This is a genomic window from Bacillus sp. CD3-5 (genome assembly GCF_006349665.1).
In the GTDB taxonomy this organism is placed as follows: Bacteria; Bacillota; Bacilli; order Bacillales; family Bacillaceae_G; genus Bacillus_A; species Bacillus_A paranthracis.
Map to the genome: position 1 here is coordinate 1 of NZ_VEPX01000020.1, position 57,671 is coordinate 57,671.

63 protein-coding genes and 1 pseudogene (1 of these 64 running past the window's edge) are annotated in these 57,671 nt (G+C 38.0%); 18 read left to right on the top strand and 46 right to left on the bottom strand.

Annotated features, from left to right (window positions below; translation table 11 throughout):
* The first annotated feature begins 49 nt into the window (after window positions 1–49).
* Window positions 50–904: pseudogene (locus FH036_RS24690) on the top strand (alpha/beta fold hydrolase).
* 66 nt (window positions 905–970) lie between these two features.
* On the opposite strand, the gene FH036_RS24695 reads toward FH036_RS24690, so the two are convergent.
* From FH036_RS24695 to FH036_RS24705, 3 genes are all read right to left on the bottom strand, one after another.
* On the bottom strand, window positions 971–1,240 hold the full coding sequence (locus FH036_RS24695) for a hypothetical protein (protein ID WP_044790869.1): 270 nt from the start codon (window positions 1,238–1,240) through the stop codon (window positions 971–973).
* 121 nt (window positions 1,241–1,361) lie between these two features.
* Window positions 1,362–2,051 carry a response regulator transcription factor gene (locus FH036_RS24700; RefSeq protein ID WP_001982862.1) on the bottom strand — a complete coding sequence of 230 codons (690 nt, stop codon included), beginning with the start codon at window positions 2,049–2,051 and terminating at the stop codon, window positions 1,362–1,364.
* Between the two features lies 1 nt (window position 2,052).
* The gene (locus FH036_RS24705; RefSeq protein WP_044790868.1) at window positions 2,053–3,507 is read right to left on the bottom strand and encodes a sensor histidine kinase; all 1,455 of its coding nucleotides are present in this window, start codon (window positions 3,505–3,507) and stop codon (window positions 2,053–2,055) included.
* Window positions 3,508–3,811: 304 nt separating this feature from the next.
* On the opposite strand from FH036_RS24705, the gene FH036_RS24710 reads away from it, so the two are divergent.
* From FH036_RS24710 to mscL, 3 genes are all read left to right on the top strand, one after another.
* A complete protein-coding gene (locus FH036_RS24710) occupies window positions 3,812–4,492 on the top strand; it encodes an ankyrin repeat domain-containing protein (RefSeq protein ID WP_044790867.1) in 681 nt (226 codons plus the stop codon).
* A 79-nt stretch (window positions 4,493–4,571) separates the two neighbouring features.
* Window positions 4,572–5,498, top strand: coding sequence for a Gfo/Idh/MocA family protein (locus FH036_RS24715; RefSeq protein WP_001039704.1), 927 nt, complete (start codon window positions 4,572–4,574; stop codon window positions 5,496–5,498).
* Between the two features lie 128 nt (window positions 5,499–5,626).
* Window positions 5,627–6,025, top strand: coding sequence for a large-conductance mechanosensitive channel protein MscL (gene mscL, locus FH036_RS24720; RefSeq protein WP_000267018.1), 399 nt, complete (start codon window positions 5,627–5,629; stop codon window positions 6,023–6,025).
* A 50-nt stretch (window positions 6,026–6,075) separates the two neighbouring features.
* Here the strand turns inward: mscL and FH036_RS24725 are convergent, their stop codons facing one another.
* Window positions 6,076–6,348: a DUF3917 domain-containing protein gene (locus FH036_RS24725; RefSeq protein WP_000636591.1), complete on the bottom strand. Its 273-nt coding sequence runs from the start codon at window positions 6,346–6,348 to the stop codon at window positions 6,076–6,078.
* Window positions 6,349–6,499: 151 nt separating this feature from the next.
* Here FH036_RS24725 and dhp61 point away from each other — a divergent pair, with 151 nt between their 5' ends.
* The 3 genes from dhp61 (at window position 6,500) to FH036_RS24740 (ending at window position 7,477) form a co-directional block, all read left to right on the top strand.
* Entirely contained in the window at window positions 6,500–6,796 is a 297-nt protein-coding gene (gene dhp61, locus FH036_RS24730; RefSeq protein ID WP_138320972.1) for a protein Dhp61, read from the top strand.
* Between the two features lie 80 nt (window positions 6,797–6,876).
* Entirely contained in the window at window positions 6,877–7,113 is a 237-nt protein-coding gene (locus tag FH036_RS24735) for a DUF3949 domain-containing protein (protein WP_139896354.1), read from the top strand.
* Between the two features lies 1 nt (window position 7,114).
* Window positions 7,115–7,477 carry a DUF4288 domain-containing protein gene (locus tag FH036_RS24740; protein WP_044790872.1) on the top strand — a complete coding sequence of 121 codons (363 nt, stop codon included), beginning with the start codon at window positions 7,115–7,117 and terminating at the stop codon, window positions 7,475–7,477.
* A 34-nt stretch (window positions 7,478–7,511) separates the two neighbouring features.
* On the opposite strand, the gene ccpA is transcribed toward FH036_RS24740, so the two are convergent.
* From ccpA to FH036_RS24765, 4 genes are all read right to left on the bottom strand, one after another.
* Window positions 7,512–8,510, bottom strand: coding sequence for a catabolite control protein A (gene ccpA / locus FH036_RS24745; RefSeq protein WP_001103286.1), 999 nt, complete (start codon window positions 8,508–8,510; stop codon window positions 7,512–7,514).
* 608 nt (window positions 8,511–9,118) lie between these two features.
* Window positions 9,119–10,135 (bottom strand): CamS family sex pheromone protein, encoded by a 1,017-nt coding sequence (locus tag FH036_RS24755; RefSeq protein ID WP_044790865.1) that lies wholly within the window; start codon window positions 10,133–10,135, stop codon window positions 9,119–9,121.
* Window positions 10,136–10,252: 117 nt separating this feature from the next.
* Entirely contained in the window at window positions 10,253–10,579 is a 327-nt protein-coding gene (gene ytxJ / locus FH036_RS24760) for a bacillithiol system redox-active protein YtxJ (protein WP_044790864.1), read from the bottom strand.
* Window positions 10,579–11,091 carry a DUF948 domain-containing protein gene (locus FH036_RS24765; RefSeq protein WP_001197726.1) on the bottom strand — a complete coding sequence of 171 codons (513 nt, stop codon included), beginning with the start codon at window positions 11,089–11,091 and terminating at the stop codon, window positions 10,579–10,581. Before FH036_RS24765 ends, ytxJ begins: the two co-directional genes overlap by 1 nt.
* 187 nt (window positions 11,092–11,278) lie before the next feature.
* Between FH036_RS24765 and FH036_RS24770 the strand changes: the two genes are divergently transcribed.
* Window positions 11,279–12,394, top strand: coding sequence for an aminopeptidase (locus FH036_RS24770; RefSeq protein WP_139896355.1), 1,116 nt, complete (start codon window positions 11,279–11,281; stop codon window positions 12,392–12,394).
* A gap of 35 nt (window positions 12,395–12,429) precedes the next feature.
* Here the strand turns inward: FH036_RS24770 and FH036_RS24775 are convergent, their stop codons facing one another.
* The 4 genes from FH036_RS24775 to FH036_RS24790 all read right to left on the bottom strand — a co-directional run bounded on the left by FH036_RS24775 (window position 12,430) and on the right by FH036_RS24790 (window position 14,104).
* Window positions 12,430–12,864 carry a hypothetical protein gene (locus tag FH036_RS24775; protein WP_044790863.1) on the bottom strand — a complete coding sequence of 145 codons (435 nt, stop codon included), beginning with the start codon at window positions 12,862–12,864 and terminating at the stop codon, window positions 12,430–12,432.
* A 15-nt stretch (window positions 12,865–12,879) separates the two neighbouring features.
* Complete coding sequence (locus FH036_RS24780; protein ID WP_044790862.1) at window positions 12,880–13,062, bottom strand: hypothetical protein; 183 nt, start codon at window positions 13,060–13,062, stop codon at window positions 12,880–12,882.
* Window positions 13,059–13,463, bottom strand: a complete 405-nt coding sequence (locus FH036_RS24785; protein WP_139896356.1) for a PH domain-containing protein — start codon at window positions 13,461–13,463, stop codon at window positions 13,059–13,061. Before FH036_RS24785 ends, FH036_RS24780 begins: the two co-directional genes overlap by 4 nt.
* Window positions 13,464–13,549: 86 nt before the next feature.
* Window positions 13,550–14,104, bottom strand: coding sequence for a GNAT family N-acetyltransferase (locus tag FH036_RS24790; RefSeq protein ID WP_139896357.1), 555 nt, complete (start codon window positions 14,102–14,104; stop codon window positions 13,550–13,552).
* Window positions 14,105–14,239: 135 nt separating this feature from the next.
* Here FH036_RS24790 and FH036_RS24795 point away from each other — a divergent pair, with 135 nt between their 5' ends.
* Both FH036_RS24795 and FH036_RS24800 read left to right on the top strand, forming a co-directional pair.
* A complete protein-coding gene (locus tag FH036_RS24795) occupies window positions 14,240–14,584 on the top strand; it encodes a PadR family transcriptional regulator (protein ID WP_000414143.1) in 345 nt (114 codons plus the stop codon).
* The gene (locus tag FH036_RS24800; protein ID WP_139896358.1) at window positions 14,581–15,243 is read left to right on the top strand and encodes a hypothetical protein; all 663 of its coding nucleotides are present in this window, start codon (window positions 14,581–14,583) and stop codon (window positions 15,241–15,243) included. The genes FH036_RS24795 and FH036_RS24800 overlap by 4 nt, the downstream gene beginning before the upstream one ends.
* A gap of 52 nt (window positions 15,244–15,295) precedes the next feature.
* Here FH036_RS24800 and murC read toward each other — a convergent pair whose 3' ends face one another.
* From murC to FH036_RS24845, 9 genes are all read right to left on the bottom strand, one after another.
* Window positions 15,296–16,606 (bottom strand): UDP-N-acetylmuramate--L-alanine ligase, encoded by a 1,311-nt coding sequence (gene murC, locus FH036_RS24805; protein WP_000219470.1) that lies wholly within the window; start codon window positions 16,604–16,606, stop codon window positions 15,296–15,298.
* 252 nt (window positions 16,607–16,858) lie between these two features.
* Complete coding sequence (locus tag FH036_RS24810; RefSeq protein ID WP_000658375.1) at window positions 16,859–17,977, bottom strand: nicotinate phosphoribosyltransferase; 1,119 nt, start codon at window positions 17,975–17,977, stop codon at window positions 16,859–16,861.
* A 61-nt stretch (window positions 17,978–18,038) separates the two neighbouring features.
* Window positions 18,039–21,941 carry a DNA translocase FtsK gene (locus tag FH036_RS24815; RefSeq protein WP_139896359.1) on the bottom strand — a complete coding sequence of 1,301 codons (3,903 nt, stop codon included), beginning with the start codon at window positions 21,939–21,941 and terminating at the stop codon, window positions 18,039–18,041.
* Window positions 21,942–22,162: 221 nt separating this feature from the next.
* Window positions 22,163–22,507, bottom strand: coding sequence for a thiamine transporter (locus FH036_RS24820; protein WP_139896360.1), 345 nt, complete (start codon window positions 22,505–22,507; stop codon window positions 22,163–22,165).
* Window positions 22,508–22,729: 222 nt separating this feature from the next.
* Window positions 22,730–23,344 (bottom strand): YtpR family tRNA-binding protein, encoded by a 615-nt coding sequence (gene ytpR / locus FH036_RS24825; protein ID WP_001006759.1) that lies wholly within the window; start codon window positions 23,342–23,344, stop codon window positions 22,730–22,732.
* A complete protein-coding gene (locus FH036_RS24830; RefSeq protein WP_000784613.1) occupies window positions 23,341–24,153 on the bottom strand; it encodes a DUF1444 domain-containing protein in 813 nt (270 codons plus the stop codon). Before FH036_RS24830 ends, ytpR begins: the two co-directional genes overlap by 4 nt.
* Before the next feature lie 78 nt (window positions 24,154–24,231).
* Complete coding sequence (locus FH036_RS24835; protein WP_000838192.1) at window positions 24,232–24,546, bottom strand: thioredoxin family protein; 315 nt, start codon at window positions 24,544–24,546, stop codon at window positions 24,232–24,234.
* A gap of 82 nt (window positions 24,547–24,628) precedes the next feature.
* A complete protein-coding gene (locus FH036_RS24840) occupies window positions 24,629–25,138 on the bottom strand; it encodes a DUF84 family protein (protein ID WP_139896361.1) in 510 nt (169 codons plus the stop codon).
* A 493-nt stretch (window positions 25,139–25,631) separates the two neighbouring features.
* The gene (locus tag FH036_RS24845) at window positions 25,632–26,705 is read right to left on the bottom strand and encodes a M42 family metallopeptidase (RefSeq protein WP_001031503.1); all 1,074 of its coding nucleotides are present in this window, start codon (window positions 26,703–26,705) and stop codon (window positions 25,632–25,634) included.
* Between the two features lie 148 nt (window positions 26,706–26,853).
* On the opposite strand from FH036_RS24845, the gene FH036_RS24850 reads away from it, so the two are divergent.
* Window positions 26,854–27,165, top strand: coding sequence for a PepSY domain-containing protein (locus tag FH036_RS24850; protein ID WP_000118540.1), 312 nt, complete (start codon window positions 26,854–26,856; stop codon window positions 27,163–27,165).
* Between the two features lie 215 nt (window positions 27,166–27,380).
* On the opposite strand, the gene FH036_RS24855 is transcribed toward FH036_RS24850, so the two are convergent.
* Both FH036_RS24855 and trmB read right to left on the bottom strand, forming a co-directional pair.
* A complete protein-coding gene (locus FH036_RS24855; protein WP_044790883.1) occupies window positions 27,381–28,235 on the bottom strand; it encodes a YtnP family quorum-quenching lactonase in 855 nt (284 codons plus the stop codon).
* Between the two features lie 69 nt (window positions 28,236–28,304).
* Window positions 28,305–28,958 carry a tRNA (guanosine(46)-N7)-methyltransferase TrmB gene (trmB, locus tag FH036_RS24860; protein WP_001239380.1) on the bottom strand — a complete coding sequence of 218 codons (654 nt, stop codon included), beginning with the start codon at window positions 28,956–28,958 and terminating at the stop codon, window positions 28,305–28,307.
* A 233-nt stretch (window positions 28,959–29,191) separates the two neighbouring features.
* On the opposite strand from trmB, the gene FH036_RS24865 reads away from it, so the two are divergent.
* Window positions 29,192–29,470 carry a YtzH-like family protein gene (locus FH036_RS24865; protein WP_001122234.1) on the top strand — a complete coding sequence of 93 codons (279 nt, stop codon included), beginning with the start codon at window positions 29,192–29,194 and terminating at the stop codon, window positions 29,468–29,470.
* A gap of 3 nt (window positions 29,471–29,473) precedes the next feature.
* Here FH036_RS24865 and FH036_RS24870 read toward each other — a convergent pair whose 3' ends face one another.
* The 4 genes from FH036_RS24870 to pepV form a co-directional block, all read right to left on the bottom strand.
* A complete protein-coding gene (locus tag FH036_RS24870; protein WP_001055736.1) occupies window positions 29,474–30,271 on the bottom strand; it encodes a phosphotransferase family protein in 798 nt (265 codons plus the stop codon).
* A 229-nt stretch (window positions 30,272–30,500) separates the two neighbouring features.
* A complete protein-coding gene (gene pulA, locus FH036_RS24875) occupies window positions 30,501–32,642 on the bottom strand; it encodes a type I pullulanase (protein WP_139896362.1) in 2,142 nt (713 codons plus the stop codon).
* 138 nt (window positions 32,643–32,780) lie between these two features.
* Window positions 32,781–33,326 carry an RNA 2',3'-cyclic phosphodiesterase gene (thpR, locus tag FH036_RS24880; RefSeq protein WP_000419005.1) on the bottom strand — a complete coding sequence of 182 codons (546 nt, stop codon included), beginning with the start codon at window positions 33,324–33,326 and terminating at the stop codon, window positions 32,781–32,783.
* Between the two features lie 219 nt (window positions 33,327–33,545).
* On the bottom strand, window positions 33,546–34,952 hold the full coding sequence (gene pepV / locus FH036_RS24885; protein WP_138320946.1) for a dipeptidase PepV: 1,407 nt from the start codon (window positions 34,950–34,952) through the stop codon (window positions 33,546–33,548).
* Between the two features lie 357 nt (window positions 34,953–35,309).
* On the opposite strand from pepV, the gene FH036_RS24890 reads away from it, so the two are divergent.
* The gene (locus FH036_RS24890) at window positions 35,310–35,531 is read left to right on the top strand and encodes a DeoR family transcriptional regulator (protein WP_000805512.1); all 222 of its coding nucleotides are present in this window, start codon (window positions 35,310–35,312) and stop codon (window positions 35,529–35,531) included.
* Window positions 35,532–35,612: 81 nt separating this feature from the next.
* Here the strand turns inward: FH036_RS24890 and FH036_RS24895 are convergent, their stop codons facing one another.
* Together FH036_RS24895 and FH036_RS24900 are read right to left on the bottom strand one after the other, a co-directional pair.
* A complete protein-coding gene (locus FH036_RS24895; RefSeq protein WP_001234933.1) occupies window positions 35,613–36,341 on the bottom strand; it encodes a pseudouridine synthase in 729 nt (242 codons plus the stop codon).
* 41 nt (window positions 36,342–36,382) lie between these two features.
* Window positions 36,383–38,035 carry a putative polysaccharide biosynthesis protein gene (locus FH036_RS24900; RefSeq protein WP_001284047.1) on the bottom strand — a complete coding sequence of 551 codons (1,653 nt, stop codon included), beginning with the start codon at window positions 38,033–38,035 and terminating at the stop codon, window positions 36,383–36,385.
* Window positions 38,036–38,419: 384 nt separating this feature from the next.
* Here FH036_RS24900 and FH036_RS24905 point away from each other — a divergent pair, with 384 nt between their 5' ends.
* Window positions 38,420–39,691 carry a BaiN/RdsA family NAD(P)/FAD-dependent oxidoreductase gene (locus FH036_RS24905; protein ID WP_044790887.1) on the top strand — a complete coding sequence of 424 codons (1,272 nt, stop codon included), beginning with the start codon at window positions 38,420–38,422 and terminating at the stop codon, window positions 39,689–39,691.
* Window positions 39,692–39,935: 244 nt separating this feature from the next.
* Window positions 39,936–41,372, top strand: coding sequence for an MDR family MFS transporter (locus tag FH036_RS24910; protein WP_044790888.1), 1,437 nt, complete (start codon window positions 39,936–39,938; stop codon window positions 41,370–41,372).
* A 251-nt stretch (window positions 41,373–41,623) separates the two neighbouring features.
* Here the strand turns inward: FH036_RS24910 and FH036_RS24915 are convergent, their stop codons facing one another.
* The 3 genes from FH036_RS24915 to FH036_RS24925 form a co-directional block, all read right to left on the bottom strand.
* Complete coding sequence (locus FH036_RS24915) at window positions 41,624–42,718, bottom strand: hypothetical protein (RefSeq protein WP_000118575.1); 1,095 nt, start codon at window positions 42,716–42,718, stop codon at window positions 41,624–41,626.
* Between the two features lie 468 nt (window positions 42,719–43,186).
* Complete coding sequence (locus FH036_RS24920; protein ID WP_000098837.1) at window positions 43,187–43,510, bottom strand: ArsR/SmtB family transcription factor; 324 nt, start codon at window positions 43,508–43,510, stop codon at window positions 43,187–43,189.
* Complete coding sequence (locus FH036_RS24925) at window positions 43,511–43,942, bottom strand: SRPBCC family protein (protein WP_000437669.1); 432 nt, start codon at window positions 43,940–43,942, stop codon at window positions 43,511–43,513.
* Window positions 43,943–44,366: 424 nt separating this feature from the next.
* On the opposite strand from FH036_RS24925, the gene FH036_RS24935 reads away from it, so the two are divergent.
* A complete protein-coding gene (locus tag FH036_RS24935; protein ID WP_000498992.1) occupies window positions 44,367–44,594 on the top strand; it encodes a DUF3973 domain-containing protein in 228 nt (75 codons plus the stop codon).
* Between the two features lie 34 nt (window positions 44,595–44,628).
* On the opposite strand, the gene FH036_RS24940 is transcribed toward FH036_RS24935, so the two are convergent.
* Together FH036_RS24940 and FH036_RS24945 are read right to left on the bottom strand one after the other, a co-directional pair.
* Entirely contained in the window at window positions 44,629–44,811 is a 183-nt protein-coding gene (locus FH036_RS24940) for a sporulation protein Cse60 (protein WP_000621751.1), read from the bottom strand.
* A gap of 1 nt (window position 44,812) precedes the next feature.
* Complete coding sequence (locus tag FH036_RS24945) at window positions 44,813–45,049, bottom strand: DUF2553 family protein (RefSeq protein WP_000533800.1); 237 nt, start codon at window positions 45,047–45,049, stop codon at window positions 44,813–44,815.
* A 254-nt stretch (window positions 45,050–45,303) separates the two neighbouring features.
* Between FH036_RS24945 and FH036_RS24950 the strand changes: the two genes are divergently transcribed.
* Complete coding sequence (locus FH036_RS24950; RefSeq protein ID WP_001993652.1) at window positions 45,304–45,798, top strand: CarD family transcriptional regulator; 495 nt, start codon at window positions 45,304–45,306, stop codon at window positions 45,796–45,798.
* A 73-nt stretch (window positions 45,799–45,871) separates the two neighbouring features.
* Here FH036_RS24950 and FH036_RS24955 read toward each other — a convergent pair whose 3' ends face one another.
* The 7 genes from FH036_RS24955 to moeA all read right to left on the bottom strand — a co-directional run bounded on the left by FH036_RS24955 (window position 45,872) and on the right by moeA (window position 50,549).
* Window positions 45,872–46,657 (bottom strand): glucose 1-dehydrogenase, encoded by a 786-nt coding sequence (locus tag FH036_RS24955; RefSeq protein ID WP_139896364.1) that lies wholly within the window; start codon window positions 46,655–46,657, stop codon window positions 45,872–45,874.
* A 13-nt stretch (window positions 46,658–46,670) separates the two neighbouring features.
* Window positions 46,671–47,528 carry a glucose uptake protein GlcU gene (gene glcU / locus FH036_RS24960; protein WP_044790891.1) on the bottom strand — a complete coding sequence of 286 codons (858 nt, stop codon included), beginning with the start codon at window positions 47,526–47,528 and terminating at the stop codon, window positions 46,671–46,673.
* A 33-nt stretch (window positions 47,529–47,561) separates the two neighbouring features.
* A complete protein-coding gene (locus tag FH036_RS24965) occupies window positions 47,562–47,984 on the bottom strand; it encodes a DUF3888 domain-containing protein (RefSeq protein ID WP_000732105.1) in 423 nt (140 codons plus the stop codon).
* Between the two features lie 93 nt (window positions 47,985–48,077).
* Window positions 48,078–48,311, bottom strand: coding sequence for a molybdopterin converting factor subunit 1 (moaD, locus tag FH036_RS24970; RefSeq protein ID WP_000621792.1), 234 nt, complete (start codon window positions 48,309–48,311; stop codon window positions 48,078–48,080).
* Window positions 48,312–48,313: 2 nt separating this feature from the next.
* Window positions 48,314–48,778 carry a molybdopterin synthase catalytic subunit MoaE gene (moaE, locus tag FH036_RS24975; RefSeq protein WP_000149943.1) on the bottom strand — a complete coding sequence of 155 codons (465 nt, stop codon included), beginning with the start codon at window positions 48,776–48,778 and terminating at the stop codon, window positions 48,314–48,316.
* Window positions 48,775–49,290, bottom strand: coding sequence for a molybdopterin-guanine dinucleotide biosynthesis protein B (gene mobB / locus FH036_RS24980; RefSeq protein ID WP_000513648.1), 516 nt, complete (start codon window positions 49,288–49,290; stop codon window positions 48,775–48,777). Before mobB ends, moaE begins: the two co-directional genes overlap by 4 nt.
* Window positions 49,260–50,549, bottom strand: coding sequence for a molybdopterin molybdotransferase MoeA (gene moeA, locus FH036_RS24985; RefSeq protein ID WP_000229667.1), 1,290 nt, complete (start codon window positions 50,547–50,549; stop codon window positions 49,260–49,262). The genes mobB and moeA overlap by 31 nt, the downstream gene beginning before the upstream one ends.
* A gap of 83 nt (window positions 50,550–50,632) precedes the next feature.
* Here moeA and moaC point away from each other — a divergent pair, with 83 nt between their 5' ends.
* Entirely contained in the window at window positions 50,633–51,118 is a 486-nt protein-coding gene (gene moaC / locus FH036_RS24990) for a cyclic pyranopterin monophosphate synthase MoaC (protein WP_000094141.1), read from the top strand.
* A gap of 38 nt (window positions 51,119–51,156) precedes the next feature.
* Here moaC and FH036_RS24995 read toward each other — a convergent pair whose 3' ends face one another.
* The 5 genes from FH036_RS24995 to FH036_RS25015 all read right to left on the bottom strand — a co-directional run.
* Window positions 51,157–52,170, bottom strand: coding sequence for a molybdopterin-synthase adenylyltransferase MoeB (locus tag FH036_RS24995; protein ID WP_001158071.1), 1,014 nt, complete (start codon window positions 52,168–52,170; stop codon window positions 51,157–51,159).
* Between the two features lie 16 nt (window positions 52,171–52,186).
* Window positions 52,187–53,200, bottom strand: a complete 1,014-nt coding sequence (gene moaA / locus FH036_RS25000; protein WP_001157148.1) for a GTP 3',8-cyclase MoaA — start codon at window positions 53,198–53,200, stop codon at window positions 52,187–52,189.
* Window positions 53,201–53,326: 126 nt separating this feature from the next.
* On the bottom strand, window positions 53,327–57,058 hold the full coding sequence (locus FH036_RS25005) for a BclA-related collagen-like exosporium protein (protein WP_139896365.1): 3,732 nt from the start codon (window positions 57,056–57,058) through the stop codon (window positions 53,327–53,329).
* A gap of 116 nt (window positions 57,059–57,174) precedes the next feature.
* Window positions 57,175–57,498 (bottom strand): hypothetical protein, encoded by a 324-nt coding sequence (locus FH036_RS25010; RefSeq protein WP_001110853.1) that lies wholly within the window; start codon window positions 57,496–57,498, stop codon window positions 57,175–57,177.
* 20 nt (window positions 57,499–57,518) lie between these two features.
* Window positions 57,519–57,671 carry the 3' portion of a spore germination protein gene (locus FH036_RS25015; RefSeq protein ID WP_044793734.1) on the bottom strand. Its footprint extends 72 nt past the window's final position, so only the last 153 of its 225 coding nucleotides appear in the window; the start codon falls outside the window, past its right edge; the stop codon is at window positions 57,519–57,521.

A 57,671-nucleotide genomic window follows, 5' to 3' on the forward strand; every position in this document is an offset into this window, starting at 1 on the left:
AGGTTCTGGATAAACCTAGGGGGTACTTTGCCTTATTTTTTGCCTAAAAATGTTTACACATACTTTTATACATCATCAAATGATCAACACAAAACGCGGTACATTCGAGCTTTTTACAAAAGGAAATGGCGAACCGCTTTGCATTACACATCACTATTCACAATTTAATGAGACTGGTGATTACTTTGCGGATGTTTTCACTTCTACGCATCGTGTATTCCTCATTAATTTACGAGGCGCTGGTAACTCAGCAAAAGCCCAGGTAGAAAACGAATTAAGTATGATTGAAACAATTCACGATTTAGAAGCTATACGAGAAGCATTACAACTTCCAACATGGCATTTCGCCGGTCATTCAACAGGTGGTATGCTTGGACTTTTATATGCGATTACATATCCAAATCCCTTACAATCACTAGTCGTCGTTGGAGCCGCAGCAAGTAATTATACTGAAACACCATTTTGTATTTATCATCCGGAACATCCTCAGTTTCATTATATGCAACAGCTCATCGAAAATTTAAAAAGCCCTCACCTTACAAATGAGGAACGAAAAGAACTATCTACCAAACGAACAAAATTATCTTTATATAAACCCGAAAACTACAATTCTTATTTTGATAAACCAATCAAAAAAACAATGTCTGCTAGCCGAATGAATGCTTTTTCTCACTAATATCCAGCATTTAATTTACGAGATCATTTACCTTCTATGAAAACAAAGACGCTTATTATATGCGGACGACACGATGTACAGTGCCCAATTCAGTATTCTATCAAGATACATGAGGGCATACGCAATTCTATTTTTGTGATATTTGAAGAGAGTAATCATTATCCTTTTTTAGAAGAAGCTGCTCAATTTATTTCTACTACTCAAAAATTTTATAAATCGTTACACTAGTACCGTTATTATTAAAGAAAGCTCGCAGCCTCTATAAGACTATGAGCTTTTTTCAAAAGAAATATTTCATACTAAAAACAACAAGCAGAACAAAACAATCATTAAACCTACATCAAGGAATACTGCCTTTTTATCTCCTTCTTTTATACTCATTATAAAAGAAGAAATGATTTTAATTCCAAAAAAGACCATCATAAATAACCCACCGAAATGATCATTTGTATAATCTTCATCATAAAACATTTGTATTGCACCTATTAGTAATAAAACAAGTATGATATTAGTTCCAATCTTTAAAATCTTGTTTGATTTATTATCTTTTAATATATCCCCCAAAATGTAGCACGCCCTCTCACACTCTCCTATGTTTTTATCTCTCTTTATATTTTAACATAAATTACCTATTCTCCCCTTTTGATCACATACAAAAAAACCTGCCAAAACTTTGACAGGTTCCCTACACATTAAAACGATAACCAGCCCCCCATACCGTTTCGATATATTGCGGGTGAGCAGGATCTCTTTCAATTTTTTCACGTAACTTTCTAATATGAACGACAACAGTAGCTAAGTCACCAGCGGAGTCTAATCCCCAAATGCGTTCAAATAACTGTTCTTTATTTAATACTTGATTTGGGTTTGTGACAAAGAATGTTAATAAATCAAATTCTTTCGTTGTAAAGGCGATTTCTTCATTGTTTATAAAAACTTTCCTCGCCCTTTGATCAATAGAGATTCCGTGAATATATAGCGTATCGCGTTGCTTACTTACATTTCCTAATAATCTTTCATAACGAGAAATATGGGCTTTTACTCTTGCTACTAGCTCACTCGGGCTAAACGGTTTCGTTATATAATCATCCGCTCCTAAACCGAGCCCGCGAATTTTATCTATATCTTCTTTTTTTGCTGAAACAAGTAAAATCGGAATATCTTTTATAGCTCGAATTTGCTTACAAATTTCAAATCCATTCATTTTCGGAAGCATAATATCTAAAATAATTAAATCGTAGTCTTCTTGCAGGGCCATTTGTAAACCTGTTTCTCCTGAATGTTCGACATCAACTTGAAAATCATTAATTTCTAAATAATCTCGCTGTAATTCTGCAATGCTTACTTCATCTTCTATTAGTAAAATTCTTTTCAATTTACTCACCACATTTCTCTACTTTTTCCAATGAGAAGAAAATGCTTGTGCCTTCCCCAAGCTCGCTTTCCGCCCAAATATTCCCGCCATGTTCTTCAATAATTTGCTTCGCTATCGCTAAGCCAAGTCCACTTCCACCTGTACTAGAATTTCGCGATTTCTCTGCACGATAGAAACGTTCAAAAATATAAGGAAGTGTATCAGATTCTATACCTGATCCGTTGTCCATTACTTTCACAATCACTTTATTGTTATCACTCGATACTGTTACAGTAATTTTCTTTTCTTCTTTATCCATGTATTTCACACTATTATGAATTAAATTTGATATCACTCTATTTATCTTTTCGCAATCAGCCTTTACATAAAGTGGTGATGCATGTAATTGTAAGTTAACTTCTATACCTTCTTTACTTAAATCCATCTGCATCTCTTCTATTAATTCTTGCATAAACATATTTAATTCAACCGTTTCAAACTGAAAGGGAACTCGATTCAAATCGAGCTTTGAGAATAAAAATAATTCATCAATGAGTGTATCCATATGTCTTGCTTTCGTATGGATAGTCGTTAAGTACTTATCCATTTTTTCTGGCGTATTTGCTACTCCGTCTTTTATTCCTTCTACATATCCAATAATAGATGTAATCGGTGTTTTTAAATCGTGAGAGATGTTTGAAATGAGCTCTTTTCGATTTTCTTCATACTGCGTTTGCATCTCTATCGATTCTTTTAATTTCTTCCTCATTTCCTCAAATCCTTGATTCAATTGCCCAATTTCATCGTGCGATGTAACTGGTATTTGAAAATCTAAATTTCCTTCTTTAATTTTTTCAGTCGCATCTTTCAATACAAAGATTGGTTTTATAACACTTCTTGAGACGAGGTAACTTAATAATCCAATAAGTAAAATAGCTAATAGTAAAAGTGATACGAACAAAATCGGAAATAACTTTTGTGTAAGATCTACAAATGAACTTTGCTTCTTTAATACAAATATACTCCCCTCTTCTTCCTGAGGAAAATAAAAATCAAACTTTACATATCGATAAAATGTATCGCCTAATTCCGTTGTACCACGACTATTAATATTTGCTGATTCAAATTTCGGAAGAGCTTCCTTTAAAGCCCCACTTTCAAATACTTTTGTAGCATAAGAAATGGTTTCTCCCTTTCTTACAACAATTTTCACCCCTTCTTTTTCAAGTGATGAAACGAACGATTCATCTAATAGTTGCGATTGATGTTTCTTTGCTGCCGTCTTTAACTCAATATACGCATTCTCTTCTTCTGACGTAAGCGGCTTTTGAATATAGGAGCTTTTATAGAAATTTTTCACTGCTTCCAAATCACCTGTTATCGAAAAAACGATTAAAAATCCCGCGATTAATATAAGCGTAATGGAAACGAGAATGACAGCGATATAAGAAAATAAAAACCTTGTTTTAATAGACATATGTTACATCCTCACTTTACCCCGCTATTTGCCGGGCAGTAAGATCCCCACCTCAAAATTCAGAGAAAGCAAAGAAGTTAAGTGGGGGATCAACTGCCCATAAAAGCCCGATTGGTTGGGGCTGATAATCAGTGGGGGATGAACAAAACCCCCACTGATTAAAGTTTCACTTTATCAAACCTTATTACTCATAAGCATAAAAATATATGTTCAAATACTCAAGCGATTTTATAGTAATTTTAGCGTCAGTTTATAAAAATTTAATGTTCTTCTTTTACAGTTGAAATGAGGAGGTTGAAATTCCATGTTCAAAAAAACAGTAAGCATGATATGTTGCGTATTTTTTTTACAAGGTTGCTTACAAGAACAAGAAGTTAAAAAGGAGATGACAAACATGGAGACAGCGCTACTAACAGCTACTGAGAAACAAGAAACGAATACTGTTATATCGTTACTCAAAAAAGGGGCTGACATAAATATAACAGACAATAAAGGACGCACCCCTCTTATGATTGCTACATACAAAAATGATGTGAAAACCGCAAAAGCGCTTATCGATGCTGGTGCTGACGTAAATATCCAAGATGATATGAAAAACAATCCCTTTTTATACGCTGGGGCAGAAGGTTACTTAGATATTTTAAAACTAACAATTGATGCTGGTGCAGATCCATCGCTTACGAATCGATATGGGGGGACAGCTCTTACCCCAGCCTCAGAACATGGCTATATTGATGTTATAAAAGAACTCCTCACGCGAACAAATATCGATGTAAACCATGTAAACAACCTCGGATGGACAGCTTTAATGGAAGCCATCGTACTAAGTAACGGAAATGAAACACAACAACAAGTCATCCGCCTCCTTATTGAGCACGGTGCAGATGTAAACATTCCAGATAATGATGGTGTTACTCCGCTAGAGCATGCTCGCGCTCATCACTTTGAGGAGATAGAGAAGATTTTGTTAGAAGAACATAAGTAAAAAGCTAATTTTTGCCTTCCTCCCCCGCTCTATGCTACATTTAACCCGTTATATCAATATGAATAGGGTGGGAATACATATGAACAAACCGAAAATTGGGATGATTGGACTTGGAAGTATTGCACAAAAAGCTTATCTTCCAACACTTACAAAAGAAACAGATTGGAATTTTGTAGGGGCGTTTACACCTAACGCGGAGAAAAGAAAACAAGTTTGCCAGCAATACCGCATACAAGACTTCCATTCTATTGAAACGTTAGCTTCGGAATGCGATGCAATCTTCGTTCATAGTTCAACTGCATCGCATTATGAAATCGTTTCTAAACTTCTGAAAAAAGGAATCGATGTTTATGTTGATAAGCCGCTAGCTGCTACAGTGGAACAAGCTGAGAAACTAGTTGAGTTGAGCGAAAAGTATAACCGAAAGTTAATGGTTGGATTTAATCGCCGCTTCGTTCCTATGTATGTTGCGGCAAAAGAGCAAGCTCATAACATTTCATGGATTCGAATTGAAAAGCACCGCACAAATAAAGTCGGGCCATATACGTACGACTTTACGATGTTAGATGATTACTTACATATTGTAGATACTGCTCGCTGGTTAGCTAACGATGAGCTTAACGTCGTTCATAATATGATGCAAATCAATGAAAAGAATGAACTTCTTTACGGACATCATACATATACAACTGCAAATGGAATGTTACTTTCTACCGCAATGCACCGCCATGCCGGTACAAATTTAGAACAAATTGAACTTGTCACAACAGGAAAAATCATTCGCGTAAAAAACATGAACACATTTGAAGTTGAGCAAGAAAATGCAGTTTCTCAAATTGGTTCCCCATCATGGGATACGACGTTAAAACAACGCGGTTTTGAAGATGCTGTTCATCATTTTATTGCATGTGTACAAGGAGATACAAAGCCTGTTGTAGATGGATTAGAAGGATTAAAAACGCAACAACTGCTGCAATCCCTACTGGACGCTACAAGTAAAAATTAAAACGGATACATTTTTCAGAATTTACTTTCATTCCCATTTCCCCTTTATTTCTCACGCAAATTTCTATAGAATATGTTGATAGGAATTATAAATTTCATAATGAATCGTGGAAAGGATGGGATTAACACATGTGGAACGAGTTTAAAAAGTTCGCTTTCAAAGGGAATGTCGTTGATTTAGCTGTCGGGGTTGTAATCGGTGCTGCATTCGGTAAAATCGTTAGTTCTTTAGTAAAAGATGTTATTACACCATTACTTGGTATGGTATTAGGTGGCGTTGACTTTACAGATTTAAAACTTACATTCGGTAAGTCATCTATTATGTACGGTAACTTCATCCAAACTATTTTTGATTTCTTAATTATTGCAGCAGCTATCTTTATGTTCGTTAAAGTGTTCAACAAACTAACATCTAAAAAAGAAGAAGAAAAAGAGGAAGAAATTCCAGAACCAACAAAAGAAGAAGAACTTCTTAGCGAAATTCGCGACTTATTAAAACAACAAAACTCTTCTAAAGATAGAGCATAATTGAACGGATAAAAAGGCATGTCCCGAGAGGGACATGCCTTTTCTATATGCTATAACGTTTCCGAATTCATATGAATAAATAAAATAATACCAGCAACCATAAGTACCATGATACTACTTGCAAATAGTGTAATACCGATAAACATTAAACTTGTGCTCATATCCACCGATACACTTTCAATAAAAATAGAAATTACATACGTGATAAGGGCAATTCCTGCAAGAATACTTCCTGGAACAAATCGCTTTAAACCATTTTGTTTTAACGTCATATATGCAAAAATAGCAGTCATACAAAGCGTAATTATCCAAAGAACGATCATCTCTTCTCCCCCCTCACAAGCCTTTTCTTTCTATTATACATGACATTGCCCTATAATAGTTAAATTTGCACTTATGTGACATATAACAAGGAATTATACAGTCATATAGAGAAGTCTCCCAGATAAGCTATAGAACTTGGGAGGATTTCAATTGGAAGAAGATATTGTAGGATATTTTAAACAAGTAGAGAAATTTGATTATATTACAATTGACTTAGACAAAAAGTTTTTTTATATGGAAATTGTACAACTAGAAACAAATATAACTTTGCTAAAAATATCACTTAATTTAAATAAAGATGAAACTATTGTACAAGGCAAAACAGAGCACTATGACCCTTATAGGCTGGAACAATTAATACAAAGTTTTAAACACACCGCACAAACATGCATTGAACATAATTTACGAAGTCCTGAAGAACTTTTTGCATTTTGGAAAGGAAATTGACACTAGAAATAAATGGATATTTTTCGTATAAATTGATATAATTACCATATATAAATATTCTTTATAAGGAAGTGTTCATAATGATTTGGATTTCACTAATCGTATTAGCCTATTTCATCATTCTCGTCCCAATACAGTATAACTACATTAAAATACTCAAAGAAAAACAGAAGAAAATGAATGTGTCACAAAACGAATTATATGACAACATGTCTTATGAAGAATCTCAAATACATTACCATTATCAAAGTAACGTATTTACAATACCTGCTTCGCTTGTCGCAAGTATTATTTATAGAGTGAAACATGCAGCATAATATGTACGCTGTAAAATTATTGTTTGAATCTGTTCATTCTGGTGAGCCTGATCCTACGAAAATGGATGAGCATTATGAAGAAAATCACGATACACTTTTTGAAGAAAGTATTATTCTTGTTAAAGCAAGCAGTTTGGAAGAAGCTCATGCACTAGGTGAACAAATCGCTATACAGTCTGAGCATACGTACGATAATATGTACGGTGAGCAAATAACGTGGACGTTTCGAAAACTATTGCATGTGTTTGAATTAGACGAGACACCATTTGAAACTGGAAAAGAATTATACGCAAGATTTTTACACGTTAAGAAAAATGAAACGGTCAATACCGTAGTAAAAGCATACTATCCTGAATATGAATAAAAGCTCACAGCAATCGCTGTGAGCTTTTTTATACTTACTTCGTTGAATCTCTAAATTGGATACGGTGAGGTAAGATAACAGTGTGATCTTCCACTTTTTCTTTGTTCATATACTTTGTTAATAGACGCATTGCTACTGCACCGATATCATACATCGGTTGTACAACTGTTGAAAGTTGTGGACGAACCATTAATGCAAGGCGTGTATTATCGAAACCAAGTACTTCTACATCAGTTGGTACATTTAATCCAGTGTCTTGTGCTGCGTGGATTACACCTAGTGCCATTTCGTCAGAAGATACGAAGATCGCTGTTGGCTTTTCATCAAGGCTCCAAAGCTTTTCGAATGCTTCGATACCTGAGTCATATGTGTAATCTCCATCGATTACAAGATTTTCATCATATGAAATACCTGCTTCTTCTAGAGCTTTTCTATAACCTTGTAACTTCTTCGCACTCCCCGCTTTATCAATGAAAGGACCAGAGACGAAACCGATACGCTTATGTCCTTGTTCAATAAAGTGCTTCATTGCGTCGTAAGCTGCTTGTGTATAATCAATGTTTACTGATGGCGTTTCATTTTGCTCATCAAATGACGCTGCTAATACGATTGGTACTGGAGACTTTTTAAATTCTTCAGCGTGAATATCTGTAATATCTTCACCCATGAAAACAATTCCGTCCACTTGTTTTCCAAGCATCGTATTTAATAAATGGAACTCTTTCTCTTTGTTTTGGTCAGAGTTACTTAAAATGATGTTATATTTGTACATTGTTGCGATATCTTCAATTCCACGAGCAAGTTCTGCATAAAACGTATTTGAGATATCAGGAATAATAACACCTACTGTAGTTGTCTTTTTACTTGCTAATCCACGTGCTACCGCATTTGGACGGTATCCTAAACGATCAATTGCTTCTAATACTTTCTTTCTTGTTGTAGGCTTTACATTTGGGTTACCATTCACAACGCGTGATACGGTAGCCATTGAAACGTTCGCTTCGCGCGCTACATCATATATTGTTACGTTCATCTCATCGCACACTCCTTCTATTTTTGTTATCTATTTTTATGTATCGGTTACTTGAATGAAAAAAAGACATCAACTCTATTTGCAGATGTCACCAATCGTCCCGAGTTCTTCCTTTTACTAATGATACGATAAAAACGCAGGCTCATACAATATTTTCCCGCAAAAGTTTCGAAAAAATTCGCTTCTTTTCTCGTATTTTCGTATTTTTTATGAAAAAAAGGGCATTTTTTGTAAAAATATAGATATCCCACAAGTAGAAACCCTATTTTAAGCAGTACACTAGCTAGTAATTGAAATTTATATCAGCGATTTTTTGAATATATCAACCACAACTCGAAATATATCAGCGATTTTTTAAATATATCGACTTACCGACATCAAACGACAATGATCACCATTTGATGCGCTGGATCTGGAAGTACTCTACAATTGGCAATAGAAGATCCCATCCCCCTGTAGAATGCGTTACATCGACAATGCAAGGGGTTAAAATAGGTTTCTTTCTTTGAAATTAGTACAGCGGAAATATGGAGCGTATTACGTGACGCCCTGTCCCATCGTCCCCTTTCATTTACAGTAAAAAAAGACAGTTTAAACACTGTCTTTTTTTATAAGAAGGAAACAAACGGTTTATCGCTGTTTTTCTCTTTTATAACAATTGCCTCAATTTTATTCTCGGACTTTATCTGCAATTGTACTTTTGCATCTTTCGGTAATTCGTCTAACATACTTTGAGCGGCGAGTTGAGTAAGAGCCATTAATTCTGTTTTACCGTTATATTTAATAACAATATCCATATTTAATGTATCCATTTGATTTTTCTTATAAGAAACTTTAGCATTTACTGGGATAAAGTCTCCAGGAGAAAAACCTTTCATTGCCTTAGCAAATTTATTTATTTTTTCATTATCTTCTCCATGTGCTTGTGTAAATTCATCGGAAGGATATGAATACGCTTTTTCTTCAATTGCATTCCAATTTCCAAGGTTCGTATCATTCTTTTGAACGGTAGCACTAGCAATATACGTGCCATTTTTTAAAGAACTTGTACTTTCTTGCTTAAAGATAGCAAACGTAATTGGGGATTTATTATACTTGTCATTTTTATGAATAGCTTCAATAAGTTGCTTAGCAACTTCAGTCCCCTTAGACATTGCCTCTTCATTGGATACACTTGAAGACATAGCTAACCCAATTACAACACCAGATAAACTTAATTCATTTGAATTCTGTTTCCCGAAATAGTCTTGTTCTATAATATTTGTCAAAACGGGTGCTTCTACTTTTGCGACTAGTTCATCAACTAACTTCTCAGGAATATACTGATTTAATTGAAGCACATGGTTTTCTGTATCAAATTGCTCTTTTGCAATATTCATTAAACCATTTTCATACTCTGCTAAATCTAATTTAGAATTTGTTTTTACATTAGCTGTATTTATAACCTTTTGTTCTTTTAAAGGAATTACAGTTCTATAATAATCTTTAGAAACAGCAGTTCTCGGAATCATGCTTTTTTCTTTCGTATCTTTCTGTATAACTTCATCCTTCTTACTAATCGTATCATTACTACAAGCTCCTAGTAATAAACTTACGACTGCGAAGGATAATGCCATTTTCTTCATTACTTAAAACCTACTTTCAACAATCTAGTTATTTAGTTTGAACTATTAACAGTTTACCATTAAATATATTTCAACAAAAACAAAAAAAAGAAGCAAGCACCTTTCGCTTGCTTCTTTTTACTTAATATTCTCTTCTAAAACATCTTTTTTAATGTTCCAATGAGACGTATTCCATACTACCATCCCATCTTTTATGTATAACACTTGCGGAGATTCATGTTTCATGCTGTACTGTTCTGCAACACGATTCGAAACATCTCTTGCATCTTGTACGTATAAGTAGTACGCTGGTACCGCTCTTTCTTCACTACAATAAGCTTGAAATTCTGTATAAGCACCATGACTAATAGGACATGTCGTACTATGTTTAAAAAGAACATAAGGCTCGTTTTTTTCTACTAGTACTTCAAACTCTTCAATTGTTTCAAGTTTTGTCATATTCATTACGATTCACCTCTCATACGAAGTCTAGAGCGCTTCTCTTTCTTTTCAGCTTTTTTCTCAAGTCTTTCTAATTTACGCTCTTCTTTTTCAACCTTTTTCTCTTGTCTTGTCGCACGATAATGATTGTATACTTCAATTGCTGCGCTACTCCACTGTACAACTTGCGCTACTTTATCTGCATTATTTTCAATTTCGTCCGTAACAGACTCTGATACATTACGAAGTTTCGTATTTAAAGAATGGATTGTCGTTCCAATTCCATCTACACCCGATACTACTTTATTTAATGATTGTGACTTCTGTTGAATGTCATCAGCTAACGCATTTGTTTTATGTAATAATTGCTCCGTCTCTACGCTAATCCCTTGCATTTGCTTTTCTAAACCTTCTAACGTGCTTGCAACGTTTTCTAACGTCTTCTGAACCGATAACAACGTTCTACATACATACACTACTAATACAGCGAAAGCAACCGCGATAATAGCTGCACTTACATATAAAAGAACTTGCATTTCATCACTTCCTTTATCTTTTTCATACTTTCCCCTATTATACAATCATTTTCCGTTTCGTTCTAATCCCTATCTTTTCATTAGAATTTTCATACTTATTCGTTAACTTTAACATAAATCATTCAACAAATTCCACTAAGTAGGTTACAATAGGAGAGGATACATAATTAGTAGGGAGGCTTTACATATGAAAGATCCACGCATTGAAAAGTTAGCATACAATTTAATTAACTACTCTATTCGCTTACAAAAAGGCGAAAAAGTATTAATTGAAAACTTTGGCTTACAAAAAGAACTTGTAACTGCACTTGTTAAAGAAGCATATGCAGCTGGTGGTTTCCCATTCGTTTCTTTAAAAGATCATCAAGTAGATCGCTCTTTATTAATGGGTGCTACTGAAGAACATTTTGAAAAAATCGCAGCCTATGAAGCAAGCGTAATGAAAGATATGGACGCTTATATCGGTCTTCGCTCTGGCGATAACATTAACGAACAAGCTGACGTGCCAAGTGAAAGAATGCAAATTCACGGTCAAACAGTTGGTAAGAAAGTTCATAGAGACATCCGCGTTCCAAAAACACGCTGGGTTGTTCTTCGCTACCCAAATGCCTCTATGGCACAGCTTGCGAAAATGAGCACAGAAGCTTTCGAAGACTTCTACTTCGAAGTCTGTAACTTAGACTACGGTAAAATGGATAAGGCGATGGATAGCCTTGTTACATTAATGAATAAAACAGATAAAGTGCGCCTAACTGGACCTGGAACTGACTTAACATTCTCTATTAAAGACATTCCAGCAATTAAATGCTCAGGTCATTTAAACATTCCAGACGGTGAAGTATACTCTGCACCAGTTCGTGATTCTGTTAACGGTACAGTTTCTTACAACACGCCATCTCCTTACAACGGTTATACATTTGAAAATGTACAACTTAAGTTCGAGAACGGCCAAATCGTTGAAGCAACTGCAAACGATACAGAGCGCATTAACAAAATCTTCGATACAGACGAAGGCGCACGCTACGTTGGTGAGTTCGCAATCGGCGTAAACCCATACATCTTACATCCAATGGGAGACATCCTATTCGATGAAAAAATCGATGGCAGCTTCCACTTCACTCCTGGACAAGCTTACGACGATGCATGGAACGGCAATAACTCGAACATTCACTGGGATTTAGTATGTATCCAACGCCCTGAATATGGCGGCGGCGAAATTTACTTCGACGACGTACTAATCCGTAAAGACGGACGCTTCGTTGTACCTGAATTAGAAGCTTTAAATCCAGAGAACTTAAAATAATAATAAAAACGCTCGGGATTTTTCCGAGCGTTTTTTTAATACTTTAATAAGTCTTTCGCCACATCTTCTGGCACTTTAAAACTCATCTTCTTATTTTTCATTTCAACTTCAACATAAGGGACATCTTGATATACTGTCATTGTACCGATTTCATGTAACTCTTTTTTATCTTTACTCGACTCTGATAATTTTGGTGTATCTTCTTGATACATTTTAAATGTTTTCCCTTGCGGAGTATCTAAAGGAGCCGACTGCATTTCCCACTTATCCATTTTCATGACTTCAAACAGCTTTTCAATTTCTTTCTTATCGGTAATTACTTTCTTTTCACTTGAATCAGTAAGTGATTCAATTTCAACTTTTTGTGCCTTTTCTAAGTTTAGATTCGTCTTTTCCTTCTTCGTACTACATCCTAGTAAAAGAAAGGATGCGGTTAGCAGAAATACAAATAACATAAGGACTTTTTTCATTTCTAATCCTCCTAACTACATAGGCCTACTTTTCTCGCTTTTTGTTTGCTGAAAGTGAAAATAATGCAAAAGTGCCACTGCAATAGTACCAATTACTATCGGAACATATAAAGGCAGATTCCATTTCGTATATACTCTAGTGCAGCCAACAATTACAAACAAAATTTCCAAACAAAATAAAGGTTTTACATATTTCATTTCTTACCCACCATTTCTATTTTCACATGTGGATTCTCTTTTTCTACAAGTGATAAAAACTGCTTCATATGTTGCGGCATCGCAATCATATGTACTTTATATGCATTCGTCGTAATTTCAAGAGATTTCCCAACTTGACGAATGATTCTTATCTCTTTCAATACGATATCGTCATTTAAAACACCGTACTTTAATACACCATTTTCTACTTTATGCTTTTTAATAAACACTTCCCAAACGAGTGGTACATTAACAAGGAAGCATAAACCCATCCCAATTAACGCTGTCATCCACTGCTCTTTATTAGCGATAATCATGACGAGTGGATATACAAACATAAAAGCTAACGTGAGACAAACGAAAAATATTACTGATTTACTTCTTTGAATCGGAAAATTCATACATACACCCCCACCCTAAATTATACCATTAATTCCATTTTAATTCATAAAAAAAGGCCATTTCTAAATGACCTCCTTAAACCACCTTACTTATCTTGAATCTCTTTCCATTCTGAAGCTAATAAACTATATACAGCGATATCGTGGAAGTGATCGTATAGCCATTCTTCATCTCTTAAAACACCATCTAACTTAAACCCTAAACGTTCTGGAATAGCACGACTTTTCACATTTTCAACACCGCATCTAATTTCCATTTTATTTAATTTTAAATTCTCAAATGCATAGTGAAGTACAGCCTTCACGCTACGCGTCATAATACCTTTCCCGCCAGCATCTTCTGCCAGATAGTAACCGAGACTTGCCGCTTTCTTCCCCCAGCTCACTGGATGAATACCTACCATCCCAACGAGCTTTCCTTTATAACGTATGCCACTTTCAAAACCGTCTCCCTCTGCAAACTTCTTTAACCACATCGGACAAATCTCATTATAAGCATCAGCAGATTTCGTCCCATCTACCCAAGGAAGCCATCTTCTTAAATGATTACGGTTTTGATTTATTAATTGATATAGTTCCTCTTTATGATGCTTCTCTAATAACTGTAATTCAATTTCGTCGTCTACTCGGAGTGTGAACATGTTTTTCGGCCCCTTTTTAGTTTTCTTATTATTCTAACATCTATAGGTAAAAAACGTTAAATAATTTATTTTCATTTAAATAAAAAATAACTATATATGATTGATATCTAGATATGAATCATATATAGTTAAAGTATGGAAAAAAATGATAATTTTATAATTCAATTACGTAAAGGTGTTTTTGATCTCGCTATTTTATCCTTAATAAGTAAACAACCTATGTACGGATACGAAATTACAAGTGCATTACAAGAAATCCCTGTATTTCATATCCCGAACGGCTCGATTTATCCTATATTAAATCGAATCACGAAAAACAATTGGGCTGTTTCCTATTGGGAAGAGTCCGGTGATGGCCCAAAAAGAAAATACTATCGCATTACAGACGAAGGGAGAGAAATTTTACATAGTCGCTTACATGATTATGATGCCGTGTATCAAGCTCTAATGTTACTAGCTAAAGGAGAGGATAAAAAATGAACAAGGAACAATTCTTTGCAAATGAACTCATTATTTCTTTCTTACACGATTTTCAGAAAGGTTTAATGAACTTACCTACATCAGCACGCGAACAACATGTGCTAGAAATTAAATCTGATTTATACGAAAATGCATTAAGTAAAGAAAGTGAAGGGATACCATCAGCAAGCATCCCTTCACAAGTGATTGCAGAATTTCTTCCTTCAAAAGAACTAGCAAAGGAAATTGCAGCAGAATATATAGACGTTATTCAAGATGTACAGCAATCTACAAATACATTTATAAAATATTATTCTGGCCTATCTATCGGTCCACTTGGTGCTCTATCAGTACCTATTGTACTAGGCTTCATCAATATTTCAGCTAATTTGTCATTTGTACTAGCTTTTATAGCAAGTAACATTTGGTTCATCTGTAGAGAAAACCATTGGAATACAGACTTATTAAAATACTTTAAAACAATAATTTCCATTAGCTCAAGGCTTTTAATCGCTCTTCCATTTTCATTTTTCGCAATTCGCATCATCATAACAAAACAATTCGATATGTTTTCATTCTATTATTTAATTGGATATGTACTTTTTAGTTCAATTTATATCGTTTTGTTAAAACAACTCTACAAAAAGAATAAACAATACCAACCTATCCATGGTTTTTAAATATATCGAACACAACAAAAAAGACGCACAGCTAAGCTATGCGTCTTCTCTATTACTTCTCTGCAACTTGAACTTCTTTTACGTAAGCTGCTTCGAATTTTTGGATGTCTCCTGCGCCCATGAAAATGAGAACGCCGTTTTTATGTTTCTTTAATACATCCGTTGTTGTATCTGTAATTAATTCTGCACCGTCAATACGCTTTTGCAGATCTTCGATTGTTAATTCACCTTTGTTCTCGCGCGCTGATCCGAAAATATCACATAAGTATACTTGGTCAGCTTTGCTTAGGCTTTCAGCGAACTCATCTAAGAACTTTTCTGTACGTGAGAATGTGTGTGGCTGGAATACAGCGACAATTTCACGCTCTGGATGTTTTTGACGAGCGGCTTCAATCGTTGCATTAATTTCTGTCGGATGGTGTGCGTAGTCATCAATAATAACTTGCTCTCCCATTGGCTTTTCATTAAAGCGACGTTTTACGCCTTCAAAAGTTGTTAACTGATGCTTAACTGCTTCTACATCAACGTTTTCATAATGGCAAAGCGCGATTACTGCTAATGCATTTAATACGCTGTGGTTGCCGTATCCTGTAATTTTGAACGTGTCATAGTACGTATTACGAACGAATACATCGAAAATAGTACCATCTGTTCTCTTTTGAATGTTACGTGCTTGGAAATCATTATCTTCTCCAAATCCATAGAAAATAACAGGTACTTTCGCTTGAATTTTTTGAAGTTCTTCATCATCTCCACATGCAATAATGCCTTTTTTCACTTGCAATGCCATCTCTTGGAATGCACTGAATACATCATTGATATCTGTGAAATAATCTGGATGATCAAAATCAATGTTTGTCATAATCGCATAGTCTGGATTGTAAGACAAGAAATGACGACGATACTCACAAGCTTCAAATACAAAATACTTACTATTTTCTACCCCATGCCCTGTTCCATCTCCAATAAGGTAAGATGTAGGGTGTGCACCTTGCATTACATGGGCTAACAAACCAGTTGTTGATGTTTTTCCATGTGCACCAGTTACAGCAACACTTGTGTATTGGTTCATAAGGTCACCTAAGAAGTGATGGTAACGATGTACTGGGATGTTTAATTCTTTTGCTGCTACGATTTCTTCATGCGTATCAGGGAATGCATTTCCTGCAATAATCACTTGTCCTTCTTTTACATTACTTTTATCAAAAGGAAGAATCGAGATACTACGCTTTTCCAACGCTGTTTGTGTAAAGAAACGCTTTTCATAATCAGACCCTTGAACAGTATGCTTCATGTCATGAAGAATTTGCGCTAATGAACTCATTCCTGTTCCTTTAATTCCTACAAAATGGTAAACTGTCATCTTAAAGAACCTCCAACATTTCGAACTAATACAACGGCCTATCTATAAGACAGTATATGAATCTTTTCTTATTTTGGTAATCATCATACATTTTTGATGTAGTGAAGTTATTCTTCCCTTCACTTATCAGGATAAACTCGTACGTACTTCTTTTTTATGTCCATAACAAATCCATTATAGCAAAAAAGAAGCCGCTATACTATGATAACAGAAAAACTGATAGGGTCAATCACCTATCAGTTTTTCTCTCTCTTACATATCTTCTCTTTTTTCTAATTGAACACGTTCTAGACGTGGGTTTGGACGATATTTACGACCAGCTTTCGCTTCCGGTTTTCCATTTAATTCTACGTTATCACCAGTAAAGCCAATATTCATTTTTAATAAGCTACTTCCTACTCCGTATATATCAACAGGTACGTTTTGAGCTTCAAATTCACGAATACGTTTCTCATCAAATCCACCAGTTACAACGATGTCTACATGCTGGAATCCTTCTTCATCAAGTGCTTTACGAAGTGCGAATACAAGCGATGGGTTTACACCACGTGGATCAAATGTTCCAAGTACTTCTGGGTGGCGAATGAAGTATTGATCAATCATCGTGCGAGACGTATCTACACGTACACCTTTTAATGTTGATCCAAATTCACGTGCTACGCGAAGTGCATCTGTAATGACATCATTGTTGTAATCAATTAATACAACTAATTCATCTTCTGGGAATTTCTTATGATATGCTTTTGCCGCTTCCACAACATCACCATTAAACATTTGAATTAATGCGTGAGGCATCGTCCCCATACCACTTTTCCCCCACCATTCATTCATCGCATGCGTCGCTTGTGCGCTCATACCACCGATGTATGCTGCATAACCGTCACCAGCTTGTTGTGTATAATGATCATCACGGTCTCCCATGAAAATAACTGGTTTTTCTTTATCTACGCTACGTGCAGCTTGGACAACGTTATATACGTTTGTCGCAACCGATGTACGACGAGCTAAAATCCCATCAATAACACCTTCTAAAAATCCGAAATTTTCATAAGGACCATGAATTGTTAACACTGTTTCAAATGGACTGATTTTGTCGCCATCTTTTAAAGAGTTAATTTCAAGTTCCTCAGGATTTTTAGCGAATGTTTGTAGCAATGCAATGACTTCATCTGTTCCGCAAAGAACTGCATTTTCCTTTTGGAAAAATTGCATCGTTACAACACTTTTCGGGCGAAATTCTTGAATGATTTCTCTAGTCTTTAAAAAGTAAACGGCAGAGAACCAACCTTCTCCAACACGTTCGTCAAATTTAAATGTTTTATTTGTTAGTCTATTTATTTCACCTTTTAATTTTAATTCAATTTCTTTCATGTCGCTTTACTCCCTACTTTACTATCCAACATTTTCTCTTAGTATACAGCAAAACCGTTTACTATACATTTGTTTCCTGCATAGCAGCAAATTCATCCTCAGAAATAAGGACATCTCTTGGCTTCGTTCCTCTTGCTTCAGAAATAATCCCTTGCGATTCCATCTCTTCAATGAGACGTGCCGCGCGATTATAACCGATGCGGAATTTTCGCTGTACAGAAGATGTGGACGCTCCCCCTTGTTCTACAACAAATTGACATGCTTCAAAGAACAATTCATCTTCCGACTCAGCCTGTTCTGTTTTCGCTAATAAATCCTCTTGCTTAAATAAGTAATTCGGCTTCATTTGCTTTTTCACATGATCAACTGTCTTTTCAATCTCATCATCCGATACATATACACCTTGTACACGAACTGGCTTAGATGTACCGTTCCCTAAGAATAACATATCACCACGGCCAAGTAATTTCTCTGCGCCCCCAATATCAATAATCGTACGCGAATCAACTTGAGATGATACAGTAAACGCAATACGCGTTGGAATGTTTGACTTAATTAAACCTGTAATAACATCTACAGATGGACGCTGCGTCGCTACTAATAAATGAATACCACAAGCACGTGCTTTTTGCGCAATACGACAAATCGCTTCCTCAACATCACCAGGTGCTACCATCATTAAATCGGCTAGCTCGTCAATGACAATAACGATATAAGGTAATGTCTCTCCCGGAATTTCTCGCTCACTTACAATCGTATTGTAACGAGTTAAATCACGAGCTCCTGCGTGCGCAAATAATTCATAACGGCGCTCCATTTCCTCAACTGCCCATTTTAATGCAGCTGTCGCTGCTTTTACATCCGTAATAACAGGTGCTACAAGATGTGGAACCGAATTGTATGGTGCAAGCTCAACCATCTTTGGATCGATTAACATTAACTTCACTTCATGTGGTTTCGCTTTATATAAAATACTTGTTAAAATGGCGTTAATACACACACTTTTACCTGAACCTGTTGCACCCGCAATAAGTCCGTGTGGCATTTTTCGAATATCCGTTACAATTGGATCACCTGAAATATCAAGTCCAAGCGCAACCGTAAGCGGTGATTCACTCTTTGTAAACACAGGACTTCTTAAAATTTCACGAAGAAATACTGGCTTACTTTCTTTATTGGGAACTTCGATTCCAATCGCACTCTTCCCTGGAATCGGCGCTTCAATACGAATATCTTTCGCCGCTAAACTTAGCTTAATATCATCACTTAAGTTTGTAATTTTATTTACTTTTACACCTGGATCTGGCTGTACTTCAAAACGAGTTACTGCTGGACCTTGCGATACATTAATAACATGTGCGCCAACGTGGAAATTATTAAACGTTGTATCTAATAATTCTTTCTGTTCTTCCAACCATTCCGTATTATCTAACGCTGCTTGCTGCGGAATCGATAGTAATGTTAATGATGGAATCGTATACGTCGGTGGCGTTTGCAATACATTTCGCACATCATTCTCTCTTTGATTTACAACATATGCTTTCTCTTCTACTTCCGTACTTGAAATTGGCTTTTGTACTTGCTCTGCCACTACTTGTTGTACTGGCTGCACTTCTTCCACTTGTGGCTCTACTACTTGCTGCACTGGTTGTTCTTCCACTTGCGGTTCTACCACTACTTGCTGCACTGGTTGTTCCTCCACTTGTGGTTCTACCACTACTTGCTGCATTGGTTGTTCTTCCACTTGTGGCTCCACTACTCGCTGCATTTGTTTCTCTTCCACTTGTGGTTCCACTACTATTTGTTGCATTGGCTTTTCTTCCAATTGTGGCTCCACTACTTGCTGCATTTGTTTCTCTTCCACTTGTGGTTTCACTACTACTTGTTGCATTTGTTTTTCTTCCACTTGTGGTTGTTCTTCTACTTGATGTACAGACTTATTCTCTACTCGTTCACTCATAGAAGGTTGCATTGCATTTGTTCTAGCCGCATGTCTTTCCATTAATCGCGTTCTGTCTTGTTTCAACATAACAACATTAAATGGTACGTGACGCTTTTTCTCACGTTTTGGTTCTTCTTTTTGTACAACTGGTTGTTCTTCTACGACTGGTGCTTCTTCTGCAACTGGTGCTTCTTCTGCAATCGGTGCTTCTTCTACAACTGGCTGTTCCTCTACGACCGGTGCTTCTTCTGCAGCTGGTTGTTCTTCTACGACCGATGTTTCTTCTGCAACTGGTTGTTCTTCTACGACCGATGCTTCTTCTGCAACTGGTTGTTCTTCTACGACCGATGCTTCCTCTACAACTCGTTGTTCTTCTGCAATTAAAACATCCGCAAAGCTTTGAACATCTTTTTTCGTTTGTTCATCAGCCTCAGCAACATGTATGAATTCATTCTTTTGTTCAATTGCTTTATTTAACACCATTTCTTGTTGCATTTCCTCAAGTGCTACAGGCTCGGCTTCTTCTGGTGCTTTTGTTTCCGCAATTACTTCCACTTCTTCTGACTCTTCTGTTTCTGCAATTACTTCTACTTCTTCTAACTCTTCTGCTTCCGCAATTACTTCCACTTCTTCTGACTCTTCTGCTTCTGCAATTACTTCCACTTCTTCTGACTCTTCTGCTTCCGCAATTACTTCTACTTCTTCTGACTCTTCTGCTTCTGCAATTACTTCCACTTCTTCTGACTCTTCTGCTTCTGCAATTACTTCCACTTCTTCTGGCGCTTCTGTTTCCGCAATTACTTCCACTTCTTCTGACTCTTCTGCTTCTGCAATTACTTCCACTTCTTCTGATTCTTCTGCTTCTGCAATTACTTCCACTTCTTCTGACTCTTCTGCTTCCGCAATTACTTCCACTTCTTCTGATTCTTCTGTTTCTGTAATTACGTCTACCTCTTCAAATTCTTCTGGTATTTCCACAATGATTGTTTCTTCAAGCTTTTCTTCTGCTTTGACAATCACTGATTCTTCTGGTGCTTGTTTTTCTACTTCAATAGTAGGTTGTTCTATTTCTGTACTACGTTTAATTTCTTCTGATAATATTGTATCCTCGTGCTCTACTTTAGAATCTACTAATTCCTCTTGTAGAATGTTTTTGTCCACTACATCACTTTCTTGCTTCGCACCTTCCATGCGCTCAGCAATTGTTTCATGAAGTAATTCAGCCGCTGGAACTTCCTGCGGTGCACTCATTTCTTGAACCACTTCTTTTTCTTCCACTATAGGCTCTTGGCGTTCGATTTCATAACCGTTTTTCTCTAGCCATTGATCAACAACTGACTTTTCTTCCTTTTTACTCTCTTCATATTGTTGCTCTCCTTGCTCGTTAGCAGCTCTATGACTAGAAGAAGTCGGTGCTTGTCCTTCTGAGAAATCAGATAATGTATATCCTTTTTTCTCTAACCATGCATCAACGACTGATTTGCCCTCTACAGATATTTCAAGGTCTTCTCTTTCCTTTACTTCCTCCTGCTTTTCTTCCTTTTTCTCTACTGAAGGACGATTATATCCGTAAATTGGCGAAATCATTTCTGTTGGACGAAATGGTCTACGGTTACTTTCTTGCGCTGGTGTAGATGCTTTCTTTACGACAGGTTCTCGCTCCGGTTCATATTGCATTTCCGGCTCTTCATATGTAGAAACTACCTTCTCCACATACTGTCGTCTGCTTCTTTCCACTTTAATTCCTCTTTGAATAGGCGACTCTTTATATGTTACAGCTTGAACAGGTTGTTCTTCAAAACGCCCTGTTTCTATAACATCCTCTTCATCGAACCCATTATCCGGTACTAATGGAAAACGGCATTTACCTGCATTCCTACTTGCCATTTGTGCTTCTCTTGCTTCGGTGTAGTGGTTTACACGAGGAATTTTCGGCTGACTTTCAACTTGCTTTGGTACTTCTTTATTCATCGCTGTTTGTTCTTCCTCTTTGTTAAACAGCTTTTTCATCCAATCTAACATGCTTACCACTCTTTCTACTAAATAGTAACATCCTTTATTGTATCAGCATTCGGCAAAAAGTGCAGGTAAAATTAAGCATGTCATATTTATCCATAATATTCTAATTTACGAGTGTTTTCATATAGAAAAACGCAGCCTTACATGTAAGACTGCGTTTAAGCTTTACTCTTCCGATATTCATCTACACTATCCGTTACACTTTGCACCGGTCTCAAAGTTTTTTATAATTGTTTTATAATCTCATCTATATTTCCAATATGAACGGGTTGCCACAATTCTGTACCACGCTCTGCCGTATACACTGGATACGCATCATCATCGATATTCACGAAAACTGGGTCTCCCATATCTGTTTCATACCCAATAACAATCCATTCATCTTTCCATTTTCCGTGTTCTTCACTTATTAATGAATTTTGATGTTTATCATATCGATAACCAATTTGTCCTTTTTCTAATTCATTTTGACTAAACAAATATATCTCATAAGTACCTAACTCGATATCTTGCTGTTTTGAAGTTTCAATTCGTTTCAGAAGTTCTGCGATTTTTGGTTGTTGTTTCATACGTCTATCCCCTTCTATTTTTCTAAATTTTAACTATTTTGTTTATAAAACACAATATAGATTTTAAGAAAAAAGGTGACATCCTTATGAATATGAATGATTTCCTGAATATATCTATTACAACTCGCAATATATCAACGGTTCGACACAGGATATCGACTTACTGACAAAAAACGAAAAGAGAGGTTGTCCAAAAGGACACCCTCTCTTTTCTTATATCAATTAAAATTTAAACTCTTGTCCAACTTCAAAGCTATCTTCTAATACAAGAATACCTTTTTCTTGTGGAGCATCTGGAAGCTCTAATTCACGTGCTGAACAAATCATTCCAGCAGAAGGAACTCCGCGAAGCTCAGCTGGCTTGATTAACATACCGCTTGGCATTACAGCGCCGATTTTTGCAACGACAACTTTTTGTCCTGCATCAACGTTTGGTGCGCCACATACAATTTGTAATGTTTCTGTACCGATTTCTACTTTACAGATGTTTAGCTTATCGGCATTTGGATGTTTCTCTTTTTCAGCTACATAGCCTACAACAAATTTTGGAGAAAGATCTGCTTCTACTGTTTCTTCAAAGCCGTTCTTCGCTAAAATTTCGTTGATTTTTTCTACAAGTTCTTTCGTTAACGTAAGGTTACCTGTTTCTTTTACTTCTAAGTAAGAAGATGCATTAAAGATGTTGAATCCTGCTGTTTCGTTGCTTTCACGATCGTATACGCGTGCAACATCTCCTTTGCGATCAAAAGTACGGTTCTCTAAAGTAATATCTTGTAAGGCAACAATTAAAGTGTCACCAATTCCTTCAAGGTTGTAAAAAACGTTCACTTCGTTCATCCTTTCTCTTTTCCATCTGTCTTCTTCCGATTCTTCGCTAAAATAAAGATTGGTTCAAAGTCCCCATCTTCATATACGAATGAAAGTGATGTAATCGGAACATGCCCTTCGGCAAAAAATTTCATTGTCATTTGTGCAATAATATCATAACCGATTTCGTTGACGATATCAGCAATAATTAATACATCTTGGTGAGGAACAGCAACAACCATGTCACCAGAAATCTTTTCACGCATCGATTGTAGTAACGATTCGTTTAAAATACGAGTGGCATCATACCCATCATTTGTGTTTAAAAAGTAGAATGTATTACCTGCTACTGTGTCTTGTTTAAATTCATAACCTAATGAGCGAGCGTTGAATAATGCCATTTCACGTACTTGTTGCTCTGTAAGCCCTAATTTTTGTAATAAACGCTCGTCAATGAGACGATATGTTTTATTCGAATCTAGCGCATAGTAAATACGTGTTTCCGCCGTATGATCCGTCATAATAAACGGATTTCCTTCTTCTGCTTGTTTCGGGAAAGAAGTAGAGCGAATAACAGGTAAAATTTTCGCCGCGCTATTTTCTTCCTTATGCATCGCAATTAACGCTTCTTGTACGTAGTAGGCAACCTCTTCAATCGCCTTTTCTTTATTCACTTCCCATTTTGCTACAACTCCTGGAAGCGATACGTTAATACCTTTTTTTGAGTCTTTCTGTTCTATACGTAGAACTTCTTTCTCACTATCATACTGAAAGTCCCATTCCGGGCGAGATAATCTCTTCATTAACTCGTCTTTCATCTTTTTACTTGTCATCTTCATCTCTTTTTCCTCCCTTCCAAAAAAATAACCTCCCCCGCGAAGGTAGAGGTTGTTTTACAATTCAATTGGCAAATTGCCTTATTTTAAACCTTCAATGAACTCTTCGATTTGTTCTTGTGTTTTACGATCTTTGTTTACATAGCGACCTGTTTCTTCACCTTTATTGTACGCTACAAAGCTCGGAATGCCAAATACGTCTAATTTTACGCATAGATCAATAAACTCATCACGATCTACATAGTAAAATGAGAAATCACTATATTTCTCTTCTACTTCTGGCATAAATGGATCTACGAAGCGGCAGTCTGGACACCATTCTGCTGAGAACATAAAGACTACATTCTCTTCATTTTTTAACTCTTGGAATTGCTCCATGCTTTCTAATGATTTCATCTATATTTCCTCCTCTAACGAGTACATTTTTCATGTTATAATCTTTCTTTTATACTACCATACATCGCGCACGGTGCAAGGTTTATGCTTGCTTTTCATCATACTTATATTGCCCAACAAGTAACTTAACAACGTGTACAAATAATTCCGTACGGTCCACATAATCATCCGTAAAAATACCGATAGCACCTTCATGACTACGAATATCTTTTCTCTGTACAAACTCTTCCATCACTTCACTTAACTCCTTACCACCTTCAAGAGGTGCTAAAAAATCATCTGGTAACGTAATACGTGCCCCGCCAGCAACGAATATTTTACCATCACTTGTTGCTAGCGCGCCCCAATTACACATAAATAAACCGTGCTCTGTTTTCATTACGCCGCCTTCTAGTCCAATGCCAATTTGAGCTTCCCCTTCCTCTAGCGCTCGCTTCGCTCTATTGATCGCTCCTTGCATCGTCTCTTCATCTGAAAACGGTTGTGCTGCTACTCCTGAAGGAACAGAAAGAGATGTAATTGTAGCACCTTTCCAAACCTTCTCCACAGCTCCAACCTTCGTTTTATTCTTAGATCCAACTACTACTTTCATTTCATTCACCTCTATAAAAATTTATCATTTTCCCTTAATCAAATTGTTCTTTATACACGGGAGCACGGCCACCACACATCGCTTGTTTGTCTCTTCACTCTAAAAAAGAAGAGTTTTTCTCACAACATTGCGGACCTCGAACCCAAAAACAACCTTACTCTCACTTCCTACCCGAGGTTTTAATCCCCGTACGAGAATCAATTAAGCACTGACCGCTACCATACATGGCTCGAGCATCTATTCAATCTAAAAAAAGAATGGTTTTCTCACAACATTGCCGATCGCTCCCGCACATCGCCGGGCATCTATTCAATCCAAAAAGAAAGGTGGCTTCCCTCAATTACAGACCTCGAACACAAAAATAGTCTTCCTCTCGCTTCCTACCCGCGCTCTTAATACACCATTCGAGCACCCATTAAGCACTGACCGCTACCATTCATGGATGGGTCATCTATTCAATCTAAAAAAAGAAAGGCTCTTCAGCCCTTCTTCTCTACGCGTTATTCTTAATTGTCTCTAACGTCGTTTTATCCGTTGCTCTTACAAGCTTCGTAATTAGCTCTTTCGCTGCCGCATAGTCATCAACATGTAAAATAGAAGCATGTGTATGAATGTAACGTGCGCAAACACCAATTACTGCTGATGGGATACCTGAGTTACTTGTATGTACACGTCCCGCATCTGTACCGCCTTGTGAAATAAAGTATTGGTACGGAATGTTGTTTGTTTCTGCTGTATCTAAAATGAATTCGCGCATTCCTCTATGCGTTACCATCGTACGGTCATAAATACGAAGAAGAGCACCTTTTCCTAATTGACCGAACTGTGTTTTATCACCAGATGCATCGTTTGCTGGACTTGCATCAAGCGCATAGAAAATATCTGGTTGGATCATATTTGCAGCAGTTTGCGCACCGCGAAGACCAACTTCTTCTTGTACAGTCGCACCAGAGTACAATGTGTTTGGTAATGTTTCGTCTTTTAATTCTTTTAGTAATTCGATTGCAAGGCCACATCCATAACGGTTGTCCCAAGCTTTCGCCATAATTTTCTTTTCGTTTGCCATCGGCGTAAACGGGCAGATTGGCACGATTTGTTGTCCTGGTTTTACACCAATCTCAATCGCATCTTCATAGCTATCTGCGCCTATATCAATTAACATATTTTTTATATCCATCGGTTTTGCACGTTGCGCGTCACTTAATAAATGAGGAGGAATAGAACCAACAACCCCAATAACAGGGCCATTCTTCGTCATCACTTGTACGCGCTGAGCTAATAGTACTTGGCTCCACCAGCCGCCTAACGGTTGAAAACGAAGCATTCCGTTTTTCGTAATTTGCGTAATCATGAAACCTACTTCATCCATATGACCTGCTACAAGAACACGCGGGCCAGTTTCGTCCCCTTTTTTCAGCCCAAATACGCTACCTAAACCGTCTTGTACAATTTCATCTGCATATTTGCTTAATTCTTGCTTCATAAAACGGCGTACATCATGTTCAAAACCTGATGCACCCTGTAATTCTGTTAACGTACGAAATAATTGTAATGTCTCTTTATTCACGAAGTCCCCTTCTTTCAAACCTTAGTAGAATACCTCTTTTATTGTAACGAAATTTTCGAAATGTTTCTAGTTTCTTCTTTTTTAGCTGTATTTGCTTTATAATTATTATCGGTACACTATTTTTATTTTATAGAATTGAGGTGAATATATGAGCTGGAAAGGTTTAGTAGCAGGTCTTGGCGTTGGGTTCGCAGCTGGTTATTTCGTTGCAAACAAAGTACAAGAACAATCCCATATTTCTTCAGAAAAAGCATTGAAAATGGTGAAACAAGCATTAAGTCATAAAGGTGAAATTACTGGCTCTTGGGTACATATGGTTCCAGAGACATTTGAAAAATATGATGTCGCGTATGAAGTGTATCGCGGCGGTCTTACAACGATGTTAAATGATATACAAGAACGATTTGAATTTTTAGTTGATGCTAAAACAGGTACTGTTTTAGAGGTTATAGCAGCATAAACAGGAGGGTTCCCATTAGGTGAACCTCTTATTTTTTAATTATGGGTAGTGTTTGAAATTATATCGGCGCAACTCGGTTTATATCAGCGATTTTCTAAATTTATCGGCGCAACTCGGTTTATATCAGCGATCTCCCAATTATATCGACTTACCGACAAAAGCCGACAATAAAAAAGAGGTCGCTCCAGCAAATATTCTGGAACAACCTGCTCTTTTTATGCTTCTATACTCGTTTTTCTCTCTATCTTTTCTACGATATGCCCTTCCTCATTCCACTTTACTGCACGGTAATATGCGTCATGATAAAATGTAAACCAAGCATCCTTTTCAGCTCCATACTTCATCCACTTTTGCTTATTTTCAATTGATGTCATCGGATAATCATCATAAGCCATGACCCATAATACATTTTGATGGGCGTGCGTCGGCAATAGGTCTGCTAAATGCAGCATCGTTTCCCCTTTGCTTTCTAAAGCGATCACTGCGTGTCCGTCACTATGGCCGCCCGTATGCGCCATTTTTATTTCATCCGTAATTTCTATTTCTTGTTGAAACGTAACAACTTGATCTACAATCGGCTCCCAATTTTCCTTCCAATATGTATTACGGGATCTAATATTTGGATTTCTCATTTCATTCCACTCTGTTTCACTTACGTAAACTTTCGCATTTGGAAAAGTTGGTACAAGTTGATCACCTTCCCATTTCGTTAAACCAGATGCATGATCAAAGTGAAGGTGCGTCATTAAAACGTAATGAATATCTTCAGGCTTTAGTCCCAGCTTTTCTAAAGAATTCTCAACTGACGACTCTTCCGTTACACCTTGATTCCGCTTCATCTTTTCATTCAATTTACCGTTTCCTATTCCAGAATCAATGAGCATATTACCGTCTTTCGTTTGCAAAAGTAACGGATCTGTTCGTAAATAAATATGATTTGTATCATTATGTTTATATTTACGTGACCAAAGTACTTTCGGCACAACGCCAAACATTGCCCCTCCATCTAAATGTGTGTTCCCCCCTTTTAGCCACGTCACTTTTATATCTCCAATTTGTAACTGTTCCATTTTTCCTCCCCCTTTCCTTACAATACTAACATAAAATTCTGATTATTTGAGATACAAAAAACCTATGCATTACTGCATAGGCTCTGTACGATATTTTGCTTCTACTCGGTAAATGCGATGACCTTTACTAGAGAATTTCTCTTCGTACTCAGTCATAATGTTACCTTCAAAGTCGCTGTTATGAAGATCTAAGCTTAAGTAAGTTAGTAACATACCATACTCAGCCATACTCATAAGAGAATATTCAAATAAACCTTGGTTATCTGTTTTGAAATGAATTTCTCCGCCTTCTACTAACACTTCTTCATAATTGCGTAAAAACGTTTTGTACGTTAAACGACGCTTCGTATGACGTTTCTTTGGCCATGGATCTGAGAAGTTTAAATACACGCGATCAATCTCACCTTTTGCAAAGAAAACTGTTAAATCTTCAGCATCTTTATTAATTAACTTTAAGTTCGGTAATTCTTCTTCAATTAATTTATCAAGTGCATCTACAACAACACTTGTGAATTTTTCAATTCCAATATAATTAATATGTGGATTGGCTTTTGCCATATCATACATAAAGCGGCCACGACCTGTACCTACTTCGATGTGAATGGGTTGCTCATTTCCAAATACTTCTTTCCAGTTACCAGCGCGCTCCTCTGGGTTTCCGATTACGATATGTGAATACTCATTAATTCGATCCATTGCATATGGTTTATGTCTTAAACGCATAGATGTTTCCCTCTCTTTACATAGCTATTTTAAAGGAATAATTCCTTCTTTCTGTTTTTAATCAATCTACCAAACAAAAAACCAAGTACGTACGAGCACTCGGTCCGTTTCTTTCAAGTATAAGATGTACCATTTTGATAAAAACTACATACAGCATTAAACATTCCATGACGAAACAGCTTTTTCTCTTACTTTTCTAAGAAGAGAAAAACAATCGAAAGGATGATCCGTTCATGCCAATTAATCAACAACATCAATTAGAAGTGCTGAAAGATATTTTAGTCAATCACCAAAGTGATTGTTGCGGGACAGTTTCTGAATGCGAGCAATTAGAGCGTCTCATTCAATCGTTACTCGCAAACGATAATATAAGTAGTGACGCTAAAGCAATGCTAAACGATGTATATTCTTATAGTCAATCGGGTAAATCTTCCTCTAATTTGGACAACCACATTTCCAATAATCAAGAACAACTTACTCAGTGGATTGCTGGAATGGACAATTTTTCTTAAGTATTACTCTGAAGCAAGTAGTTGCTGTAAATATTGATGCCAATATTCAGCTTCTGCTTGCTGTTTTTTTGTTGTATGCCATTGAATAGACAAAATCGTTTGTGCTATCACATACCATCTCATACGTTTAAGCAGCGATTCATCCATTTCAATATCATAGTAACCGAGCCACTCACTCCATTCTTGGCGCGGAATGTACCAATATAATAACATACCGAGGTCTAAAGCTGGGTCAGCAATTACAGCTCCATCCCAATCAATTAAAAACAACTCATCTTCATCCGACAATAGCCAATTGTTATGGTTTACATCACAATGGCATACAACGAATTCGTTGTATTCAATATCTTTTAATGAATCCATTAAATATTGAAGACCTTGCTGAATTGTTTCCTCATCCCTTATATCTCCTCTTAAAACAAGTTGCAGTTGTTGTAATAACTCTTGTGCGTGAAGCGGCTGCTTCCCAAGTCTCTGAATCATCTGCACAAGTGCTTTAGATGAGTGTATTTTCTTCAAAAGTTTCGCAACACGTTCTAGTTTCATATCCTCTGGCTCTAACTTCTGTCCCGGAAGCCATTTTTGAGCAGAAATTACATCACCGTTCGTTACCCTTCTTGTCCAAAGTAATTTTGGAACAATTCCTTCTGCTGACAATACCGCTAAAAAGGGCGATGTATTCCGCTTTAAAAATAACTTCTGTTGTCCGTTTTGCGCAATATATGCATCGCCCGTTACTCCACCAGCCGGTACAAGACTCCACTCTTTTCCTAATAATTGTTCCAACCATTCCATATTCATTACCCGTTAACAAATCCTTATCTTTTATAGTTATGAAAAGAAAAACCGCAACATTTCTACACATGTTGTGGATTCATATATATTTTACTGTAAATGAAAAGAAAACTTGGCATAAGCCAAAAATTCTCTATTTTATTTTACAAAACCAGCCATAGAATGACAACTTATCAAAATCGTCACCTTTGTCAATTCTACATTTATTACATTCTCATCGTCAAGTAGCGATTTGTCACATTATCGTCAATATATACGTGCTAATCGGAGCGAGCCTAAGTTCCTTTCCTCTAAATGAAGAAATTGGCTCTATTTTAGCTTGCTTTTCGTTTACTAACACATGCCACGTTTCTTCTTTCGGCAGTTGCACCGTTTTCTCTTCTAAACTGCTATTAAATAAAACGACAATTTCTTTCCACGGTCCAAACGACTCTACATTTTCTAAATGATATGCAAGTACTTCTGGAGATGTTTGCAAAAAAGTCATATACTTTTTTATAAGGTCTGCATTTTGTAACCGGAATGCTCCGTGCTCTTTACGAATCGCAATTAAACCTTTTATATAGTTAACGGTCTCTATTTCTTTCTCTTTTCGATCCCAATCTAATTGATTAATTTCATCATTTGCATTATAACTATTTTCATTTCCTTGCTTCGTACGATAAAACTCTTGCCCAGCATGTAAGAAAGGGATGCCTTGCGACAGAATCACCATTGCAGTTGCTAGCAGGTGCCGTTTTTTCAAAATCTCTTCCGACTCTTCATTACTGCGCATTAGTTTATCCCACATCGTCATATTGTCATGACATTCTACATAGTTAATGCTTTGCACAGGCGCTAGAAACAAACCTGTTTCTTTCATACTCAAAAGGCTTCCTGATGCAATATACTGCAAATGATTACAGTCTACATACCCACCAAATGCAAAACCACGTTTATTTATATGAAAGGTACTCCCTTTTATCCCATCGCGAAATTGATCATTAAATTGCGCAATATGCGGCATTTTCTTTGCATTATTTAACGTTGCTTTTTCCTCTAGAGGAAGTGGTGTTTGTAAATCCCACCCTTCTCCTAATAGCAGTGCATCTCGCTTTATGTTTCGCACTTCTTTTTCTATTATATTTATTGTATCAACATCTAAAATTCCCATTAAGTCGAACCGAAATCCATCAACATTGTACTCTGTAAGCCAATATAAAATAGACTCTACAATGAATTTCCTCATCATTTTCCGTTCAGATGCTATGTCATTTCCGACTCCCGTCCCATTAGAAGGCATACCATTTTCACCATGACGAAAATAATATCCTGGGACAAGCTTTTCAAATGATGAGAGCTCTCTTTCATACACATGATTATATACAACATCTATAATCACTCTAATGCCGTGCTCATGAAATGTTTCAATCAGCCGTTTACACTCTACGATCCTGTTATACGGGTCAGAAGGATTTGTAGCATAAAATCCCGTTGGTGCATTGTAATATAATGGATTGTACCCCCAATTATAGGCAGAAGAAGGATTCGCCTCATCTACACCACCGAAACAATATAAAGGTAATAGTTCAACATGTGTAACACCTAAATCCTTTATATGAGACAAACCTGTTAACGTCCCATTTCGCCCTGTCGTTCCTTCTTCCATTAGTCCCTTATATGTTCCTTTTTTACTCACTCCACTGCCTGGATGAATAGTAGCATCACGAATATGCAGTTCATACAATATGGCATCTGTCATTGCTTGTAAAGGTGGTAATTGCCCTAGCTTTGTTACATTCGTCTTTTCCAAATCAATAACAACGCCGTACTTCCCATTTACAGTCACTGATTTTGCATAAGGATCCACAGCTTCGTTCCATATTAAATTTATACAAACAAGAAATGTATACTTTTCACCGGCTAAATCGCCGTGCAATGTATGAGCCCAAACTCCATTTTCTTCTCTGTACATTTCGTAATCTGTATATTCTTTATCACTTTTATAAATTCTTACTTTCGCAAGCCTCGCAGTTGGAGCCCATACTTTAAATGTAGTTGCTTCCTTTTGGTGTACTGCCCCTAAATCTGTACCTTCGTAATAATACTTCTCATCGAAAATCGCTGTTCTTATGACAGCACCTATTTGTAAATCTGTTTCTTCATTCCGTTCATCTCGTACTGTATAATACTTCCCCACATCTAGCGGCTCTTCTATAAAGCACTCATACTTCGTTGCATCCGGAAGCGCAATTGTATGAGCAATCGGTAAATCTTTCACGTTACTTCCTTCTTGCAAACGAAATGTCCGACTTGTTCCATACGCATGTGGGAGCAAAATTGTAATTTTATTCATTTCATCTAAATAGGCATCAAATGGACGTTTTACTTTCAACATAAAAAAATCACCATCATTCTTAAAGTTAAAATGAAACGAGCTGCAAATGATAAGGCTTTTCTTATCAGCGAAGCCCTATACAGTAACACATTGTTCTTTATAGTATATTCACCTGTATAAAAAACGTTTTCATACATTCTATTTTTGTAATTTTATTTCAGCAATTGCTTTATATTTCGGTGTCTCCTTTACGTGAGATTCGTATAAAGTAATCGTATCCGCTTGAAATGATATTTCAGGCACTTCCTTTATATGTTCTAAATCAAACTTTTCTTCTCCTACCCATTTACGGGCAACAGTAATATGCGGATGATACGGGCGCGTTTCTAAAGAAAATCCATTCCCTTCACAAATAGCGTGTACTTGCTTTTGCACTTGAAACAAAGCTTGATTCTCGCTTACCTTCGCCCAAAAAATACGTGGCCTATCTTCCATACCGAACGTTGAAAATCCTTGTAACGTAAACGAGAGTTCCTTTGTTTCTTTAAGTATTTGTAATCCATTCTGTATTTCTTCTAATTGTTCCTCTGTCGCACTCCCTAAAAATGAAAGGGTAATATGATAGTCTTCTTTATGTACCCACGAACGAAATGGTAATTCCTCCTGCATTTCCTCTCTATAGTTAGATAGCACTTCTTTTATATGATTTGGTAACGTAATCGCGACAAAATAATGCAGTTCCATGTACATCTTCTCCTTCTTTCTATTGTTGCTTTTCTTTCTTATCTCATTCCATTAAAAAGAATCCAACTTCCCTACAAGTCTAACCAAGTTCAGGTCGCGTTAATAGATGAAATGATATCGACATTTCGACAAGGAACATCTGCTTACCAACAAACGACACGTAATAGAAAACCGTCCCAAAGAATGTATCGGGACGGTCTTTTATTATTTATATATCCATTACTTCGCTAATTCATAAATTGCTTGCGCGTAAATTGCTGTTGCTTTTAATAAGTCTTCAATTTCAATATACTCATCTTTTTGATGTGCAAGTTCTTCTTTTCCAGGGAACAATGGGCCAAATGCAACACCAGCTTTTAACGAACGAGCGTAAGTACCACCGCCAATTGCTAATAGTTCTGCTTTTTCACCTGTTTGTTCTTCATATACGCGCTGCAACGTACGAATTAATACGTGGTCTTTATCAACGTGATGCGGACGAGAGTTTGAATAATCATCTACTTCAAATCCATGAGTACCCACATATTCTTTTAACTTTGCAATCATTTCTTCAAAGTTAGTCGTAACTGGGTAACGTACGTTTAATCCTAAATTGCCACCATTTTCTTTCGTATAAGAAAGGCGACCAACATTCACTGTTAACGGACCACTAACCTCATCTTTATAAGCGATAGTAGCCTTTTCACCATAAATATCACCAATAAATGTTGCTGCTACAAATGTCGCAAACGAAGCCCCTTTTCCATCAAGAGCAACTTTCGTTAAGAAGTTTGCCAGTAATAAACCTGCATTTTCTCCTTTTTCAGGAGTAGATCCGTGAGCTGAAATTCCTTTAATTTGCAACGTTACTGTATTACCTTCTACAATTGCTTCACCTATTTTTTTAGCAGTTTGTAAATACTCTTCATATGCTACTGTAAGTGCATTTACATCTTCTCCTGTAACAACCGCTTCTGCAAAATCAGGAACCATATTTAAACGGCGACCTGACTCAAATGAAACAAGTTCATATGTACCTTTCTTCTCTCCACTACCATTTTGCACAACTTGTATATCAGAAATTCCTTTTTCTGCATTAATAATTGGAAAGTCCGCGTCTGGCGCAAAACCGATTGTTGGCATTTCTTCGTTTTTAAAGTAGTGATCTACACATTTCCAATTACTTTCCTCATCTGTTCCTAAAATCATACGAACGCGTTTTGAAAGAGGTAAACCTAATTCTTTCACAATTTTCATCGCATAGTAAGCTGCCATCGTTGGGCCTTTATCGTCAATTGCACCACGTGCAAAAATCTTTCCATCGCGAATATCTGCACTATATGCAGGAGTCGTCCAACCATCTCCTTCTGGTACAACGTCAACGTGACAAAGAATACCTACTAATTCTTCTCCTTGTCCCATTTCAAGATGACCTGCATACCCTTCTAAATTTTTAGAAGTAAAACCTTCCGTTTCTCCTTTATGTAACATGAAAGATAAAGCTTTTTCTACACCTTCACCGAACGGTGCGCCCTCTTTTGCCGACTCTTCTTCCCATACACTTTTAATTTGTAAAAATTGTTGTGTATCACGAATTAAATCATCTTTTCGTTTTGCAACTTCTTCTGTCCAATTAATTGCTGACATCACGCATCCATCCTTCACTATATTGTTTCTTTCATCATAACAAACCGAAATCTCTTATGCCATACACGAAAACCAAATACCGAACAATTGTAATATTTCAGATATTTCTTATTAGTTTTTCTTTTATTTTTCTAAAAAAATTTGCAGGAATTTGGCGTTTTACGTAGAATTTTATGTGTTAGTTGACTGACCATATATACAATGTCAACTACCAATATTTTTCTATATGAATATTTGTTAAATTTCTGTAAAATTTAAGTAGATTAAAGCATGAATTTTATCATGTAGAGTACAATGGTAGTAACGACCTTCTTTCCTGAATGGGGTCAAAAAAACTAGTAGAGGAGTGGTTTTCTCTTGAAACCTACAACTACTCGTATGCTAACACGCATTAAATCAATTTATATGTACATCAATGAAAACGGAACGGTAACGACGAAAGACCTTGTAGATGAGTTCGGGATCACACCGCGAACGATACAACGTGATCTAAATGTGTTGCAGTTTAATGAACTCGTGTATAGCCCTTGCCGCGGTAAGTGGACAACAACAGGAAAGAAAGTGAGAATGACCTCATAACGAAAAATAATTGTATGTAAATAAATACATACCCCTTTCTAACTCATTAGAAAGGGGTCTTTTCTGCGCCTAAAAATAGCACTATTTCTCAGTATCTACTTGATATGTTTTTAACATCTCTACTTCTTCATCTGTTAACTCTCGGTATTGTCCAAGTTCTAGCTCTTCATCTAACACTAACGGTCCCATCTCTATTCTCTTTAAGTAGACTACTTTTTTCCCTACCGCTTCAAACATACGCTTTACTTGATGGAACTTTCCTTCTGTAATGACAAGCTCGATTTCAGAAATATCATCGCTTTTTAATATTGTAAGTGCACCTGGCTTTGTCTCATAGCCATCATCTAAAATAACACCTTTAGCAAACTCTTTTACATCCTCTTCTGTTACTACTCCTGCAACGTGTGCATAATATTTTTTCGGCACATGCTTTTTCGGAGATAACAATTGATGTGATAACTTCCCGTCATTTGTTATTAATAAGAAACCTTCTGTATCAATATCAAGTCTTCCAACTGGGAACGGATTAAAAATCGCATCCTCTAACTCTAATAAATCTATTACCGTTTCATGATTATCATCTTCTGTCGCTGAAATAACGCCTTGTGGTTTATGCATCATTAAGTAAACAAACTCTTTATATTCCACAACTTCACCGTGAATCATAACTTCTTGTTCCTCTACATTTACATGAACCTTTGCATCTTTCACCGATATTCCATCAATTTTCACAACGCCGTCTTTCAATAATTTCTTTACTTCTTTTCTACTTCCATATCCCATATTTGCTAATAATTTATCTAATCTCACGTTTTTCACCTTCTTTATTTATCATAGAAAAGGGGACGTAATTACGCCCCTTTTGATTTCAACTTTATTTTGAATCTATTGCCAAGTTTACGTTGGATCTTCTCTAACGCTTCTCCGCCAAATACTCTTTCAAGTACTCCTGTGCGAATCGCTAACAATCCGTAAACGAGACCGCCAAGACCTGCACAAATCGCAACTGTAATAAGAGCGCCAACTCGGCCATCCGGCGAAATCATGAAGGATAGAATCCATTGTGATAGTTTTACGACCACAACCATTACAAATGTTAATACTGCAATTTGGAACGTTCTCTTATATACAACACCGAATGAATAGTGTGCGTATTTTTTAATTTGTTGATTTGTGTACCAAACAGAAGCTAAGAAACCAACAGCTGTTGCTAGAATTGCCCCTACTGTACCGAAGTAACGAATAAAAATTACGTTACATACAAATTTCAAAATAACACCCATTATAAGTGCGATAATCGCATGCTTTTGTTGGTTAATACCTTGCAGAATTGCCGCTGTTACTGTAAATAAAGCAAATAACAACGCAACCGGTGCATACCACATTAATACTTGTCCACCTAATGGATCTGAATCGTAAAATGCAGTATAAATCGGATATGCAAGTGATGAAATACCGACAACTGCTGGCAATGTTAAGAACATATTTGCCTGGAATGTTTGTGTAATTTGTAACTTTAAATAACGGTATTGCTTTTCAGTAAATGATTTTGTAATCGCTGGTACGAGCGTTAAACTAAACGCTGTCGCAAGTGATACAGGAATCATAATTAATTTATGCGTCCACATTGTGAAAATACCGAGCGCTCGCTCTGCAATATCACCTTGGCCAATCGCTTGCATAATTGAGTTAAATGTCAATGTATCAATTTGTTGATATAAAGGAATTGTTAACCCAATTACAACGTAAGGAATCGCATATGCAAATAATTCTTTAAATAATTGAACCGTACTCACTGTCGACTCTGGTACAGTTTGTTCAATTAAATATTGATCTAAATGTTTTTTACGTTTTAGCCAGTACCAAATGAGTACACCGAGCGCTCCAACTGCTGAAACGAATGCAGCAAATGTCGCTACCCCTACCGCTGTTGCAACTGTACCGCCAAGTACTTTAATAACGATAAAACTACCCGCTAATAAAAAGACGATACGAATAATTTGTTCAATAATTTGCGAAACAGTAGTTGGTCCCATCGATTGGTGACCTTGGAAATAACCACGAATTAAACTCGCTGCCGGCACAACAATAAGCGCAAAACTTACAAGACGAATAATCGTCGTAACTTCTCCTATATTACTGTGTACACTTTGTTTACCGAGCATTGCTTCTGCAAACAACGGCGCCGTCATGTACAGTACTAGGAATGAAAGAACTCCTGTTACTATCATCATAACCATTCCCGAGCGGAACATTCTCCGGCTCGTTTTATAATCGCCAAGCGCATTATATTTGGAAACGAATTTTGAAACAGCAAGCGGCACCCCTGCCGTTGCAATACTTAAAAAAATCGTATATGGAATGTATCCATATGTATAGAGCGTTCCGCCTTCTGTCCCTACTAATGCATGAAACGGAAAGACGTAAATCATGCCTAAGAACTTCACTAAAAATGTCCCTAACGTAACAATAAGCGTTCCGCGCAGAAATTTCGAATCGGACATACAAAAATCCTCCTACATCTACATAAAGTGAAACTTTAATCAGTGGGGCGTTCTTCCCTACTGATTATTAGCCCCCACCAATCGGGCATTTACAGGCAGTTAATCTCCCACTTAACTTTAAGGCGGGAGTCTTACTGCCCGCAAATAGCGGGGTACAGTAAAACTATAATAAATTGAACTATTCGAGCATTCGAGAACTATTAGACTTCCCCTAACTCATAAGGTTTTAGTCCTATGGCCCACAAATAACAGGATAGTGCTGAACTCTAACTTTTGTATTGTACCACAATTCTCTCCTTAAGCAGTACTTCACTCTATTTTTCTTTTAAGGGAAAACATGCTATTCTTTTAGGCAGGAAATGTAGAAAATGAGGTCGATATATTATGCATTATGATGTTATTGTCATCGGCGGTGGGCCTTCTGGGCTAATGGCTGCAATCGGTGCTGCAGAAGAAGGCGCAAGCGTCTTACTTCTTGATAAAGGAAATAAACTAGGGCGTAAACTTGCGATTTCTGGTGGCGGCCGCTGTAACGTAACGAACCGTCTACCACTTGATGAGATCGTTAAACATATACCAGGAAATGGCCGCTTCTTATACAGCGCTTTTTCTATTTTTAATAATGAAGATATTATTACATTCTTCGAAAATCTCGGTGTAAAACTGAAAGAAGAGGATCATGGCCGCATGTTCCCTGTTTCAAATAAAGCGCAATCGGTAGTAGACGCACTTTTAACACGATTAAAAGATTTAGGTGTAAAGATCCGCACGAATACACCTGTTGAAACGATTGAATATGAAAATGGTCAAACGAAAGCAGTCGTACTAAAGACTGGCGAAGTGCTAGAAACAAATCACGTCGTTATCGCTGTCGGCGGAAAATCAGTTCCGCAAACCGGTTCTACTGGAGACGGATATGCTTGGGCAGAAAAAGCAGGTCATACAATTACAGAATTATTCCCAACAGAAGTACCAATCCTTTCAAACGAACCATTTATTCGAGACCGTTCACTGCAAGGACTTGCTTTACGAGACGTAAACTTAAGTGTATTAAACCCGAAAGGAAAGGCTATCATTTCTCACAAAATGGACATGCTCTTCACTCACTTCGGTTTATCTGGTCCTGCTGCCCTTCGCTGTAGTCAATTCGTTGTAAAAGCACTGAAGAAGTTCAAAACGAATACAGTGCAAATGAGCATCGATGCATTGCCAGAAGAAAATAGTGAACAACTATTCCAGCGCATGCTGAAACAAATGAAAGAAGATCCGAAAAAAGGAATTAAAAACGTGTTAAAAGGTTATGTACCTGAACGTTACTTCCTATTCTTATTAGAAAGAAATGAAATTGACGGTAGTGAACAAGCTGGACAAGTTTCTCACGAAAAAATTCGTGCACTTGTGAAAGACTTTAAAGAATTTACTGTAAACGTAAATGGTACGCAGTCCATTGAAAAAGCATTCGTTACTGGCGGCGGTGTATCTGTTAAAGAAATTAACCCAAAAGAAATGTCTTCTAAATTCACGAACGGCTTATATTTCTGCGGGGAAGTTCTTGATATTCACGGTTATACTGGTGGCTATAATATTACATCTGCTCTCGTTACTGGTAGAATTGCCGGAACAACAGCTGGAGAAAACGCGAAAATGCAATATTAAACTGAGAAACAGGGATTCCTGTTTCTTTTTTTATAGGTACATGAAATTATTATCGGCGATTACACAGATATATCAGCGATTCTACAACTTATATCGGCGATTTCTCAAATATATCGACTTACCGACAAGAAGCGACAAATATCCGCTCCATGTAACTTCCCATTGCTTTTTTGTTGCTTTATATACCTTAGTACCTTTATATTTTATATTGTTGAATATTTGAAAAAGGGTAAGGGGAAAACATATGAGAAAAAAAGTCATGATGTCTTTAATGCTAATGACGTTTCTTTCTGCGGTAGAAGGAACGATTGTTAGTACAGCAATCCCTCGTATAACGAGTGATTTATCCGGCGTTGAACTTGTTAGCTGGGTTTACGCAATTTACATGCTTGCCACAGCGGTTTCAACTCCCATATACGGAAAGCTAGCTGATTTATTTGGTCGTAAAAAAGTTTTACTTATTGGAGCTACAATCTTTTTAGTCGGTTCTGCACTTTGCGGTGTCGTTACATCAATGGAACAATTAATCTTCTTCCGCGCTCTTCAAGGTATCGGTGCTGGTGCTGTTATGCCGATCACAATGACGATTATTGGAGACTTATATAGCGAAGCGAAAGACCGCGCGAAAGCACAAGGCTGGATGAGTGCCGTTTGGGGTGTCTCAGGTGTTATCGGACCGTTAGTAGGTGGATTTTTAGTTGATTCTCTTTCTTGGCGTTATATTTTCTTCTTAAACGTTCCATTTGGAATTATTGCCTGCTTAATGATTGCCATTTACTACAAAGAATCTATTAAGCCAGCTAAACACCATATCGACTATCTTGGTGCAACAGTCTTCTCATTAAGTACGATTGCTCTACTATACGCATTATTAACAGGTAGCAGTAAACAAAACTGGGGAGATGTAACAATTATCGGCCTATTAATTTTCGCCGTCGTTTCATTCATTATTTTCTTATTCATCGAGAAAAAATCTCCGGAACCATTAATTCCGCTAGCACTTTTCTCTAACCGTACATTATCTACGATAAATATATTAACGCTTATTGCTGGCGCAATGATTATTAGTATTACGATGTACCTTCCAATTTGGAGCCAAGGTGTACTAGGAAAAAATGCGACTGAAGCTGGACTTATTTTAATGCCAATCCCTGTTATGTGGACATTTGGCGCTATTTTCTCTGGTAACTTAGTAGGAAAATTAAAAACGAAACAAATCATTTTACTTGGAGCTAGCATTTTATCAGTGGCTACGTTCTTATTATTTACATTATCAACACATTCACCATCATTCCTTATTTATGTAGCAGTCGGATTATTCGGCTTAGGTATGGGGCTTGTAACACCGATTTACATGGTAACAATTCAAGCAGCCGTACCAGCTCATACACGCGGAACAGCCGTTGGTTTAAACACATTTATTAATACATTTAGTCAAACATTAGGTGCTGCAATATTCGGCACAATTTTCAATACGATGATTCACGCACGTGGTATTAAAAACCTTGATCTTGTATCTGGCGGACATGGAGGTACTACAACAAACGTAGTAACTGAATCACAATCCGCATTAGCATCAAGTGTACACGTCATTTATATGAGTACTTTTGTATTGGCAGTATGTACATTAATTATCGCTTGGCTTTTATTAAAGCCCGCTACACAAACGAGTGAGCAATAAGAAAGAGGATGACCATTTTATTTTGGTCATCCTTTTTTATACGATGAAGAATTACGAATTTATGGATAAAATTTTAGAATGATACATGTATCTTCAGATCTTTTTTAGCACCGAAACCTAATATCCTTGTTTTTTCTTCTTATTCTCATCAGAACCGACACCAAAGCTTTTTCCCTTTATTACTGCAACGATTACACTTTTGTAATTAAAAGAGGCTATAACCCGCATTAGATTATAGGCCCCTACTTATACTACTTCTTACTTTTATTATTTTTATACGTCATTTCCGTCATATATATTGCCGGTTTATCCTCAAATTTATAATAGCTGTAATAATATATCTTATTATCTAAATTAGTTATAGCAATGCTCTCTTCCCACACATAAGGACCCGTAAATCTAGTCTTGTTTTCCCTCTCATTCTCTGGCCCTAATTTTTGTTCGTACAAGTCAAATTTGCCTACATTGAGACCATTAGATTTTTCTGTATCAGATTTATCGACAAAGAAATATTTACCACCATCTGATCCTACTACTTTACCATTTCTATCTGGCTCAAGTTTTTGTCCACTCGTATCATACACAAATTTTTTCTTTCCAAAATCGTAAATTTCTTTGTTTTGGAACATTAATTTCTTATCGAAATCCAAATACCCTGGAAATGGAGGAAAATCTTTGACTCCATCTAATTTCATAATCTCTTTCCCATCTCTCTGGGATATTAAAATTCTTTCATTTTCGTTTTTATCGTCTTGATGTATAATGACATTCCCTTTGCTAGAACTAGTTACTCTACTATTCCTTCCACCAACTACCCCACTTTGATCTCTGGTAAGTTCTCTCGGTTGTTCTTTAAATACAACTTCTCCTTTATAATTTAAAAATAGAAGTGTTCCCTCTTTTTCTCCCGTTGCTACTTCTAAATAACCTTCTCCAATCCCTATAATACGTCCCTCTGGGTACATAGACTTAACTTCAAGTTTTTTATCTTTTTGCCATTTCCCATTCGAATAACTGGAGAAATAAGGTGTAAAATCTTTTTCAAATAGAACCCCTAAATTATCACCATCTGCAATTAAATATATTCTTCTTTCATCTTTTTCATCTAATTCAAAATTAGTAAAACTTTCCTTACCCAATTGTTTTTCCACTTTCCCCAATTTAATTGAGCTTTTCGAATCAGCCTTCTTTTCCCCACCTTCAGATTCCTTCGTTCCAGTTGATTTTGAATCTGTAGAGGCTGCTTTATCCTTTGGAGTCGTCTCTACACTTTTATCAGTTTGACAACCTACTAAAGCAAGAAAAAATACAGATATAATCCCCAGGCACTTCATTTTCCAACTCATCTCAACATCCCCTTTTTATAGTTTTAAATACCCTACCCGGTTTAGTTTACACGATTCATTATTTATTTTCTATAATTTGTTAAAATAAAACAAAAAAATACAAATCAAACATCATTTATTCGATTTTCGATTCCTTGTTCGATAAAAAAATTAATATTTCAAACATTAAATTTAAGTAATACTGACAGATTTCCAAAGGTTATATATAAAGAAGACTATATATAGAATTCTTTTCTAACAACTATAATCACCAAAATTTCCAGCAAAGCTTGTTCTACTACAACTTCAGCCTTCGAAACTAAGCATATCGATAGCTATACCTTTTTCATCCATAATGCTTCACTCTATAGTTAAATAGCATACTTTATATATCCCTTTTCTTTTTTATCATTTTTGACAGAGAAAAAGAGATTCAAGCACAAAAAAGGATGTGGAGAACACTTTCCCCATATCCTTTTTATTCAAAATTTACTCTTCATTCTCCACAATATGTTTCAACATGGACAATTTATTATCCCAAAAACGTTCATAATACGAGAGCCACTGTTGTAATTCCTCTAATGGTTCTGGATGCAAGCGATATATTTTCTCTCTTCCGCTTTTTCTTCCACTTACTAAATTCGCTTCTGAAAGAATATGAAGGTGCTTTACAACCGCAGTACGACTCATCGGAAAATGATCCGTTATTTTGGAAATCGGTAACTCTTTATCACTTAATAACCGTATTACTTCTCGGCGGGTTGGATCAGCAATTGCTTGAAACACATCATATTTCGCTGCTGATGAGGACACTTAGCCTTCAACAACCTTTTTCAGTTTTTCATTTACAATCGCTACCCAGCCTCCGCTCATTCTGTCGCGAATAATAGAGCTCTTCGCATTCGCTTTCGGAAGAATTTCATCAGGGTGTTTCCAGCCGCCGTGAATTAACGTAAATTCTGTTTTATTATCTCCTAGGTCTTTCAAATGAAATGAAACAACCCAGCCATCTGTATCCCATGAAAAAGATAGATGATTTGGCTCATCGATTTCTAATACTTTACATGGTGATGGTCCAAATGGTGATTGTACATGAAATTCATGTCCTACCTCTAATACGAAATCATTTGGCATAAACCATGAGGCAATCCCTTCTGCAGTTGATACTACATTCCACACCTTTTGAATAGACGCGTTAAAAACGATCGTTTGTTTAATGTCAGTTAATGTATGTTGTTGTTCCATTTCCATTCTCCTTTATTCGGTAATCAAATATAACACCTTTTGGTTACACTTCGATAATATAACACCTTTTAGTTTCATGTCAACACTAACTCTTTTTTACTGTTGAGAAATTCTCAACATTTTTTCAACAGGACAAACACCCTCCGAGCATTTCCTCATAATATACTCACAAAGGCAACAAAAAATAAAAACTTCTCTCAACATGAAACTCCATCATTCATCTTGGAAGAAGCGCCTTACGTATATCATGCGTATTTCGTCTCTCCTCCTTCCCTCAGGGACACTACGCGAGATATGGAAAATCAGAAGGAATATGCCCACCATTTGAGTAGGTAGTTATTTCTCTTCTCCTCAACATTTCCTTAGGAGCGAAATGACTACCGACTCACTTTTTTCAAACAAAAATAAAAAGGGGTTGAACGCTATGTTCTATTGCATTAACTGCTCTGACATTCACCATGAAAAACATCCGAATGATAAAGTATTCAAAAACGGGTTTTATATTGATCCATTTTTAGGTGATCGTTATCACCTTGGTATGTGTAAAGATGCCCAAAATCATCAGACAGGGGAGCCTCTTTTAACTACAAAACAATTAGGCACAACCCAATCTATTATGAACGTATTACCGACACATGTTGTCCCAACATAAAACATAAAAAAGAGCTGGCTCACCCAGCTCTTTTTTATGCTTTATAAACGATCATTGCTGAAAAACAATAAATTTGGTTTTCGTCATCATTAATAGAAACACCGACTTGGTACTTAATATCTACAAAGTTACTATCATCAATTTTTTTCAAAAAAACATTTACAGCGTCTTCTAAGTCTTTTTCGTGACTTTCATCAAACACTTTTACACGAATCATGTTAACACCATCCTAGATCGCAGCCCTCCGCCGCTTGATTATTGCCACGGTGCGTATCTATGATGCGATAAAATTTTCCGTCTTCATATATATATCCGTCTTCTAACACATATTGTTTACCTTCAGTATAGACATAAAACTTACCTATCATAAATTTACTCGTATATAATTCCAAATAATCTGGCCTAAATTTAGCTACAACTTTATTTGTAATATCAATTTTTATTGTGCGCCCCACCTTCTCTCCCTCCTTTGCAAAGAACGGATTTAGGTATATTGTATTAGCGATTTTACATTTTATGCTTAAAAATAAGTGGATATGCCTCCTTTCTCCGCCTGTACTATTTTTCTAACAAAATCATCAATAAATAGAAGCAAAAAAATATATATAAAAGGAACTTTTACTTATTGACTCAAATATAATTATTATGGTATTATATAAAATTTGACATTTTCATTCACTTATGCTATCATTAAAGATGGTTACCACATATGGAGGTGGATGATTTGTTTCAAATTGGTGATAAAATCGTTTATCCAATGAACGGCGCAGGAGTCATCGAAGCCATTGAAGAGAAAGAAATATTAGGAACAACACGTCAATATTGTGTAATACGTATCATTAGTAAAGATATGCAAGTAATGCTTCCGATGGATCAATTACAAAAATCAGGTATTCGTTATATCGTAGATAAAGGTACGTTAGATGATATACTTCTTGAATTTCAAAACGGGGAATCAGATACATCACTTTCCTGGAAACAAAGATATACAATGAATATGGAAAAAATGAAAAACGGCAATCTGCAAGATAGTGCAGAAGTTGTTCGAGATTTACTTCGCCGCAATAAAGAGAGAGCTTTAAATGCGAGCGAAAAACAAATGCTAGATAACGCCCGAAAAATGATGATTAGTGAAGTTGCACTCGTGCAAAATGTTTCTGAACATCAAGCAACAGAATATCTGCAAGACACTATTAATCACTAAATTTAAAATAGCTGGCCGCTATTTTTTTTGTGTAAAAAAAGGACGAAGAGTTTTATCTCTTCGTCCTTTTCTATTACCCACGCCCAGCTTGAAACGATGGGTATAACGTCATTCCACCATCTGCAAATAGCGTAATTCCAGTTACATAACTCGCCTCTGAGGAAGCGAGCCACGTTGCGACTGCTGCAATTTCTTCCGGTTTTCCAATGTAGCCCATCGGTATCATACTTTCTACGTCAGCACGTTTTTTAGGATCAGCAAACTTTTCTGCATTGATCGGCGTATTAATTGCACCTGGCCCTATATTATTTACTCGAATACCTTTTGGTGCATATTCTAACGCTAACGTTTCTGTCATCAGTTTAATACCACCCTTACTTGCTGCATAGTGCACGAATAAGGGCCACGGAATTTTCTCATGAACACTCGACATATTAATGACAGATCCTTTAATATCGTGTTCTACAAAATATTTAATCGCTTCACGGCTTCCTAAAAAAGCACCTGTTAAATTTGTGTTAATTACCCTATTCCAATCTTCAAGCGGCATTTCATGCGATGGTACCGCATTTTCTATCCCTGCATTATTAATCATAACGTCAAGCGTACCAAACTCTTTTACAGCAGATTGAATGAGATTCGCCACATCTGATTCGACCGTTACATCACCTTTTACAGCAATAGCTTCTCCGCCTACCTTTTTTATTTCTTCTAACACATCATTCGCTTCTGATTCTCGTGAGCGATAGTTAATCACTACTTTCGCTTTCTCCCTTGCAAACCTTACTCCCATCGCTCTTCCAAGACCAGTTGCTGATCCTGTAATAACGACAACCTTTCCTTCTAAGTCACTATACATTCCAATACCCCCTTTAACTTTTCGCTATCCCTAACATAATTCCAGCTACGATAATAAAAACGATACCGACAACAATCCCTGTTAATTGGCGTTTCGTTTTTCTTTCACCTAATATAAGAATCCCGCCAAGCGTCGAAATAATAATTCCCATTTGCGATAGCGAGAAACTTGTTGCCACTCCGACACGCGGTTGCGAAATGAATAAAAACATATTTCCAGCTGCCCAAATTAATCCTGGAATAATATTTCGTATTGCATATTTATTAAATGGATGATGTTTAAAAGTAAGCAAAATCCCTCCTAACACCATACCAACTGCTTGTGGCAACAAAGCTGACCAACCATCTACGTTAAACAGTCTAATCACTACTACGTAAACTAAATAACCGACTGTTGAAATCAATAAAATGATAATGCCTTTTTTAAAATTGCCCGCTTGCTCTGCATTCTTTTCTTCTTCACTTTGAAGAGATGTTAAAATAACACCGATAATAATACAAACGAGAGCTAATACACCAAGGACGACTGATATTGTTGTGGACCACTCATGAAATACGATGACTCCAAATAAAGTTGTCGCAACTAATTGAAGTCCTGTTGAAATCGGCATCGTCCTCGAAACGCCCATTAAATCAATACTTTTTAATTGATTTGCCTGACCGAGAGCCCAAAATAAACCTGACACAATCCCAACTCCGATAACAGTAGGAGTCAATACTGGTTTCATAAAAATATAAACAACAATTGAGAAAATAAGTGCGCCAAGCGTTGTACCGAGCGTTTGACTATAAGGCCCTCCGCCCAGTTTCACGTTAAATAGCACAATACTTCCCCAAAATATAGCTGGTAAAATCGCTAAAAATATATCCATCGCTCATTACCTTTCTTTACTAAATGTCATAAGTTATCTCTCTGAATCAGTAGAGTGAGCTTTTATTTTTTCTTTTTCCCTTTCACAAATCTTTTCTGCAATAGCACCAGAAACATTCTTTTCTCGCTCCACTTTCTTTATCTTTACGTGATCTAAATAATCTTCCAAAGTAAGCGTAACTTTATCATTTGGCGGATTATGTGCTCCTTGAAATGTAAGAAATTGTAGCGTCACTTCATATCTAGGAACGAACTCACCATTCTTGCCGAGACGCTTTATATTTATAACTGAAGCACATTCATATTGGTCTTCTGTCACTTGTCTTATCACAGAATAATATCGATTTAATAATGCACTTTCTAAAAGTTGTTCATTCGATTCTTTTGCCAAAGAATAACTTGGAAAAAAGGAAAAGATAGAGCATATCATCGTTAGCATTACACATAATTTTTTCATAACGCCCTCCTTGTTCTATACGTTAGTGTTCTCAAAAACGCCATAAAAAAACGACTTTCCCTACATAGGAAAGTCGTTTTAATGAATCCAATATTAACCACCGCTCACTGGCGGGATTAGTGCAACAACATCACCAGATTGGACCCTGTCATCTTCATTTGCATATTCTTCATTAATCGCAACCATAATTGGTTCTGTGACTGGTACATTATATTCTTTTGCAACAACATCTTTTAACTCTGCAACCGTAATACTTTCTTTCTCTATTTGTAATTCACTTCTTCCTGCTTCTTCTTGTAAGTTCGCAAATAACAATACTCGAATCATACTTATAGCTCCTTCCCAGGCTCTCCCGCCGGATATGGCGTTTTTTCTAATTGATCGCCAATCCAAGAGTCTCCATCTTCCCAAAACTCTTTTTTCCAAATCGGAACAATTTGTTTTATGCGTTCCATAATATATTCATTTGCTTCATAAGCCGCTTTACGATGCGGCGTTGAAACAGCCACAACAACCGCGATATCAGAAATTTGCAGTGTACCGATGCGATGTGTAATCGCAACGTGTGTACCTGGCCATTTCTCCTTTACTTCTGATCCGATTTTCTCTAGCATCTTTTCTGCCATCGTTTTATAAGCGACATATTCTAAGTATAATGTACGACGCCCTTTCGTAAACTCTCTAACCGTTCCAATAAATGTTGTAACAGCACCACATTCGCGGCGAATAACCTTATTCGCTACTTCTTCAATTGAAATTTCTGTATCAATTACTTCATAATACGTATGTGTCATTTCGCACTCCTTACCGTTTGTAAAAACCAGTCTATATACAACTCTTCTTCTGTTATATGAAATACTTTATATTCTTCTCGTAAGTTTGCAGGAGCATCATGCCACGTAATAACCGCTACTATATTTTCTACTTTAAGTAAAAGTTCAACGTCTTCTTCAGAACGAAGTAACACCACTTTCGGATAGCTCTCTTTTTTATAGCCCTCAATTAAAATTGTATCCACTTCAAAAAACTCGTATAAACGGATAATTTCTTGCAAGGACCATTCCTCTCTTAATGACGACAATGAAAGTAATCCAGCACCTTCTACACTACTTACGACAGCACCGGCCTTTCTATGCCTTTCACTATCTTTTTGCGCTACTTCTGGAAACCCTCCATGCCCGTGATGTTTAATGGTAGCAACTTTCATTTTCCGTTCAGCTAATGCATGCACAATTTTCTCTACAAGTGTTGTTTTCCCGCTATTTTGATACCCTACTATTTGTAAGAGCGAAGGGGCTTTGCCCATGGCCAATCACATCCCTCAGCGTGCTCTAACAATAATACAGACACTTTCATCCCTGCCTCAAAGCCTCTCGTTCCTCCAGGCAACACAATAAAAGCATTCGCATCTGCAAGTGAAGATACCGCACTCGATTTATCTAAACCGACCGGCATCGCTTGTAATGCCCCGTCCACGATTGTCACCTTTGCTCTTACAAAACGAGTAAACGGATTCGGCTTTGGAAAATCTTTTTGTAAAATAGCATCTGCTCTATATACGTGAGGTTCTTTCGCATACAAATATGTTTTTATAACTGGATGCACAAATAGCTCAAATCCTACGTAACAAGCTGACGGATTCCCTGATAAACCGAAAAGTAACTTTCCATCAACTTCAGCTACCGTCGTTACACTTCCTGGTCTCATCGCTATTTTATTGAAGAGTACATTCGCTTGTAATCTTTCATAAATAGCCGGCAAGTAGTCATAATCTCCTACCGACACACCGCCTGTCGTAATTAAAATATCAACTTCATCCATCGCTGATTGAACGGCGGTAAAACACGCATCTAACTCGTCGGCAAGTTGGCCATAATATCGGACTTTACCTCCAGCTTTCATAATTTGAGCAGCAATCATATAAGAGTTACTATTTCTAATTTTCCCTGGCTGTAACGACTCATGTACTTCTAACAATTCACTTCCTGTCGTCACAATACCAACAACAGGCTGTTTTACAACTTTCACAGTACTATATCCAAACGTCGCCAATAAGGCCGCAACACCTGGATTAATTGCAACACCTTTCTGAACGAGAACTTCATTTTGTTTTATATCTTCCCCTTTAAATGACACATTGTCGCCACTATGAAAAGGACGCTTTAACTTCATATATGTTTTTCCGTTCTTCTCAAAGCCTTCCGTCAGTTCTAGCATTACGACTGCATTACAATCCGCTGGAATAGCTGCTCCTGTCATAATACGAACCGCCTGAAAAGATCCTACTTTTTCTGTAAAAACAGACCCCGCCCCGATTTCTCCTATTACTTCAAACTCAATTGCATTCTCTTGATTTGCTTCTTTCGTATCTTCTGCTCGAATTGCGAAACCATCGTAAGGAGAACGATCAAAATGAGGAACGTCATGATCAGAGACAACATCCTCTCCAAGAATTCTTCCGTAACTTTCCGTAATAGAAACTTCTTCTACTTCACCAATTTTCGCATATTCCATTACTCTCTCTACTGCATCAGCAACTTGAATCGGAATTCGTTTTTCTACCATCGTTTCTCACCCCATATTTGCAATTTTTTTTATCTCGATTAAACTTTATATATTAAATAGAAATTACTTCAAGGAGGAATTCCATGTCTTCATTCACACACTTTAATGACCAAGGACGCGCGAAAATGGTTGATATAAGCGATAAAAAAGCAACCGTTCGAACAGCAATTGCGTGCTCTAGCATTGTCGTTACAAAAGAAATTTACGATAAAATCTCTCATAACGAAATCGGGAAAGGTGATGTATTAGCAGTTGCACAAATCGCTGGTATTATGGCTGCAAAACGCACTTCCGATATTATCCCAATGTGCCATCCTTTATTATTAAAAGGTGTTGACGTTTCTTTCGATTGGAAACAATCCGATGAACAATATCGGTTACTTATTGAAGTAAAAGTTAAAACAGAAGGTAGCACCGGTGTTGAAATGGAAGCTTTAACAGCTGCTTCCGCTACCGCTCTTACCGTGTACGATATGTGTAAAGCTGTTGATAAAGGTATGATTATTGGTGAAACGTACTTACTTGAAAAAACAGGTGGAAAAAGTGGAGATTATACGAGAAAGTCTTAATCTTCTCCCTGTTGAACCTAAAGGGGTTCCCTTTAGGTTCAACCTATATATCTGGCATATAAACGTTTTGCCACATTTATATCATTCGTCCCATGAATAAACGCCCTACCATCTGTAAATAAAACAAAACGAAATTCCTCTACTAAAAACGATACTAAATACGGAGTAGCTTTTACATCCACACTTCTTTGTAAGCGCTTTTTAATTTCTTCTAAATTGAATTCATTCCGCACACCTGGACGGATTTGTACTGTATTTCGTCCGCATAACACTTCTGTTTTCGTTTGCGCTTCAAATGTTAAACTCGGATATGTACGTAATCTTCCGCAAGATAAACACGTGTCTTTTTTCTGTCTATTCACTTTAAATGCCATCTGTTGATTATTCCAAAGATCAAACGATAACATCGTTTCGCGAAGCGCCCCATAGTCTTCTACTAATATTTTCAGCGCTTCCGTTATTTGATGCGCAACTACTAATTGTACTGCTGGCTGTATAATGCCAGCCGTATCACATGTTGCTCCGCTTGCTGGATGCTCCATTAAACAGCGGAAACACGGTGTTTTTCCTGGTACAATTGTATACGTTACTCCGTAGCTTCCAACGCAACCACCATATATCCACGGAATATTATACTTTTGTGAAATATCATTAATAAGAAGACGCGTTTCAAAATTATCTGTCGCATCTAATATTAAATCTATCCCCTTCACTAGCTCTTCCATTTCCTGCACTGTTACATCAGTTACAACCGGATTTATTTCCACCTCAGAATTAATCGCTTTTAAATGCTCTGCCGCTGCTACCGCCTTCGGTTTATACTGCGTTGCGTCTTCTTCTGTATATAATTGTTGCCTTTGTAAATTACTCCACTCTACATAATCACGATCCGCAATTGTTATTTTTCCAACACCTGCTCTAACAATCGCTTCTGCATTTGCTGCACCAAGAGCTCCAGCACCAATAATAAGCACATGCTTCTCTCTAATTTTTCTCTGTCCTTCTTCTCCAACACCAGCAAATAATATTTGCCTTGAATATCGCTCCTGCATACGATAGCCTCCCTTCTTATCCCCCTATATAAGACATTTCAATTTTCGGACGATTTTTCGCACTTTCTTCTGTCCGTTCATCCGAATACCTATCTTTTCTATTCATCCATACATCTTGTATAACGCTTACTAACTCCTCATCCGAAAGATTTCCTCTAAGAAGTTCCCTTAGGTCGAGTCCCTCTGTCGCAAATAAGCAAGTATAAAACTTTCCATCTGCTGAAATTCTCGCTCTCGTACAAGAGGAACAAAAGGACTCAGAAACAGAAGTAATAAAACCGACTTCAACATTTGTTCCAACGTAACGATATCGCTTCGCAACTTCACCAAAATAATGTGCTTCAGCTGGCTCAAGCGGATACACGCGATGAATCATCTCAATTAACTCTCGCTTCGTAACAACTTGATCAAAATTCCATCCATTTGTACTACCAACATCCATAAACTCAATGAACCTAAGCGGGATTCCTTGCTCTTTAAAATACGCAGCCATCGGAAGTACTTGATGATCATTCATCCCTTTTTTCACAACCATATTTACCTTTACATCAAGCCCGGCTTCTTTTGCAGCCATAATTCCCTTTATAACAGGTTTCGTATTAATATTTCGGCCATTAATAGCCTTAAATACATCATCATCTATTGCATCCAAACTAACATTTACTCTATGTAATCCAGCTTCTTTTAATACTTTTGCTTGCTTCGTTAAATGAATTGCATTGGTCGTTAACCCTATATCTAACAGCCCGTCAATTTTCACGAGTCGTGCAATAAGTTTTGTTAAATCTTTACGAAGTAGTGGCTCGCCACCAGTAAGTCTAATTTTTCGTACACCGATGCTAACAAATAATCTTGCCAATCGCTCAATTTCATCAAACGTCAGTAAAAACTCATCTTTCAAAAAAGCATAATCTGGCCCAAACACTTCCGCTGGCATACAATATGTACATCTAAAATTGCAACGATCAATGACAGATATGCGTAAATCTTGAAGTGGGCGTCCAAAAAAATCTGTAACCATCTCCTGCATCGCCACCCTCCCTTTCTGCCAAATTTCTCTCTTTTCATTCTATTATAATATATTTTCGAACTGCGATGTTTTTGCTCTAACAAATAAAAAGCCTTGAAGCATAAAAGTTTCAAGGCTCTCCCCTTATCAACTTAAGCGAATAATCGTTAGAGTAGCTCCTGGCGTTGCCGTAGATAATGTAGCCAACGCAACTACTCCAAATAATTGTAAGCTAACAGTAGCTCCAGCAGGCAAGTTAGCAATGATTGTTGCACTAAATGAACCAGTAGCCACTGTCGGAGCATTTATCGTTCCCGCAAGCGGACTGCCATTTACAGTTATACGGGAACTTACAAGTAAACCTGCTGTTAAATTAATTGTATAGGCTATATAATAATTCCCTGCATTCGCAACTGTAAATACAGTATTTCCACCACTAACGGTTATTCCTGGGCCAATATTTTGATTGTTCGGTAACGGAATATTCGTGCCACCTAACAAAACAGAAATAACACTTCCTGATGTATTATTCGCGAATGCATATGTTGCAGTTGTACTAACTCCAGTCGCCCCGGTCGCTCCAGTGGCTCCAGTGGCTCCAGCTCCGGTTGGACCTGTATCTCCAGTTGGACCTTGTGAACCGGTTGCTCCGGTTGCCCCAGTTGGACCTTGAATTCCTTGCGGGCCTTGAATTCCTTGGGGACCTGTTGCTCCGGTTGCTCCTGTAGCTCCCGTTGGACCTTGAATTCCTTGCGGGCCTTGAATTCCTTGGGGACCTTGTGGGCCGGTCGGACCTATGTCACCTTGCGGACCTTGGATTCCCTGTGGGCCTTGTGCTCCGGTTGCCCCCGTCGTTCCTTGGATTCCTTGAGGACCTTGTGGACCTTGAATTCCTTGTGAGCCGGTTGGACCTATATCGCCTTGTGGGCCTTGAATTCCTTGTGGACCTTGTGCTCCGGTTGCCCCCGTTACTCCTTGGATTCCTTGCGGACCTTGAATACCCTGTGGACCGGTTGGACCTATATCGCCTTGAACACCTTGGATTCCTTGCGGACCCTGTAAACCCGTCACTCCGGTTGCTCCGGTCGCTCCTGTCACTCCAGTTGAGCCTGTCGCCCCGTTATCTCCTGTTACTCCTGTCGCACCTGTTGCTCCGGTCGGGCCAGGTGGCCCACCTGATGGACCTGTCACTCCCGCCGGACCTGATGGCCCCGTTGGGCCGGTCGGTCCTGCTGGTCCTCCTGACGGGCCAGTCACCCCTGTTGGACCGGTTACTCCTGTTGGACCGGTAGTTCCCTCTCCCGTCGCTCCGGTTGCCCCCGTATCTCCTGTTGCTCCCGTCGGACCTTGGATTCCTTGAATTCCTTGTGGACCTTGCACTCCTTGTGCGCCCGTCGCTCCTTGAATTCCTTGTACTCCTTGCACTCCTTGGGGACCCACCGGACCGGTTGGACCAATCGCTCCTTGTACTCCTTGCACTCCTTGGGGACCCTCTGGACCCGTTGCTCCTATTTCCCCTTGTATCCCTTGAATTCCAGTTGCTCCTTGTGCTCCAGTTGCTCCCGTTATCCCTTGCACACCTTGTATTCCCTGTATTCCTTGAGAACCTTGTGGACCGGTTGCTCCTATCGGTCCTTGAATGCCTTGTATTCCCTGAGGACCCTCTGGACCCGTTGCTCCAACTGGCCCTTGAACACCTTGTATTCCTTGCGGGCCCTGAAGTCCCTCTGGGCCTTCTGGACCTGTTGGACCTATCTCTCCTTGTATCCCTTGGATTCCAGTTGGACCTTGTGGCCCGGTCGGACCTATGTCACCTTGCTGACCTTGGATTCCCTGTGGGCCTTGTGCTCCTGTTCCCCCTGTCGCTCCTTGGATTCCTTGAGAACCTTGTGAGCCTTGAATTCCTTGTGGGCCGGTTGGACCTATGTCACCTTGTGGGCCTTGAATCCCTTGCGGACCTTGATCTCCTGTTGCCCCCGTTACTCCTTGAATTCCTTGCGGACCTTGAACACCTTGGGGACCCGTCGGGCCTATCTCTCCTTGCACTCCTTGGATTCCTTGCGGACCTTGTAAACCCGTCACTCCGGTTGCTCCCGTTTCTCCTGTCGCTCCTGTCACTCCAGTTGAGCCTGTCGCCCCAGTATCTCCTGTTACTCCTGTCGCCCCGGTTGCTCCTGTCGGGCCAGGTGGTCCACCAGATGGACCTGTTACTCCCGCCGGACCTGATGGCCCCGTTGGGCCGGTCGGTCCTGCTGGTCCTCCAGATGGGCCTGTTACCCCTGTTGGGCCTGTTACTCCTGTTGGGCCTGTAGTGCCTTCCCCTGTTGCCCCAGTTGCTCCCGTATCTCCTGTTACCCCCGTCGGACCTTGGATTCCTTGAATTCCTTGTGGACCTTGCACTCCTTGTGCGCCCGTCGCTCCTTGAATTCCTTGTACTCCTTGCACTCCTTGTGGCCCCATCGGACCTGTTGGACCAATCACCCCTTGAGCACCTTGCACTCCTTGGGGACCCTCTGGACCCGTTGCTCCTACTTCCCCTTGTATCCCTTGAATTCCAGTTGCTCCTTGTACTCCAGTTGCTCCCGTTATCCCTTGCACACCTTGTATTCCCTGAATTCCTTGTGGACCTTGTGGGCCGGTTGCTCCTACCGGTCCTTGAATTCCTTGTATCCCCTGGGGACCCTCTGGACCCGTTGCTCCTACTGGGCCTGGCACACCTTGTATTCCTTGCGGGCCCTGAAGTCCCTCTGGGCCTTCTGGACCTGTTGGTCCTATATCACCCATCGGACCTTGTATCCCTTGAACTCCCTGTGGACCTGTTGCTCCTGATGGCCCTGGTACTCCTTGTATTCCTTGTGGACCTTGATCTCCTGTGGCCCCTGTTACCCCTTGTGGCCCTATAGTCCCCTGTATACCTTGTGGACCTTGATCCCCTGTTGCTCCCGTTGCTCCTTGAATACCCTGAACTCCTTGAATTCCTTGTTCACCGGTTACTCCCGTCGGACCAGGAATACCTTGAATTCCTTGCGGACCTTCTGGACCTGTTGGCCCAATTGGCCCTTGAATCCCTTGTATTCCTTGCAAGCCCTGTGCTCCCGTGCTTCCAGTCGGACCTGTACTTCCCGTTGCTCCTGTTACCCCTGTACTTCCTGTAGCCCCAGTATTTCCCGTTGCTCCGGTTGCTCCTGTACTTCCACTCGGTCCACCACCCGGACCTGTCGCACCAGTCGGCCCCGTCGGACCAGGAGGTCCTCCTGATGGGCCAGTGATCCCTGTTGGACCAGTTACTCCCGTCGGACCGGTTATCCCCTGACCAGTCGCTCCGGTTGCTCCTGTATTTCCACTCGGTCCTTGTGGTCCTTGTATCCCTTGTGCTCCTTGTATTCCTTGTGGACCGGTTGCTCCCGGTACTCCTTGCACTCCTTGAATTCCTTGAGATCCCTCAGGTCCTGTCGCTCCAATTGGCCCCTGTAATCCTTGTATTCCCTGTATTCCTTGTGCCCCAGTCGCTCCAGTTGGACCAATCGGCCCTTGTAACCCTTGTACTCCTTGAGATCCTGTCGCTCCGGTTTCTCCCTGTGGTCCTCTCAATCCTTGTGGCCCCTGCTGTCCTTCTGATCCCGTTGCACCTATTGGTCCAACCGCTCCTTGTATACCTTGCACACCTTGAGGCCCTGTTGGCCCCCTTTCTCCCATCGGACCTTGAAATCCTCTTGGTCCTTGTGGGCCAGTCGCGCCTTGTGGACCGGTTGGACCAGTAATCCCAATACCAGTAAATCCCGTTGGAACGGGAGGAAAAGTGGGCCCAATAAGTTCTGGTGAAATTCTAAAATTAGGGTTTAACGAATGTTGTTGCCTTCTATTATCGCGCTCTCTCACACTTTCACCACCTACACACCATCTTTTTTACATTACAAACCTCTTCTTAATATGTATTTACAAAAATAATCTCAAAGACTATTTTTATTTTAAATAATAAAAACTCCCTTAATTCCTTAAGGGAGTCCAGCAACTGAATCCATATTATCTGTATTAGGGACAGCTTGTGCTATACCCGATGCATTTACACTTTGCCCCATATTTGTTCCTGTTACAGTACCAGCAGGAGTACCTCTCGTATACGTTGTTGTGACAGAATCTCCTGGCTGTAAACAAAGCTTCGTCTCCGTCCCTATTACTGTAACAACATCAATCCAAGTACACCCCATCGAACCACTATACGATTTCGAAGCAGTAAATGACGTATCACTCAGATTATCACCAGTAAATATATTCCCAGTGTTATTCACAATAACGAACTCTTTTATATGAGCAGGCATAATTACACTCTACCTTTCTTCTATGAGCCTAATGTACGTGTACTCGTTGCTAATGGCGGAAGAAACACCGATGTTCTAATGACCGCTTCTGGCTGTCTTTTTCCATTTAAAAAAATAGCCACACTCGATCCTCCAGCACCTGCATACACTTTCGCTACAGCTAAAGGTGAGAT

Coding starts and splice junctions, on each gene's coding strand:
- FH036_RS24705 (WP_044790868.1), bottom strand. CDS start 3,507: ATGTCTATTAAAACAAGGTTTTTATTTTCTTATATCGCTGTCATTCTC.
- FH036_RS24710 (WP_044790867.1), top strand. CDS start 3,812: ATGTTCAAAAAAACAGTAAGCATGATATGTTGCGTATTTTTTTTACAA.
- FH036_RS24715 (WP_001039704.1), top strand. CDS start 4,572: ATGAACAAACCGAAAATTGGGATGATTGGACTTGGAAGTATTGCACAA.
- mscL (WP_000267018.1), top strand. CDS start 5,627: ATGTGGAACGAGTTTAAAAAGTTCGCTTTCAAAGGGAATGTCGTTGAT.
- FH036_RS24725 (WP_000636591.1), bottom strand. CDS start 6,348: ATGATCGTTCTTTGGATAATTACGCTTTGTATGACTGCTATTTTTGCA.
- FH036_RS24735 (WP_139896354.1), top strand. CDS start 6,877: ATGATTTGGATTTCACTAATCGTATTAGCCTATTTCATCATTCTCGTC.
- FH036_RS24740 (WP_044790872.1), top strand. CDS start 7,115: ATGTACGCTGTAAAATTATTGTTTGAATCTGTTCATTCTGGTGAGCCT.
- ccpA (WP_001103286.1), bottom strand. CDS start 8,510: ATGAACGTAACAATATATGATGTAGCGCGCGAAGCGAACGTTTCAATG.
- FH036_RS24755 (WP_044790865.1), bottom strand. CDS start 10,135: ATGAAGAAAATGGCATTATCCTTCGCAGTCGTAAGTTTATTACTAGGA.
- ytxJ (WP_044790864.1), bottom strand. CDS start 10,579: ATGAATATGACAAAACTTGAAACAATTGAAGAGTTTGAAGTACTAGTA.
- FH036_RS24765 (WP_001197726.1), bottom strand. CDS start 11,091: ATGCAAGTTCTTTTATATGTAAGTGCAGCTATTATCGCGGTTGCTTTC.
- FH036_RS24770 (WP_139896355.1), top strand. CDS start 11,279: ATGAAAGATCCACGCATTGAAAAGTTAGCATACAATTTAATTAACTAC.
- FH036_RS24775 (WP_044790863.1), bottom strand. CDS start 12,864: ATGAAAAAAGTCCTTATGTTATTTGTATTTCTGCTAACCGCATCCTTT.
- FH036_RS24780 (WP_044790862.1), bottom strand. CDS start 13,062: ATGAAATATGTAAAACCTTTATTTTGTTTGGAAATTTTGTTTGTAATT.
- FH036_RS24785 (WP_139896356.1), bottom strand. CDS start 13,463: ATGAATTTTCCGATTCAAAGAAGTAAATCAGTAATATTTTTCGTTTGT.
- FH036_RS24790 (WP_139896357.1), bottom strand. CDS start 14,104: ATGTTCACACTCCGAGTAGACGACGAAATTGAATTACAGTTATTAGAG.
- FH036_RS24795 (WP_000414143.1), top strand. CDS start 14,240: ATGGAAAAAAATGATAATTTTATAATTCAATTACGTAAAGGTGTTTTT.
- FH036_RS24800 (WP_139896358.1), top strand. CDS start 14,581: ATGAACAAGGAACAATTCTTTGCAAATGAACTCATTATTTCTTTCTTA.
- murC (WP_000219470.1), bottom strand. CDS start 16,606: ATGACAGTTTACCATTTTGTAGGAATTAAAGGAACAGGAATGAGTTCA.
- FH036_RS24810 (WP_000658375.1), bottom strand. CDS start 17,977: ATGAAAGAAATTGAATTAAAATTAAAAGGTGAAATAAATAGACTAACA.
- FH036_RS24815 (WP_139896359.1), bottom strand. CDS start 21,941: ATGTTAGATTGGATGAAAAAGCTGTTTAACAAAGAGGAAGAACAAACA.
- FH036_RS24820 (WP_139896360.1), bottom strand. CDS start 22,507: ATGAAACAACAACCAAAAATCGCAGAACTTCTGAAACGAATTGAAACT.
- ytpR (WP_001006759.1), bottom strand. CDS start 23,344: ATGAACGAAGTGAACGTTTTTTACAACCTTGAAGGAATTGGTGACACT.
- FH036_RS24830 (WP_000784613.1), bottom strand. CDS start 24,153: ATGAAGATGACAAGTAAAAAGATGAAAGACGAGTTAATGAAGAGATTA.
- FH036_RS24835 (WP_000838192.1), bottom strand. CDS start 24,546: ATGAAATCATTAGAAAGCATGGAGCAATTCCAAGAGTTAAAAAATGAA.
- FH036_RS24840 (WP_139896361.1), bottom strand. CDS start 25,138: ATGAAAGTAGTAGTTGGATCTAAGAATAAAACGAAGGTTGGAGCTGTG.
- FH036_RS24850 (WP_000118540.1), top strand. CDS start 26,854: ATGAGCTGGAAAGGTTTAGTAGCAGGTCTTGGCGTTGGGTTCGCAGCT.
- FH036_RS24855 (WP_044790883.1), bottom strand. CDS start 28,235: ATGGAACAGTTACAAATTGGAGATATAAAAGTGACGTGGCTAAAAGGG.
- trmB (WP_001239380.1), bottom strand. CDS start 28,958: ATGCGTTTAAGACATAAACCATATGCAATGGATCGAATTAATGAGTAT.
- FH036_RS24865 (WP_001122234.1), top strand. CDS start 29,192: ATGCCAATTAATCAACAACATCAATTAGAAGTGCTGAAAGATATTTTA.
- FH036_RS24870 (WP_001055736.1), bottom strand. CDS start 30,271: ATGAATATGGAATGGTTGGAACAATTATTAGGAAAAGAGTGGAGTCTT.
- pulA (WP_139896362.1), bottom strand. CDS start 32,642: ATGTTGAAAGTAAAACGTCCATTTGATGCCTATTTAGATGAAATGAAT.
- thpR (WP_000419005.1), bottom strand. CDS start 33,326: ATGGAACTGCATTATTTTGTCGCGATTACGTTACCAAATCATATAAAA.
- pepV (WP_138320946.1), bottom strand. CDS start 34,952: ATGTCAGCAATTAATTGGACAGAAGAAGTTGCAAAACGAAAAGATGAT.
- FH036_RS24900 (WP_001284047.1), bottom strand. CDS start 38,035: ATGTCCGATTCGAAATTTCTGCGCGGAACGCTTATTGTTACGTTAGGG.
- FH036_RS24905 (WP_044790887.1), top strand. CDS start 38,420: ATGCATTATGATGTTATTGTCATCGGCGGTGGGCCTTCTGGGCTAATG.
- FH036_RS24910 (WP_044790888.1), top strand. CDS start 39,936: ATGAGAAAAAAAGTCATGATGTCTTTAATGCTAATGACGTTTCTTTCT.
- FH036_RS24915 (WP_000118575.1), bottom strand. CDS start 42,718: ATGAGTTGGAAAATGAAGTGCCTGGGGATTATATCTGTATTTTTTCTT.
- FH036_RS24925 (WP_000437669.1), bottom strand. CDS start 43,942: ATGGAACAACAACATACATTAACTGACATTAAACAAACGATCGTTTTT.
- FH036_RS24935 (WP_000498992.1), top strand. CDS start 44,367: ATGTTCTATTGCATTAACTGCTCTGACATTCACCATGAAAAACATCCG.
- FH036_RS24940 (WP_000621751.1), bottom strand. CDS start 44,811: ATGATTCGTGTAAAAGTGTTTGATGAAAGTCACGAAAAAGACTTAGAA.
- FH036_RS24950 (WP_001993652.1), top strand. CDS start 45,304: ATGGAGGTGGATGATTTGTTTCAAATTGGTGATAAAATCGTTTATCCA.
- FH036_RS24955 (WP_139896364.1), bottom strand. CDS start 46,657: ATGTATAGTGACTTAGAAGGAAAGGTTGTCGTTATTACAGGATCAGCA.
- glcU (WP_044790891.1), bottom strand. CDS start 47,528: ATGGATATATTTTTAGCGATTTTACCAGCTATATTTTGGGGAAGTATT.
- FH036_RS24965 (WP_000732105.1), bottom strand. CDS start 47,984: ATGAAAAAATTATGTGTAATGCTAACGATGATATGCTCTATCTTTTCC.
- moaD (WP_000621792.1), bottom strand. CDS start 48,311: ATGATTCGAGTATTGTTATTTGCGAACTTACAAGAAGAAGCAGGAAGA.
- moaE (WP_000149943.1), bottom strand. CDS start 48,778: ATGACACATACGTATTATGAAGTAATTGATACAGAAATTTCAATTGAA.
- mobB (WP_000513648.1), bottom strand. CDS start 49,290: ATGGGCAAAGCCCCTTCGCTCTTACAAATAGTAGGGTATCAAAATAGC.
- moeA (WP_000229667.1), bottom strand. CDS start 50,549: ATGGTAGAAAAACGAATTCCGATTCAAGTTGCTGATGCAGTAGAGAGA.
- moaC (WP_000094141.1), top strand. CDS start 50,633: ATGTCTTCATTCACACACTTTAATGACCAAGGACGCGCGAAAATGGTT.
- FH036_RS24995 (WP_001158071.1), bottom strand. CDS start 52,170: ATGCAGGAGCGATATTCAAGGCAAATATTATTTGCTGGTGTTGGAGAA.
- moaA (WP_001157148.1), bottom strand. CDS start 53,200: ATGCAGGAGATGGTTACAGATTTTTTTGGACGCCCACTTCAAGATTTA.
- FH036_RS25010 (WP_001110853.1), bottom strand. CDS start 57,498: ATGCCTGCTCATATAAAAGAGTTCGTTATTGTGAATAACACTGGGAAT.